Raw genomic sequence first — 57671 nt, 5'->3', positions numbered from 1 at the left:
CAGCTCTGCCAGGGGAAGCCTGAACCCAGAGGAGGCCGGGAGCCGTTTAGAGCCGCTTAAAGCCACTTAAGGAAAGGGAGCTGCCGTGATCCTGGCGTCATCCCCCATGCCCTCGATAATCAAGAACAACCTGTAGATTTAGAACAAAGAAGACTATGCTCAGTATCAATGACCTCGACCTCCAGTACGGCAGTAAACATATCTTTCGCGACCTCGCGGTCCAGGTGCACACCGGCGACCGGATCGGCCTGGTGGGGGTCAACGGTACCGGCAAGTCCACCCTGCTCAAGATCATGTGCGGTGAGCAGGAGACCGACCCGGGGATCGTCTCCCGGGCCTCCTGGTTTTCGGTGGCCTACCTGCCCCAGGAGGTGACCCTGGACCTGGGCAGCCGGACCCTCTACGAGGAGGCGGAGACCGCCTTTGACGATGTCCTCAGCCTGCAGGAAGAGCTGAGTCGGCTCAACGAGGAGCTGGCCCTGCTCGATCCGGGAGATGGGAAGATCGAGGAGCTGTTGAGCCGCCAGGGTGAGCTCCAGCATGGCTTGGAGGGCTGTGATGTCTTCCGGATCCGGCCGCAGATCGAGCGGATCCTCACCGGTCTGGGCTTTTCGACAGAGGACTTTGAGCGGCCGGCTGCCAAGTTTTCCGGCGGCTGGATCATGCGCTTGCTCCTGGCCAAACTGCTCCTCCGCCGGCCATCCCTGCTGCTCCTGGATGAGCCCACCAACCACCTGGACCTGGATTCCCTGACCTGGCTGGAAAACTTCCTGCTCCAGTACCAGGGGGCCCTGATCATCATCTCCCATGACCGCACCTTCCTGGATCGGGTCACCTCCATCACCTGGGAGCTCTCCCTGGGGCGCTTGACGGTCTATCGGGGCAACTACTCCCATTACCTGGTGGAAAAAGAGCAGCGTCTGGAGTTGGAACGGGCTGCCTACAACAATCAGCAGGCCATGATCCGTCAGACCGAGCGTTTCATCACCCGCTTCCGTTCCAAGTCCACCAAGGCCCGTCAGGTCCAGAGCAGGGTCAAGCAGCTGGAGAAGATCGAGCGGATTGAACTCTCGGAGAGCGACCGGACCATCTCCTTTTCTTTTCCTCCGGCAGCGTCTTCGGGTCGGGATGTACTCACCCTCAAGGGGGTGAACAAGTCCTTTCCGGAAAAAGAGGTGCTGCGCGAAGTCTCCCTGACCCTCCAGCGGGGTGATAAACTGGCCGTGGTCGGGGTCAACGGTGCCGGTAAGACCACCCTGTTGAAGATACTGGCCGGGGTGGAACCGGCCGAAGGCACGATTCAGCAGGGCCACAACGTGATCCTGACCTACTTTGGCCAGCATCAGGCCCAGGAACTGCCCGGCAGCCTCACCATCCTGGATACGGTCTACCACAGCGCCCCGGAGCTGACCATGACCCAGGTCCGCAGCCTGCTGGGTACCTTCCTCTTCTCCGGTGACGAGGTGGACAAGAAGGTCCAGGTGCTCTCCGGCGGCGAGAAGTCACGGGTGGCCCTGGCCAAGATGTTGGTCCGACCGGCCAACCTGATGCTGCTGGATGAGCCCACCAACCACCTGGATATCAGCAGCCAGGAGGTCCTTCAGGAGGCCATGGATCAGTACAAGGGGACCATCATCGTGGTCTCCCATAACCGTGCCTTTGTCAACGCCTTTGTCAACAAGGTGCTGGAGATCCGCGACGGCCGGGCCACCATCTATGAGGGAAATGTGGATGATTACCTGGAGCAGCGCAGCCGCCTGGAGGCTCTGGAGAGCGGCCGGCCGGGGAAGAAGAACCAGCGGCCTGAACCTGCCGGGGCGGGGAGCAGGGGGGAGGATCCCGGCCGGCGGCAGGACAAGAAGGAGCACCGCCGCCAGCGTGCCAGGGAACGCCAGGAGCTCAACAGGAAGCTGGGCCCCTGGAAGAAGAAAAATGCCCAGGCCGAGGAGCAGATCGAGAGCCATGAGCTCAGGAAGGCGGAGCTTGAGATCCAGATGGCGGCCCCGGATCTCTACGAAGACCAGGAGGCCTGGACTAAGGTGAGCAAGGAGTATGCCCAGGTAGAGCGACAGCTGGAACGGAGCTATGGTAAATGGGAGGAGGCCCAGGCGGCCATCGAGGCCATCGAGGCGGAGGAGGAGTAGCGGTCCTGGCCAGGGCTGGTCCGGAAATCCGGGCTGAGTGTTTCCCCGGCTGCAGCGTGGTTCAGGCCGGATCGTCGGCAGCGGCGAGCAGCTGAGATCACAACTCTCCGGCATAGCCGGCGAGGCTGTTGTCTAACTTCAGGGTACCTTGAAACATGAGATTTTTCGATCAAAGTCAAGACGCGCGATAGCTTGTGTCGCAGGTATGTATCTGATATTCCGAGGATATAGTCTTGAGCGCAACGCCGAAATTGGAAGAAAAAACAACTTTTCAAGGTGGCCTTTAATGTCGAGATCGGTTCAGAGCGCAGTCGCTCCAGCCGCCCTTGAATTGACGGTCAGGACCGAGCCCAGCCGCTGCAGGGCCGCAACTGATCAGGAGAGGAGAAGATGAGAAAAGGAATTGGAATCGTGGTAGCCCTAGTGGTGGTCGGCCTGGCAGCCGGGCTTGCCTGGTGGAGTCTGCGCCAGGACGATGATCCAGACCGATACGCCCGCTACCTGCCGGCTGAGACCCTGATGAGCGTGAGCGTGACCAACCTGAATCAGGTCAGCGATTCCTTTGGTGACTCCCCGCTGGGGCGCCTCCTGGCCAAGGAGACCATGGGATCGATCTTTGCCGAGCTCCACGCCGAGCCCCAGGTGGTTGAAGGCTACAATCAGGGCCATGACGACCTGGTGGAACTGCTGACCAACCCGGCCTTTCGTACCCTCTTTGGCGACGACACCGTGCTGGCCCTGCTCCCGCCCGACCCGGAGGCCCTGGCTAGGGCTCCGCTGGAGGAACTGGAACGTTCCCTGGTGCTCTTTGCAACCACCCCGGCCCCGGGTGCGGTGGAGTTGTTGGCCCGCTTGTTGATGAGTGAGTCCGTGGACAGCCAGCAGCTGGGTGAGTTGAGCCTGACCAGGATCACCCTGGAGGATGGCCGCCGCATCTACGGCTTCAGCGACCAGGGCACGGTACTTCTGGGCAGAGATCCCCATACCCTGGCCCGTTGCTGGAACGCGGCCGGGGCAGCAGGCAAGCTGGCGAACCTGCCTGCCTTTCAGGAGGCGGTCGCCTTCTGGGAGGAGGCCCCCGGGGAGACACGCCTCTACAGCCGCAGCTTTGTCCAGGTCTCCCAGCTCCAGGCCCTCCTGGGCCGCTCGGGTAACCAGGATCTGGAGGAACTGGCCCCCCTGCTGGAGGGGATCTCCTTTTTTGCCTCGCGTCTCTATCGTCAGGGCAGGGAGCTGCACTCCGATTCCAGGGCCGGCTTTGCCGGGGCAGCCCTCCATCCGGTGCTCAAGGCCGCCTGGGCAGGTCAGGCCGAGGCCAACACCACCCTGGGACTCCTGGGGGAGCAGAGTCTGGTCTATGACTGGTCCTCCTCGCTCATCCCGGAGGTGGTTCTGGGGCCTCTGGGCATCGGGAACTCCCGGGAACTTGCCGAGTTGGAAGGGGTGGTCGAGGAGCAGTTGGGTGTCTCTCTGGCCACCCTGCTGGAGGCGGTGGGACCCCAGTATGGCTTTGTGATCAACGAGATCGTTGATGCCGGCTTTATTCCCATCCCCAGGTGCCTCTTCTTTGCCCAGGTTCGGGATCATCAACTGGCGCTTACGGTGCTGGAGCGGCTCAGGGAACGGTTGGGAGAGAGCGGCTTGGCCGCGGAGCAGCAATTGAAGGTGGGGGAGCAGACCATCCATTACTGGCCCCTGCTGCCGGGTGAGGCCACCCAACCGGCCATGGTGCTGACTCCGACCATGTTTTATCTGGCCAACGGTTCCCAGGCCCTGGTGGAGTTGCTCGGTTCCGCTGCAGCCCCGGTGAAGCTTCGCCAGGGGGTCGCCGCCGAACTGGGTGAGGAGGTGGCAGCGCAGTTGGAGGCCGCCCGTCAGGGAGCACTGGTGGTCTATCCTGCCCGCCTGGCCGGAGAGATCCAGGGGCTGGCCCAATGGCTGATCAATACGGTTGCCGCCTACCAGGGGATTACGGCCTCGCGGCTTGGGGCAGAGCTGATCCAACTGATGGCCTCGTACCAGGTCTTGAGCATGACCTCCACCCTGGAGCAGGACCATGGGGCCTGGAGCGCTATTCTTGTTGAGGGGAATGCATCAGCAAAGCCGATGAATTGAGAGGGTATCTTTTTGTGATTATTTGAAAAAAATATTAATTGCCATCCTGGGCCACTGGAAAAAGCTCTTGCCTAACCGATGATTTTCAGGGTAATGGTGACTTTTTGTGGCATCATCGGCCGCTGAAGCCCGCCTGGAAGCGCTGGCTGCCCTCCTTTTAGGGGGCCTGGCTGGATGTCCCGGCAGCGGCTGTTTGCTTTCCGGCAGAGAAGAGTGGTGCCGGTTGCGAAACTGCCGGGGGCAGAGCGGTTTGTGACCATGGATTTAACCTGAATACTCATCAGGAAGGGCCAGTTTGACCAGCCTTATGAGGGAGAAGAAAGGAGGAGGATGTGGTTTTTGATAACGAGACAAAACTTTGGCTTTCCGGCAACGAGGCAATAGCTCTGGGAGCCTGGGAGGCAGGGATTACCTTGGCTTCCGGCTATCCAGGAACCCCGTCCACCGAGATCATGGGCCATTTTGGCCAGTATGACGGGGTCTATGCCGAGTGGGCGCCCAACGAGAAGGTGGGTCTGGAGGTGGCCATCGGAGCCTCCTTTGCCGGTTCCCGGGCCCTGGCCACCATGAAGCATGTGGGGTTGAACGTGGCGGCAGATCCCCTGTTCACCGCCGCCTATACCGGTGTCCGTGGGGGCCTGGTGGTCCTGACCGCCGATGATCCCGAGATGCACAGCTCCCAGAATGAGCAGGATAACCGCAACTATGCCTTTGCAGCCAAGCTGCCCATGCTCGAGCCCTCTGATCCGGCCGAGGCCAAGGAGATGATTGGCCGCGCCATCAGCCTCAGTGAAGAGCTGGACACCCCGGTGATGTTTCGGATTACCACCCGCATCGCCCATGTCAAGGGGGTGGTGGAAAAGGGCAGCCGCGGCGAAGTCCCTACCCCTGGGATCGAGAGGATGCCGGCCAAGCTGGTGATGCTGCCCGGTAATGCCCGGGTCCGCCGTCGGGCCGTGGAAAAACGGATGGCCGCTGCCGCCGAGCTGGCAGAGACCCTGCCGGAAAATCGGATCGAAGCGGGCAGAGGCAGCCGTGGCTTCATCGCCGCCGGAACCTCCTATAACTATGTCAAAGAGGCCTTTCCCGAGGCGCCGGTACTTAAGCTGGGCATGGTCTGGCCCCTGCCCGAGAAGATGATCCGCAGCTTTGCCGAGTCTGTGGAGGAGCTGGTCATCGTCGAAGAGCTGGATCCCTTCCTGGAACTGCATATCAGGGCTATGGGCATCGACTGTCACGGTGAGGACATCATCCCCAACCAGGGCGAGCTCAACTCCCATATCGTCAAGACCGCGGTGGAGCCGGACAGCGCTCCGGAGCTGTTCGAGCCCCTGGAACTGCCCATGCGGCCGCCGAACATGTGTGCCGGTTGTCCCCACCGCGGCCTGTTTTACGGCCTCTCCAAGATGAAGGATGTCTTTGTCTCCGGTGATATCGGCTGCTATACCCTGGGTTTTCTGCCGCCCCTGTCTGCCATGGATGCCTGTGTCTGCATGGGCGCCTCCATCTCCATGGCCCACGGCATGTCCAAGGCCCTGGGCAAGGAGGGAGAGGGGAAGCTGGTGGCCGTGCTGGGTGACTCCACCTTCATGCACTCCGGGATGACCGGACTGCTCAACACCGTCTACAACAAGTCCTCTGCCACCACCATCATCCTGGATAACCGGATCACGGCCATGACCGGCCATCAGCAGAATCCGGCCTCAGGCAAGACCATCTCCGGCGAGCCTGCCAGCGCCATCGATTTTGAGCAGCTCTGTACGGCCCTGGGCGTACCGCGGGTGGTGGTGATCAATCCCCACGATATCGACGAGACCCGTCGGGTCCTCAAGGAGGAGATCAACTCCCCGGATCCATCGGTGATCATCAGCCGGGCACCCTGTATCCTGCTGCCCGAAGAGGTCCGGCGCAAGAAGCCCACCTACTACACCAATCTGGACAACTGCACCGGCTGTACCGCCTGTGTGCAGATGGGTTGTCCGGCGGTGAGCTGGCACCCCATCACCCCTGAAGAGGCGGTGGAGCGGGGCTATCGGGAGAAACAGCGGGGCTATGCAGAGATAACGGAAGTACAGTGTAATGGTTGTGGCCAGTGCGCAGCGGTGTGTAAGTTTGACGCCATCACCAGAAGGGAGGAACAGTAATGAAGCAGAGTGGAAACATACTCTTTTCCGGGGTTGGCGGCCAGGGCATTCTCCTGGCCAGTGAGTTGACGGCCCATGCCCAGCTGGCCGGCGGCTATGATGTCAAGAAGTCCGAGGTCCACGGCATGGCCCAGCGGGGCGGTTCGGTGGAGGCCCATCTCCGTTATGGGGAACGGGTCTACTCGCCCCTGATCGATCCGGGCAGTGCCGATATCCTGGTGGCCTTCGAGATCCTGGAGGCGGTCCGCTACCTGCCCTACCTCCATAAGGACAGTGCCGTGGTGGTCAACACCCAGAAGATCCTGCCCCCGGCCGTGGCCCTGGGCAAGGCGACCTATCCCGAGGATATCCTGAGCGAGTTGACCTCCAGGAAGATCAACGTGGTTCCCCTGGATGCCTTTGCCATTGCCGAGGAGGTGGGCGAGCTGCGTACGGTCAATGTGGCCATGGTCGGTGCCATGTCCAACTTCCTGGCCGTGGATCCCCAGGTCTTTTTGGATGTGATCGATCGGGCCGTGAAGAAGCCCTTTAGAGAGGTCAACAAGCAGGCCTTTGAGGCCGGACGTGCGGCGGTCTATGCTTAAAGGGTCAAGGCCGTCTTGAACCGTCTTAAGACGTCTTAAGGCGTCTTAAGTCGGCTTGGGGCCCCTGCGTTCCATGCTTGTTGAATCATCGTGCACTGCCAACAGCTTGTCACCGGGCCGCAGATCCTCGGATCCGCGGCCCGGGAGAAGGAGAAGGAGAGGAAAAAGAAATGATCTGGGTTGAAGAAGTAGAGTCCTTACCACGCCCGGGACTGGAGTCCATTCAGTTGAAGCGACTGCAGCTCCAGGTGCAGCGGGTCTATGAGACGGTGGCCCCCTACCGCAGCAAGATGGATGCGGCCGGGGTGAAACCGGCTGATATCCGCAGCCTGGCGGACCTGAAGTATCTGCCCTATAACACCAAAGACGACCTGCGCGATAACTATCCCTTCGGGCTCTTCACCGTGCCCATGGAAGAGGTCATCCGGGTCCATGCCTCCTCAGGCACCACCGGTCAGCCTACGGTGGTGGGCTATACCGAGGCCGACATTAAGCTCTGGGCCTCGGTGATGTCCAGGGCCCTGGCCATGGCCGGGGTCACCCGCGGCGACATGGTCCACAACGCCTACGGCTATGGCCTGTTCACCGGCGGCCTTGGTGCCCATTACGGCATCGAGGCTCTCGGGGCCACGGTCATTCCGGTCTCAGGCGGCAACTCCAAACGGCAGATCACCATCATGCGGGACTTTGGTTCCTCGGTCCTGCTCTCCACCCCCTCCTATGCCCTCAACCTGGCCGAGGCCATGGCCGACGTGGGGGTCTCCCCGGAAGAGCTGAAGCTGCGGGTGGGAATCCACGGGGCTGAGCCGTGGAGCGAGTCCATGCGTGAGGAGGTGGAGCGGAAGCTGGGCATCAAGGCCGTGGATATCTATGGCCTTTCCGAGATCATCGGCCCGGGTGTGGCCATGGAGTGCCTCCATACCGATCGGGGGATGCATATCCTGGAGGACCATTTCCTGCCCGAAATAGTTGATCCCGATACCCTGGAGCCCCTGCCCTACGGCGAGGTGGGCGAACTGGTCTTCACCACCCTGACCAAGGAGGCCTTCCCCCTGATCCGCTACCGGACCAAGGACATCTCCCGCCTGATCGCCGAGCCCTGCGCCTGCGGCCGGACCCTGGTGCGGATGGAGAAGGTGATGGGCCGGACCGATGATATGCTGATCATCCGCGGGGTCAACGTCTTCCCCTCCCAGCTGGAGCATGTTCTGGTGGGCATCGAAGGGGTGGAGCCCCACTATCAGCTGGAGGTCAACCGCGAAGGCAACCTGGATACCATGTCGGTGCTGGTGGAGGTGAGTGAACACATCTTCTCCGATGAGATTCGGGTCCTGGAGGGCTTGACCAAGAGGATCCAGTCCGATGTCAAGGATATATTGGGCGTGACCTGCAAGGTCAAGCTGGTGGAGCCCCGCAGCATCACGCGTTCCGAGGGCAAGGCCCAGCGGGTGATTGATAACCGCAAACTGTAGGGTTTGCCTGTGCAATCGTCGACTCGCAAGGGTCGACCTATCGAACCAGGAGGAAATGGGATGAGAGTAGAACAGATCGCAGTTTTTCTCGAAAATAAGTCAGGACGTCTTGCCGAGATCACCCGGATTCTGGCGGAAAACGAGATCAATATCCGCGCCCTGTCCGTGGCAGACACCGCTGACTTCGGTATCCTGCGACTGATCGTCGACAAGGTGGATGCGGCCAAGGAGAGTCTCCAGGCCGGCGGCTTCACCGTGGGCAAGACCGATGTCATTGCCGTGGAGGTCCCGGATCGGACCGGCGGCCTGGCCAGTGTGCTCGATACCGCCAACGATGCCCAGCTCAACGTGGAGTACATGTATGCCTTTGTCAACAAGAGCGGCGAGAACGCGGTGTTGATCTTCCGTTTTGACCGGATGGATCAGGCCATCAGCGTCCTCCAGGAGAAGGGCTTTGTCCTCCTCTCCGGCGAGGAGATCTGCGCCCTCTAGGCGGCTGAGAGCAGGGGCTCTTTCCCAGGCGATGGTGCAGCCTTGGGCTTGCGACCAAGGCCTGGGCCTGCAGCCCCATGCCGGTCCGGAGGTCGGATATTTTAAGGAGAACATTGGAGCAAACTCTGAAAAATGAGGTTGTTCAAAGGAGCGCTGCAGAGAGCGCCCCGGGCAGGCAGGAACGGTACATCTTCAAGGTAGCCTAACACCATAACACCATAACAATGGAGCGATAGAGTGAGACTACACAAAGGAAAAAAGATCGGAGCACTGCTGCTCGCCTGTCTCCTTGGAGCAGGTTTAGCGACGGCCCAGGCCGGGGTAATCAAGGTCGGCGCCATCTTTGCGGTGACCGGTGGCGCCTCCTTTCTGGGCGGGCCTGAGGCACGTACCGCAGAAATGGTGGTCGAGAAGGTCAATGCTGCCGGCGGCATTAATGGCGATACCATAGAGTTGATTGTCAAAGACTCGGCAGGCAGTTCAGAGAAGGCCATCTCTTTTGCCAAGCAGCTCATCGAAGAGGAACAGGTCCTGGCCATCATCGGCCCTTCCACCTCCGGCGAATCCATGAAAATCAAGCAGATCGCCGAACAGGGCAAGACCGTGCTGCTCTCCTGCGGCGCTGCCGAGGTGATAGTTGACCCTGTCGGTCCGTATGTCTTTAAGACACCGCAAAAGGACTCCTTTGCTGCCCGTAAAATCTTCCAGGACATGAAACGGCGCGGGATCAGCAGAATTGCAGTGGTGGCCGGCAATACAGGCTTTGGCAAGGCGGGCAAAGGGCAGCTCTTAAAGATCGCACCCCAATTCGGGATAGAGGTGGTCGCTGCCGAGACCTATGATAAGAAGTCCACAGACCTGAGTGCCCTGGTAGCGAAGCTCAAGGCTGACAGCGGGATCGAGGCTGTGGTCAACTGGTCCATCGTCCCGGCCCAGGCGATCATTGCCAAGAATATCCGTCAGGCGGGTTGGCAGGTCCCCCTCTACCAGAGCCATGGTTTCGGTAATATCAAGTATGTGGAGGCTGCCGGAGCCGCTGCCGAGGGCATCATCTTCCCGGCCGGCCGCCTGCTGGTGGCAGATAGTCTGCCGGACAGTGATCCCCAAAAGGAGCTGCTGCTTGAGTACCGCGATGCCTACCAGGCGAAATTTAAGGAAGCAGCCTCTACCTTTGGTGGGCACGGTTATGATGCCATAACCATCCTGCTGCGCGCCATCGAGCTGGCAGGAAATGATCGTGACAAGGTTCGCGACGCCATTGAGCAGCTGAAAGGTTTCCCAGGAACCGGCGGGGTCTTTACCTTCTCTGCCGAAGACCATAATGGCCTGGATATCGATTCCTTTGTGATGCTGACAGTGAAAGACGGCACCTTTGTGCTCTACAATGGGCAGTAATACAGCCAATATTGGCGGGGCCCTTCGGGTTCCCGCCTTTTTTAGGTTCATACGGTTATGACCCCAGACCTTTTTTTTCAGTACCTCTTTGCCGGTGTTACCTATGGTGCGATCTATGCCATCGTGGCCATCGGTTTCAATATCATCTACAACACCACCGGGATCATTAACTTTGCCCAGGGTGAGTTCGTGATGCTGGGCGGGATGATCGCCATCTCTCTGCATCAGGTCATGCCGCTGCCCCTGGCCATCACCCTGGCGGTGGCACTGACCATGGTGATCGGCGCGGCCATCGAGATCATCTTCATCCGCTGGCTGCAGAGTCCCTCGGTGCTGCGTTTGATTATCATCACCATCGGGGTCTCCATCCTCCTGCGGGAGGCGGCTCTCCATATCTGGGGGGAGTCCATCCGCAGTTTGCCCTACTTCTACGGCAACGAGATCAGCTCCATCTCCCTGGGCTCGGTCCATCTCTCGCCCCAGGTGCTCTGGGTAATCGCCGCCTGCGGGATCATGGTGGCAGGGCTCAGCCTCTTCTTTAAATACACCCCCACGGGTCGGGAGATGCGGGCCTGTTCCGCCAACCGGACCGCGGCCATCCTCTGCGGGATCAGTACCCGCAACATGGTGACCCTCTCCTTCATGCTCAGCGCCGGCATCGGTGCCGTGGCCGGCTGCGTGATGTCTCCCATCACCTATACCCAGTACGATTCGGGCACCGGGCTGGCCATCAAGGGCTTTACCGTGGCCATCCTCGGCGGTCTGGGCAACTCCATGGCCGCGGTGGCGGCCGGCATCCTCCTGGGCATCATCGAGGCCTTTTCGGTCTCTGTGGTGCCCCTGGCCTTCCAGGATGCCATAGCCATCACCATCCTCCTGGCAATACTCTTTGTCAAACCCCATGGTCTCTTTGGCTCCAGTGTGGCGGCGAGGTTGAAGGATTTTTGATGAACAGCATAAACAGATATAAGATTCTCGGCCTCGCCGGCTTGGTGATCGCGGTTCAGCTCCTGACCCAGTTTACCGGCACCGCCTTTTACCTCACCCAGCTGACCATGTCGGCCTACTACGGCCTGGTCATCATCGGCCTGGGGGTGTTGATGGGCTATGCCGGCCAGCTCTCCATCGGCCATGCCGGCTTCTTTGCCATCGGCGGTTATCTCTCGGCCGCGCTGACCACCCATAATCTCCTCTCCTATAAAGACTCCCTCTGTATCCGGCTGTTGGAGCGGGCAGATATGCTGGTCCTGAGCGAGGACATCTACGGCGATGCCCTGCTCACCGTGGTCCCATGGGGCGCCTGCCTCATGGCCGTAGGAACGGCCGCCCTGATTGCCCTGCTCCTGGCCGTTCCGGTGCTCAAGCTCAAGGGCCACTACCTGGCCATGGCCACCCTGGGATTCGGAACCATCATCTACCGGATCCTCCTGGCGACGCCGTACTTCGGCGAGGCCGACGGGATCTCAGACGTGCCCCCCTTTCAGCTGCTGCCCGCCCTGGGGGGACTGCCGCCGGTGGTGGTCAGTGGTTCCTTTGATAACCGGGTGGTCAACTACTACGTGGCCTGGGGAATCCTGATCGTGGGGATGCTGCTCCTCTTGAACCTGATCAACTCCCGGGTGGGCCGGGCCCTGCGGTCGCTGCACAGTTCCGAGGAGGCGGCCGAGGCCGTGGGGATCAACACCTCCCGCTGCAAGGTGCAGGTCTTTGTCCTCAGCGCCGTCTACGCCGCCCTGGCCGGGGTTTTTCTTGCCCATTACAATGCCGGGATCGGGCCCAGCGAGGCCGGGGTGATGAAGTCGGTCCGCTACGTAGCCCTGGTGGCGGTGGGTGGAATGACCAACCTCTGGGGAACCCTGCTCATGGGGGTCAGTCTGACCTTTCTCTCCCTGCGCGGGGTCTTCGGCAGCCTGGACGATGCCGTCTTTGGGGTGATCCTCATCGGGGTGATGCTCTTTGCCCCGGAGGGGATCCTCAGCCTGCGCCGTTTCCTTGTGCCGGCCAAAGACGCGGCCCTTAAACGAGATGAACCCTAGCCTGTCCCCCTGGTGAGCAGCCATGCTTGATATTCAGTCATTGCACAAGAGATTCGGCGGACTCCATGCCGTCAACGAGGTCAGTTTTTCGGTGGAGAGCGGCCTGATCAAATCGGTGATCGGCCCCAACGGTGCTGGCAAGACCACCCTGTTCAACCTGATCACCGGTAACCTGCCGCCCTCTGAGGGGGAAATCTGCTTCCAGGGGACCCCGATCCATGGGCGTAAACCCCACCAGATTGCCGCCATGGGGATGTCCAGGACCTTCCAGAACATCAAACTCTTCCACGGCATGACCGCCCTGGAGTGCGTGATGGTGGGCTGTCACAGCCGCAGTAAGGCCGGTTTCATGGCCGGGATGCTCAAGCTGCCTTCCACCTGGCGGGAGGAGCAGCGGATTTACCAGCGCTCCATGGAACTGTTGGAACTGCTGGAGCTGAGCGATTATGCCCAGGTGGAGGCCACCAGCCTGGCCTTTGGCCAGCAGCGGGCCGTGGAACTGGCCCGGGCCCTGGCCAGTGAACCCAAGCTGCTGCTTTTGGATGAACCTGCTGCCGGTCTCAACATCTACGAAACCGCCGAGGTGGCCCGCCTGATCTGTAAGATCCGCGATATGGGCATCACCGTCCTCCTGGTGGAGCATGATATGTCCCTGGTCATGGAGATCTCCGATGAGATCGTGGTTCTCTGTTTTGGTGAGAAGATCGCCGAGGATACTCCCAAGAATATCCAGCAGAATAAAGAAGTTATCCGCATCTATCTGGGGGAAGATGAGGGCTGAAGTCCGAGATGTCCGGCAGAGACGCAGGGCAACCTGCCTTTTTTTGATCACAATGAGCGGCAAAGATGCTTAAAATTCGAAACCTTGATGCCGGTTACGGCAAACTGCGGGTCCTCAAGAACATCTCTCTCCATGTCAAGGCCGGTGAGATCGTGACCATGATCGGAGCCAACGGTGCCGGTAAGACCACCCTGCTCCATACCATCATCGGTCTGGTTCGGGCCAGCGCCGGTGCCATAGAGTTTCAGCAGAAGGAACACACCGGTAGTTGTGCCCAGAAGATCGTTGCCGCCGGCTGTACCCTGGTGCCCGAGGGGCGTCAGGTCTTTGCCTCCATGACCGTGGAGGAGAACCTGATCCTTGGTGGCTACATGCTCCAGCGCAGGGAAGGCAAGGACGCGGTGCTCCGGGAGCTGCAGTACCAGTACGACCTCTTTCCGGTGCTCCGGGAGCGGAGGGAACAGTATGCCGGCACCCTCTCCGGCGGAGAACAGCAGATGCTGGCCATGGGCAGGTCCCTGATGTCCAGGCCCAGGCTGGTGATGATGGACGAACCCTCCACCGGGCTGGCGCCGCTGATCGTCAGGGAGATCTTCAAGATCATCACCCGGCTGCGTGACGAGGGCAACACCGTCCTCCTGGTGGAACAGAACGCCACCGCTGCCCTGGGCATCGCCGACCGCGGCTATGTGCTGGAGGTGGGCAAGGTGATACTCCAGGGCCCTGCCGCCGACCTGCTGGCCAACTCCGATGTCCAGCGGGCCTATCTGGGGCGGGAAAAAATCGGCTGAGCACCTGGTTGGTGCTCCGGGGCGATGCGCCCCTCAATTGGCGTAACAGGGCAGGGAAATGCTGCCTGGTGCTGTTAAGAGTAATCTCAACTGTAGAAGAAGCTAATGTATTGGGAACCGGAACGAGAATGTATGGCGCGGGAAGATCTGGAGCAGTTGCAGCTGGAACGATTGCAGTCCACCCTCTATCGGGTGGGAACCCATGTGCCGTTTTATCGCAAGAAATTTGATGAGTTGAAGTTCAACTACGACGATGTCCGCTCCCTGGATGATATCCGACGGCTTCCCTTTACCGAAAAGCAGGACCTGCGCAGCAACTATCCCTACGGCCTCTTTGCCATCCCCCTGCGCGATGTGGTCCGGGTCCACTCCTCCTCGGGCACCACCGGCCTGGCCACGGTGGTGGGCTACAGCCGCAACGACATCCGCACCTGGTCCAACCTGGTGGGTCGCGTCCTCACCGCCGCCGGGGTGACCAACAACGACGTCATCCAGATCGCCTTTGGCTACGGCCTCTTTACCGGCGGCTTCGGCCTCCACTACGGGGCCGAGCGGATCGGGGCCTCGGTGATCCCCATCTCCGCGGGCAACACCAAACGCCAGATCCAGATCATGCAGGATTTCAAGACCACGGCCCTGGTCTGTACCCCCTCCTACGCCCTGGTGATGGCAGCGGCCATGATGGAGATGGGGGTGAACCCCAACGGCCTCTCCCTGCGCTTCGGCCTCTTTGGCGGCGAGCCCTGGTCCGAGGCCATGCGCACTGAAATCCATGAAAAACTTGGCATCACGGCCACGGATAACTATGGTTTATCCGAGGTCATGGGTCCCGGGGTTGCCGGTGAGTGCCAGCAGTGCAACGGCCTTCATATCAACGAGGACCACTTTCTCCTCGAGGTGGTGGATCCGGTGACCCTGGAGCCGGTGGCCGAGGGTGAGGTGGGTGAGTTGGTGATCACCACCCTGACCAAGGAGGCCTTTCCCATGATCCGCTACCGGACCCGTGACCTGACCAGGTTTATCCCCGAGCCCTGTGCCTGCGGCCGGACCATGAAGCGGATGCAGCGGGTGATGGGTCGTTCCGATGACATGCTGATCATCAAGGGGGTGAATGTCTTTCCAATCCAGATCGAGAAGGTGCTCTTTGAGGTCGAGGGTACCGAGCCCCACTACCAGATCATCGTTGAGCGGGAGAACCATACCGACAAGGTCACGGTCCTGGTGGAGGTGGTGGAGGCGATCTTCTTTGACGAGATGAAGAAACAGCGGCAGATTGTGGACCATATCAAGGCCCGTCTGGCCGCCGAGCTCGGGGTCAGCGTGGAGGTGAAGATCGTTGAAGAGAAGAGCATTGAGCGTTCCATGGGCAAATCACAACGGGTGATCGATAAACGGAAAATTTAGAGGAGAGACCCCTATGGCCAAGATCCTGAAACTGTATCGAGCTGTTCTGCTGTTGATGCTGGCCCTGGTCCTTGTCGGCGTGGCCCCTGTCCGGGCCGATGATGGTCTGAACGGTTGGGAAAAGGGGGGCGCCTATGACCGCCTCTATCAGGTCTCTGAGCTGGATCGGCTCAAGGGCGATATCAAGAAGATCATCCGGCTTGAGCCCCTGCCGGGGATGGCTCCGGGGATGGGGTTGATACTCAAGGATGGTGATGGTGAGCAGGTAACCGTCCACATCGGTCCTGTTGCCTTCTTGGGGAAAAATATCGGTCTGAAGCGGGGCGACCGGGTCAAGATTCGCGGTGCCTGGGCGGAAATCAATGGTGAGGATGTTTTTCTGGCGGCAAAGATCAAAAAGGGTGATTATTTTAGCCTGAAGGTTCGTCTGACTAAGAATGGAACCCCGTTCTGGGCCATGACTCCAGAGGAGCTGGCCCACGAGCGTGGCCAGGCCCAAAAAAAGTAATCCCTGGCTGCGGTCAGGGAAGGTCGGACCAGAGGCATTGAGCCGATCTTGTTGTTCATGGTTCCATGGGCAGGAGGTCGGATTTTCAATAACCGGTGAGTGCACTTCGGTGCCGCCGGTTATTTCTTGTTAGGAGGAGAACTCTATGAAAGGTTTTGTGTCTACCGTGCTGGTAGGGTTGTTAATGGCCGGAGGGGCGGTTGCCGCAGAGAAGCCGGCTGCCTTGGAAACGGAACAGCAGAAGTTAAGCTACGCCATGGGACTGGACCTGGGGACCTATTTCAAGGGCCTGGGAGAGGAACTGGATATGGACGTGGTTCACCGGGCTATGCTGGACGCCTACACCGGCAAGACTCCGCAGCTCAGCGCTGAAGAGGCAGGCCAGATTCAGCAGGCCTTTGCCAAGCGTCAGCAGGAAAAACAGATCCAGAAGACCGTGGCCATGGTGCAGAAGAATCGTCAGGCCGAGGAGGCCTTCCTGAGTGCCAACAAGGCCAAGGAGGGGGTGGTTGAGACCGAATCCGGCCTCCAGTACAAGGTCGTCAAGCAGGGCAAGGGCGTCAAGCCCCAGCCCACGGATACCGTTAAGGTCCACTATAAGGGCACCCTCCTGGATGGGACCGAGTTTGACAGCTCCTATGCCCGCAACGAACCGGCCGTGTTCCAGGTCAATCAGGTCATCGCCGGCTGGCAGGAGGCCCTGCCCCTGATGGAGGTGGGCTCCACCTATGAACTCTATATCCCGGCCAAACTGGCCTACGGAGATCGGGGTGCGCCTCCGGTTATCGAGCCCGGCTCCATGCTCACCTTCCAGGTGGAGCTGCTGGAGATCCCTGCTGCTGAAAAGTAGGCCTGCAGGATGCTGAACCGAGGCCCGGAGCAGCCGCATAGGCAGCCGCCATACCCAGGGGGCGGCTGCCTGCATCTCTTGTGAACTTCTCTTAAAGGAGTGGAGCATGGGAAAAGAAAAGGCCTTGAAAAAGAAATGCTGTGCCAAGTTTCGCAAAAAGGGCAAGCCCTGCAGTCGCTGTCCCCTCTTTGCCAGGGAGTGTTCCTCCTGCGATCTCAGGGGGAGGGAGTGTCCGGACAGGGGCCAGGATCTGAGCAAAAACAAAAAAAAGAAGAAAAAGAAGAAGAGCGATTCCAAGAAGAAGGAAAAGAAAAACAGGGTCTGAAGCCTTGAACAGCTTGCTTTTCTAACCGTTTGCTTTTCTTTAAGGAGTTGAATGCCGGGTGTTGCCACGATGCAAGCCCGGCATTTTTTTTGCTGACACCTTGGGGAGCAGGGGAGAGCTTCATGCCTTGTGCCCAGGGGGATGGACAGTGGAACTGGTCCGGGAAACCGGGACAGGCCGATTGCCGGATCATCATCATCTCCAGTGAACAGGCCTGACCGCCGGTCTCCCGCTCCGGCTGCCCCCCTGAGCGGGGGGCGCAGCCTGGAGAGCCGCCAGCTGAAACAACTGTGGGCCACCTTGAAAAATTGCTTTTTTTTCCAATCTCGGCGTTGCACTCAAAATTTTATCCTCGGAATATCAGATATATGCCTGCGGTAAAATTTATCGTGCGCCTTGACCTTGATCGAAAAATCTAATTTTTCAAGGTACCCTGTGGTTAAAATTTAAAATTCCCTACAATCTCGCTGAGCTGGGACGAGTTAGTCGACAGGTTCCTGGCATTGACCTCTACCTCCTGACTACTTTGAGAAATACTCTGGGCTGCAACCGACACCTCTGAGATGTCTCTGGTGATATCGGTCGCCACTGCCGAACTCTGACTGACGTTCTCGTTCACCTCCTGAATCCCCTGGCTCGCCTGTGAGATATTTTGAGCTATCTCGCTGGTAGCTGCGGTCTGTTCCTCAACCGCCGTGGCAATGGATCCCACGGTATCGTTCACCCCGCTGATGACCTCTGAAATTTTTCCGATCTCGGACCCGGTTTTCTCTGTGGTACCCTGAACATCCTCAATCAGGATCTTGATTTCGAGGGTGGCCTCGGCGGTTTGTTTGGCAAGTTCCTTGATCTCGTTGGCCACAACGGCAAAACCTTTGCCAGCCTCTCCTGCGCGTGCAGCTTCGATGGTGGCATTCAGTGCCAGCAGGTTGGTCTGCTCGGAGATTTCGGTTATGGTTTCAGTTACTCTACCAATTTTTTCTGCAGCCGTGCTCAGCTCTTCCATATTCTTTGAGGCCTCTTCAGCTTGATGGACGGCATCCATGGAAACACCACGTGCCCTTTCAGCATTTTCAGCGATCTCATTGATGGTGGAACTCATTTCCTCGGCAGCGCTTGCAACCATATTTGCATTGGTGGAGGATTGTTCCATTGCAGCAGCAACGCTGTTGAGATTGGCGCTCATCTCTTCGGCGGCAGTGGCCACATTGGTTGCACGCTGTGAGGTGTCGTCAGAGTCGGTCAACAGATGGTCTGAGATCTGGGTGAGAAGTCCGGAGCTGGAATTGACACTTCCTGAGCTGTCGGCAAGTTTTTTGACTATCTTCTGTAATTTTTCAATAAACAGGTTGAACCATTCGGCAAGTTCACCCATCTCGTCTCTTGACGCAATTTCGAGGCGTTTGGTCAAATCCCCCTCACCTTCGGCAATATCCTTGAGCATGTCAGCTGCACGGGCAATGGGCCGGGTAATGGTGTTCGCCAGAAAGAGCCCGAGCAGACTGAAGGCTGCCACAAGCAGAGCGGCCATGATGAACAGAACTTTGGATAAGGCCACGGCAGGTTCCATGACCTCGGTCTTGGTTATCAGGCCGATGAATTTGTAGCCAAGGGTGGGGGAGCTGTGGATCGTTGCCAGGAAGGTCTCCCCATTCAGCTCCAGTTCGGTGGAACCGCTCTCCATGGCGTTCAGGGTGATAAAGGCCGGTATCTGCAACTCGCTTAATTTTTTGAAACTGGAGTCTGGCATCTGCGGGTTTGCCAGAATAGTACCATCACTCTGGGCCAGGATCACATATCCGCTTTTGCCGATCTGTACCCTGTTGATCAGGTCGGTCATGATCTTCAGGGAAACATCGATCCCTGCAACACCGGCGAGCTCCCCGTCGATTCCCTGCACGGGCGCTACCACGCCAAGAACCGCGGTCTTGGTGGATAGGGTCATGTATGCCGGGGTAACGATGAGTTTGCCGGCATGGACCGCGTCTTCATACCAGGAACGTTTTCTGGGGTCATACCCTGCCGGCATGGCACTGGGAGCGGAGGAGCCGTATCCGCCGTAGCGGGTACCCATGTACACTTCCAGGTAGGAAGGGTCGGAATCCTGGACAACCTTAAAATAGTCGTGCATTGCCACGGCATAGTCACCGGAATCTTGTGGGCGAATCAGCTGTTTGGCTGTTGTCTCCAGGTAATTGGGGACGCTCTTGTCGGCCCGTATGCTGGTAGGGCTGGCCACCAGCAGTTTGACGGCACTCTTGACGCCGTCCAGGTAAAAGGTGAAACCATGGTCTATCTGGGCCAGCTCACGGTTTGTTGAGCTGACAAAGGCCTCAAGGGCCCCATGCTTGATATTCTGCAGCAGAAAGAAGGACAGAATAAGGGTGGGGGTCAGGGTGATACCGGCAAATGCCAGTATCAGTTTTTTCTTGAGTGTCAGCGAACGCATTTTCTTCTCCTGAAGTTGAGAACGGTTTCTTGTCTTAATGTGGTGTTACGGTGTTTTTGTTTCTGTTGGCAAGGCGGCCTGCCTGCCTATACGGCGACGACGGAGTTCCCGTAACCCCTTAAGGAATGTCTGGAATGTCTGGAATGTCTGGTGAGCTTTTGGCTGATGGTACAGAGAGGCTGGAGAAGGCCACTGTGCAATGGTTGATTATCGTTCAATCTTTTTCCGGGATAACACTTGACCAGTGTGCCTGTTTTTCACCAGGCATCGGCAGCTGTCTTGCCTGTAGGCCCTGGAAAAGGATCGTTGACCATGGGACTTTTTTCTACCCTGCAATCTGTACGATGCGGGCAGTAACATTTTCCGGAAAAAAGATCATCTGCTTTTCGTGGATCCCCCATGCTCTTTTAAGAAAACCAGGGGGTACAAAAAAGCCGTATGGCCTCATTATGTCAAGTTAAAAAGTCGGAAAAACCCGACCGTGGGGCAGGGATGATGGAACAATATGGGACTCTCAGGATCTGCCAATGTCTGGGCAGCGAGGGCTCTTCCCTCTCTTCAGGCCACCTTGAAAAATTGCATTTTCTTCCAATCACGGCGTTGCACTCAAGGTTTTATCCTCGGAATATCAGATATATGACTGTGGTAAAATGTATCGCGCGCCTTGACCTTGATCGAAAAATCTCATTTCTTGGCTGTCATTCCCGAGCAGGCCGCAATCCGGGGCTATTTAAGGTGTCGATATGTTGATTTCTGCCAGAGTGCACCACCGGCAATATTTTTGGCCGCGGACTTCTCCTGGAGCAATCGTCAACTCCTGGCGAGCGGCTTGTTGGGCAACTTGGCTGAGTGGTCCGACCTTCCTATTTGTTTACTTTTTGGGATAAATCAGTTACCTGTGGCTGGCTAGTCTGAATCGCTGTTCATTTTCTTGCTTGGCGATCATCTTCATATCCATTTTTTTATGTTGATCTGGTCGGTTTTTGGAGTGCAGGTCCGGTGGAGGGAAGGCGGCCCGGCTCTGAAGCAAACCAGAGGCTGGGGGACTGATCAGAGAGTATGTTTTCATTTTTATTGAGGGATGCGTTAGATGGGATATTGCAGGAAAAAGGGAACAAGCCGATCTCCCAGAGGATGGTTTTCGCTGCTGCAGCTGCTTGCCCTTGTCTGCTCCTGCAACACCTGGGGGCAAGAGCTCAGTGTTGAGGAGCAATCATGGCTTGAGAGCAAGGGCGAAGTCGTCTTCGTCAGCCAGAGCCTCTATCCTCCCTTTGAATTTGTGGATAATGACCAGAGCCGGGCAGGGATGTGCTTGGAGCTTGTCCGCTGGATTGCCACTGAGTTTGGAATGAAGGCAAGATTTCGTGACATGCCCTTTAAAGCTGCTCAGCGGGCCGTTTTGGCTGGCGAGGCCGATGTTATCACCAGTCTTTTTTTCAGTGAGGAGCGTGACCTGAGCTTTGATTTTTCCCAGATGACCTGGGAGGTGCCGGCCCTTATCTTTGTTGACCGTGCTCGACCCGATATCACCCATCTCCCAGATCTGCAGGGTAAGCGGGTTGCCATGCAGCATGGCGATTATGCCGCTGAATTCCTGAAATCCAAACAGATTGACTATGAACTGGTGTCCACCGCCACCTTTGCCGAGGCTGTGAACCTGGTGGTGGCAGGCGAAGCAGATGCTGTTATCGGAGACGAGCAGATCGTCTTGTATCACCTGTTCAGTAACAAGCTGACCAAACGGATCAAATCGGTGGGAGCACCGCTTTACACCGGCCAGAACTCTCTGGGGCTCAAGCAGGGGGCTGTTGAGCTGCAATCAATCCTCAATAAAGGCATTGACCTGGCCCGTGAGCGGGGAGTCTTTTCCACCATAGCGCGTAAATGGACCGGCACCATCTATGAACTGCCGGTTCCCTGGTACGTGCAGTATCGTCTCCAGTTACTGCTCGTTTTCGGAGGTCTGTTGGCCCTGTTTGCCCTCATTTTGTTCTGGAATGCCCAGCTGCGGAGGACCGTGCAGGGCAAGACAGAGGATCTTCGCAAGAGTGAAGCCCATCTGCGGACCCTGATCAACACCCTGCCGGACCTTATCTGGCTCAAGGATCCGGATGGGATCTACCTGGGCTGCAACCCGAGATTTGAACGTTTTTTTGGTGCCAAAGAGTCTGAAATTATAGGTAAAACAGATTATGACTTTGTGGGGAAGGAGTTGGCGGATTTTTTCCGTAAACATGACAGAAACGCTGTAGCTGCAGGCAGGTCTGTTGTCAACGAAGAAGAGGTGGTCTACGCCGATGACGGTCACAGGGAGTTGCTGGAAGCCATTAAGACGCCGATGTATGGAGATGATGGCGTCTTGATCGGGGTGCTGGGGATTGCCCGTGACATCACGGAGCGGGAGAACATGGCGATTCGCCTTCAACAGGCAAGTAAGATGGAGGCGATTGGTCACCTGGCCGGTGGGGTGGCCCATGATTTGAACAATATCCTCTCCGGCCTGGTCAGCTACCCGGAACTGCTCCTGATGCAACTCCCGGAGAAGAGTCGATTGCGCCATTCCGTCGAGGTCATTCAGGAGTCCGGCATACGCGCATCTGCAATCGTGGCAGACCTGTTGACCGTTGCCCGGGGAGTTGCTGCGGGCAGGGAAGTGGCCAATCTGAATAGCCTGATCGAGCAGTATCTGGGCTCACCGGAATACGATACCCTCAAGGATTTACACCAGAGGGTACGATGCACGGTACAACTTGATCCTGACCTGCTCAACCTCTGCTGCTCCCCGGTCCATGTGGTAAAATGTATTATGAATTTAGTGACCAATGCGGTGGAGGCTGTCCAAGGTGAGGGGGCTGTTGAGATTGCTACCCAAAACCGATATCTGGAGTACCCCCTTGTCGAAGATCAGTATCTGGAAAAAGGGGAGTATGTGGTGGTCAGGGTATCAGATACAGGCCTAGGTATCTCTGAGGAGGATAGAGAACGTATCTTTGAACCCTTTTATACCAGAAAGATGATGGGAAGAAGTGGCACCGGACTGGGGCTCTACATCGTCTGGAATACCGTGCACGATCACCACGGCGCCATTGTGGTGGATTCCGGGGAGAGCGGAACCACCATGGAACTCTTCTTCCCTGCAAGCAGAGAAGGGCTGGCAGCCAGGAGTGAAGGTGTCAAGCTGGAAAGTCTCAAAGGAAAGAGAGAGCAGATTCTGGTTGTCGATGACGAGCAGCTTCAGCGGGAAGTCGCAGCCAAGATGCTTGAGTCGCTCAACTATACGGTTGATACAGTGAGGTCTGGTGAGGAGGCGCTTGACTATCTTGATCAAGGCAACGTTGATTTGGTGCTTCTCGATATGTTGATGGCACCAGGCATTAACGGCCGGCAGACCTATGAGCAGATTCTTACCCTGGATCCCGGGCAGAAGGTCATCATTGCCAGCGGCTTCTCTGAACATGATGAGGTAAAGGCCACCATTCGACTCGGGGCCAGTGGTTTTATCAACAAGCCATATACCATGGAGACGATTGGTCGGGCCCTTAAGGAGGTCTTGGCCGGCTGATGTGGACCGTTCAAACGTTTCAACCTCCCTTTAATTAGAGTACATGTAGAGTACAGGAGCGTTGCCACTCCCCCTGTCGCAGTTGTTTTTTTTGGGGGGGGGGCAATTATCAAGCCATGGGATCAGGCAAAGCCAGATGAGGACATTTTCTCCGGGTTCACCCTTCAGCGATTATATTCACTGTTACTGGCTGCTCAGCGCTGCGGGCGTTAATCATCCAGAGATGGTCTCCCCTGTCTCTCTGGATGGGGGGCTGGCACTGGTCTTCAATCTTGGTGATCCTGTGCTCTGCACTGTCGACGATTCCAGATCGGTCCGTATGGAGGGCGATTTTCTGGTAGGGTCCCTTGGTCAACACCTTCAGGTCACGGCTACAGGCTCCTTATGCCTGTTTGGGGTGAGCTTTACCCCGGAGGGCCTCTATCCCTTCTTTTCCATGCCTCCTGTCGATCTCTCCAATCTCTGTGTCGAAATGGAAGAGGTCTGGGAACTCAATGGCCTGGGGCTGGCAAAGAGGATTCACGCCGCCGCACCTGGCCCAGCAGGCCTTATTCAAGGCTTTGAGACCTTTTTTGTGCAAAGGATCGCTGCCTTCAGAGCGCACAGCCGCCATCTTGAACGGGCGGTGGCTCTTATCCGCGCCTCCCAGGGGAACATTCTGGTGGGGAGAGTCGCTGAATGCCTGCAGCTGAGCAGCCGTCAGCTGGAGCGAACATTCACAAAGCGTATCGGCATCCCGCCCAAGCAGCTTTGTCGATTAATCAGGATCAAGCAGGTGTTGCGCCGGATTCAGGCGGGGGAAAAGGATCTCGCCTCCATGGCCGTGGCAGCTGGTTTTTTTGATCAGGCCCATTGTTGCCATGCTTTCAAGGCCTCTACAGGGAGCAGCCCTGGGGAGTTTTTGGGCAGGGCCCAGGGCCGGTAGCTGAGGGTATGTGCAGATTTCCCGGTAAATCTGAGAGCCAGGGTCGTATTCGTACAATACAGCCTGGTGCGAATTTTTTACTCTGTCTCCAGGATAGAGTTTTTTCAGATCTATGGCCACACCCAGGAGGCTCCATGAACCCAAAGAGACAAGACTCGGAAGATATACAGCAAAAAATCAGCACAGCGATTGAACATCTCAAGGCGGGCTGCTCCTGTTCCGAGTCTGTGCTGCTGACCTATGGTCCGCAGTTGGGGCTCGAGCAGAAGCTGGCGGTCAAGATCGCCAGCGGCTTTGGTGGCGGCATGGGCATGGGGGCTACCTGTGGAGCAGTGACGGCCTCAATCATGGTTATCGGCCTGCAACACGGTCCTGCGAGCGGAGCAGAGCGCGCTGTACGGGCGCTCAGTTCTGAATATGTTGGATCCTTTGTGGAGCTTTTTACCAGGAGAAACGGATCGGTCTGCTGCAGGGATTTGACCGGGGGCCTTGATCCCTCCACCGCCGAGGGGCGGCAGCAGATTCGGGAACAGGGCAGGGTGGAGGATGTTGTTGCCGAGGCGATCCGTACCCTGGAGCAGCTTGTACCTGCAGGCGATGGCCAGCGGGCGACTCCTGCTGCCTGAGCAGGGACGGTAGCCGAGATTCTTTCTCCGGGATCATCCAGCCGCTCTCTGGCATCTTCTCTGGAACTGCCCTTGAGGCTGGCTGAGTTTGGCTGGCAGTCAGGGAAAAGAGGGGGCCGGCAGCCTGGGAGCAGGTCTGCCCCCTGGCTCTCTTGAAACCGTGAACAGGCCGGGCCGAGTCCGTCAGAGCGTTCTGTCGAGAAAGGCGGCAATCTCCTGGCTGACGATCTCGGGCTGCTCGAGGTTGGCAACATGGCCGGCATCGGCGATCAGTTCTAACAGCGAACCCGGGGTGGCGGCAGCCATCTGTTCCGCCTCGTGGGGAGGGCGCGGCAGATCATCCTTTCCGGCCATGAAGAGGGTCGGGACCTGAAGTTGGCAGAGGCGCGCCATAAGGTCATTCCTGGCAAAGATTCCCCGGCCCATTGCGACGATGGTGGGGATGTTTGCAGGAGGGATGGCAAGCAGGGTCTCGCGAAACGCTGCGACCATTGCCGGACGCTCGGCCATGGTGAGCGGTGAAAAGAAGATGGGCGCAATCTGCTCGGCGAGCGGCGGGGGCACGCTGCCCAGTTGGGCGATCATCTCCAGCATGCCGAAGTAGTGCTGCCTGCTCTCCTCGGGCTCTGCTCCCACAAAGGAGTCCATGACCACAAGGGCCCTGACGGCCTTGGGCTGTTTCAGCGCCAGCTGGATCCCCCACATCCCGCCAACCGAGAGGCCGACCAGGGCATACTGTTTCAGTTCCAGCTTTTCGGTAAATTCCAGATAATCGTCTGCCAGTCTTTCGATGCTGATCTCCTCATCCTCCTCCAGTGGATCGGAGCAGCCGTGTCCCCAAAGGTCCGGCACTATACAGCGAAAGGATTTTTTAAGTGCCGCGACCTGGGGCGCCCACATCCTGTGGTCCCAGAGATAGCTGTGGCCAAAGACGACGGGAAAGCCCTGTCCCTGGTCCTGGTAATGGAGCTGCCTGTTGTTATTCAAGGTGATGGAGGGCATGATACTTTTTATCCTGTAGCGTTGTTTTTGTTTGGGGTGCATCGTGACGAGTCCACCTCAACCAGTCTGAGCGGGCTTGCCTGCCCAAGTTCCCGGTGGACCATCCGGATATGGTCGATCTCCTGCCAGTCCTTGCCCAGCAGTTCGGCCCCGTAGGCGTCCGTGGCCACCGGGTCTGCCGAGGCGACCAGCCGTCCCACCGGCGGCTGACAATGGCGGCCCCAGAGGTGGGCCTCGGCCATGCCCGTGCTGGCATCCAGGAGGGTGAAGTCCGGGCTGCGATAGCGGTTGAGGTCGGCGATGGCGGCATGAATCTCCCCGTGGAAGGCGGACTTTTTCCAGCCGCCGCCCTGTTGGTAATGGTCAGGGGGGGGCAGACCCATCATGTTCTTCATGGTCAGGGTCACCCGGGCCAGGGTATGGGCCTTGAGAACCGGTACCGAGAGCAGGAAGCTCTCCAGGGCTATCCGGGGCAGCTGCATCCTGGGCCAGCGCAGGCAGCGTTCTGAGGAGAGGGCGACGGAGGGCTCTTGGTTGAGGTCCAGCAGGGGGACCCGGAGTTCGGCGGCCAGCCTGGTGTAGCCCAGCTGGGCAAAACAGTGGTCGGTCTCGTAATGGAGGGCGGCCGTGCCCTCGGCGATGATGATCTCGGCAGCGCTCCGTTTACGGAGGTAGCGGACCAGGGCGGCCACCAGCTCCACCGGGGTGGTGATCGGCGGCGGCAGGGCCTCCACCAGGTTGGGCTTGATCAGGATCACATCCTGGCCACCGATCCGCTCGGGCAGGCCGGCCGCATCGAGGAGCCTGCTCAGCCCGGGATCAGCCCCCTGGCTGGAGGAGGAAAAGACCGTGCCCTGATCCATGATCGGCCTGCCTAGCCCTCTTCCCTGACCAGCAGCGAAAAACCCAGGAGCATCATCAACAGATGGACACTGAGGGCGGCGATCATGGGGCTGAGATAGCTGGCCTTGGCCAGGGACTGGAGGGTGCCCCAGATGCCCCAGCAGGCAAAGGCCATGCCGCAGCTGACCGGCACGGCCAGGGAGAGGTCCTTTCCCCACTTGCGATAGACGATCAACAACAGGGGCAGCCCCAGAAAGAGCAGGGGCAACCCCAGCAGGGTATAGGAGATCCGGCCATAGAAGTTGGCCCAGGCCATGTTGGTCTCATCCGGTGAGTTCTGGTGCCTGGTCTCCTTGTAGAGATCCAGCAGCGAGAGTTCCAGGGACTGGTACTCGGGCACAAAGAAGTTCTCCGGTCGTTCGGCAAAGCCAAACTCCCGGCTGGTGAAGAGTTCGGTGGAGAAGTCACTCTTGCCCCGGGCCTGTTGGATCTGGCCCTTGTGCAGGGTCCAGGTCCCGTCGGCCCAGCGGGCCTCCCTGGCCGCGATATTGGTGGTCAGCTGATACTCCTCGTCCCAGGAGGTGTAGGAAAAGAACAGGAAATTATCGCTGCTGGGCGAGGGGCGGGCAAAGGAGTAGAATCCCTCCTGACCCCGGTAGTAGTAGCGGCCGCTGCGGTAGATCCCCAGGGGGATCCGTCCCTTGACCTCCTTGTGCCAGATGCGGTTGGTCTCGGCCACGGTCTTGGGCAGGACAAACTGGGACATGGCCAGGAAGAGCAGGGTAAAGAGGAGGCCACCGCCCAGGATGGGGTAGGTGATCTTTTTTAAGGGGATGCCGCCGGCCTTGAGGGCGATCAGTTCGTTGCTGTGGTTGAGGATCCCCAGGGTGACCACCCCGGCCAGGAGGATACAGACCGGCCCCATCTGCTCGACGATAAAGGGGATGTTGAGCAGGAAGAAGTGGAACACCAGGGCCATGGATTTGCCCTTTTCCAGAAAGTTGTCGATCTTCTCAAAGAAATCGATCAGCAGGTAGATGGCAATAAAGCCTGCCATCAACATGAAGATGTTGCGGAGAAACTGGAAAAAAATATAGCGGTAGAGGAGAATCACTGGCCTTTGCGGGGTAGAGGTGCTGGTATGCAGGCTGATTGTCGGGCTTGTCGTCTTCGCAGGCTGGGGGATCGTCGGGCGCGACAGCGTCGGCCTGCCTCATCAGCCGCCGACAGACCACCTCCAGCCAGGATATTCTTTACCATGCCTGTTCTAAAAGCAAAAGCGATTGTTGGGGCACTCCTGCCGGGAGATGATCCCGGGAGGGCAGGGGCTGGGTACCAAGCTCTGAGTCTGGGAAGGGGGCAGGGGAGGGTCGGGCTGAGGCAATGCTTGCTATTTTTGAAAACTCTGTGGTATAGTGTTCCTTTTTGAACCCGTTTTTGTCGGGAAGAAAAGGAAGATGTACCATGGATCAGTTGTTAACAGAAAAGACCCTGCCGGGCGCTCTCTCTTCTGGAGCTACGCTTATTCCTCCAGAGGATACCACTGTTGCTGCTGATTGTTGATGCCACTGCGCTCCATTGCTTAAGGACTGTAGTGGTTTTTTTTTGCCATCGTAGACTATGCTTAAACGACTGGAAAAGATAGCAGATACCGTCACCCAAAGCGCCAGCAGGAACTCTGCCTCAACCCGGCTCAATGGTTTTTGGGACATCTTTGAACGCGATGATGAGGTCCTCATCCTGATCAGCGCCGATCCCGATGCCATTGCCTCGGCCATGGCGGTCAAACGTCTGCTCAGTTACCGGGTGCAGAGTGTGGCCATCGGCTATCCCAACGAGATCCGTCGGCTCAACAACATCACCATGGTGGATCGCCTGAAGATCCCCATCGAACGGATGCACACCCTGCCGGTCAAGGAGTACTCCAAGCGCATCCTGGTGGACTCCCAGCCGACCCACCACACCTGCTTTGAAAAGATTCAGTTCGATGCGGTCATCGACCATCACCCCGTTACCAAGGGATGGGACGCCCAATTCATCGATATCCGGCCGGAATACGGGGCCGTGGCCTCGATGATGGTTGAGTACCTGCGGGCAGCGAATATCAAGCCATCGGTGGCCCTGGCCACGGCCCTGTTTTACGGGATCAAGGTGGACACCCAGAACTTTCAGAAAAAGAATATGCAGACCGGCGATGGTACCTCCTTTCGCTACCTCTTTAATATCGCCAACCTGAACCTGGTCAGGAAGTTTGAACTCACCGAACTGCGCCGCTCGGAACTCAAGTACTTCCGCATAGCCCTCAACGAGGTCAAGAGCCGCAAGGGCCGGGCCTATGTGCACCTGGGCCGGGTGGGCACCCCGGATATCCTGGTGATCATAGCTGATTTTTTTAATCATGTGGACAAGTTCGACTGGGTGATCGTCTCCGGTGTCCATGGCGAGAAGCTGGTGGTGATTTTCCGTTGTGACGGTTATCGTAAAAATGCCGGCAAGTTGGCCCAGAAGACCTTTGGCGAATACGGTCCTGCCGGTGGACACAAGGAGGCTGCCAGGGCCGAGGTTCCCATCAAAAACCTGCCAATGCGTGAAAATCAGGAGTTTACCACCAATACCCTGATCCGGATCATCACCCGCTACGTCAAGTAGCCTGCCGCCCTGGGAGGAGGCTTGGGGGAGAAGATCGTCTGCTTTAGGATGATAGTGCTTGCGTAAGTTAATGATTATGCAATAGGATGTATCGAGGTAGGCGCTCCTGTTTTCTCTGGTTGTCTGCTGCGGACAGCCGGGGAGTATCCGATACTCTCTCCCTATGGTGTGCACATGTTTAAAAGTTCCATCCTGGCCATGATCCTGGCCGGAGGCCGGGTCGATGAACTGGGGGTTCTTACCCACTATCGCCCTAAATCGGCGGTCCCCTTTGGGGGCTTTGCCCGTGTGATCGACTTTCCCCTGTCCAACCTGCTCCACTCAGGGATTGAGCGCATCGCTATCCTCAGTCAGTACCGCTCCTATTCCCTGATCAACCATATCGGTACCGGCGCTGCCTGGGATATGATCGGCCGCAATCGCGGCATCTCCATCCTGCCGCCCTTCAAGGATTACCAGAGTCCCCACTGGTATCGGGGTTCCGCCGATGCCGTCTACCAGAATCTGGATTTCATCAAGTACCACGATCCCTCCAACCTCCTGATCCTCTCCGGTGATCACATCTACCAGATGGATTACCGTAAGATGATCCGCTACCATAACGAGCATGATGCCGACCTGACCGCCGCCTTTATCCAGGTCCCCCAGGAATCCGCCTCCCGCTTCGGGGTGGCCGAGATCAGTGATGACAACTTGCGGGGGGGGCGTTTACTCTCCTATGAGGAGAAACCGGCCGCGCCCAAGAGCAACTGGGCCTCCTTGACGGTCTACTGCTTTCGACCGGAGGTCCTCTATGAGATGCTCAGGGAGAATCAGCAGAACGAGTCCTATGAGTTTGGTCGGGACATCATTCCCATGATGATGGCACGCAACTGCAAGGTGCTTGGCTATAAGTTTGATGGCTACTGGGGCTATACCCGGACCATTGATGAGTACTGGCAGACCTCCATGGATCTGCTCGGTGAAGAGGCCAAGATCGATATGGAGGCCTGGGGGATCCGGACCAACCTGGATCACCGCAACATCGCCGGTCGTCAGGCCGTGAAGATCGGCGCCAACGGGCTGCTGGAGAATTCCATCGCCTACAACGGCTGCGTGGTGGAGGGGGTGGTTCGCAACTCCATCCTCTTTCCAGGAGCCCGGATAGAGCAGGGGGCCGAGGTCAACTCGTCTATTCTCTTTTTTGATAATATCGTCCGCCAGGGGGCCCACCTCAACCGGGTGGTCAGTGATGTCAACACCACCTATGGCCGCAACGTCCAGGTGGGCAGCCCTGATCGGCATGCCCGGGAGGGGGTCAGTGTGGTCGGCTGGAACAACACCATTCCAGACGGCTTCCAGATCGGCTCCGGCTGTACCGTGGCCCCCAGGATCGCAGATAACCGCTGGCCCGAACGGGCCATCCGTGATGGGGAGGAACTGAAATGAAAACAAACGCTGACGCCCTGGTACTGCTGCTGGCCGGTGGGATCGGCAGCCGCCTCAATCTGCTGGTGGGCCATCGGGCCAAACCTGCGGTCCCCTTTGGCGGTCTCTACCGGATCATCGACTTCAGCCTCTCCAATGTGATGAACTCGGGCCTGCGCAAGGTCGGGGTCCTCACCCAGTACAAACCCCTCTCCCTGATGGCCCATATCGGCGGGGGCGAGGCCTGGGACTTCACCGGCCGTACCCGCGGGGTCAAGATCCTGCCGCCGCGCACCGGGGAAAAGGACTCGGACTGGTACCAGGGTACCGCCGATGCCATCCGCCAGAACATCGACTTTATCCAGAACAATCCGGCCGATCAGGTGGTGATCCTCTCCGGGGACCATATCTACCGGATGGATTTTGACGCCATGCTCTCCTACCACCAGCACAAGCAGGCGGATATCACCATCGGCATGATGGTGGTGCCCAAGAGCCAGATCCACCAGTTCGGCGCCGGCATCGTGGACAAGGAGAACCGGATCATCGACTGGGAGGAAAAACCCAAGGAGCCCAAGACCAACCTGGCCTCCATGGGGATCTATATCTTTGACACCAGGTACCTCTTGGAGACCCTGGCCCGGGATAAGCAGGAGAATGATTTCGGGATGCACATCATCCCCAGGGCCATCGAGGAGAACAGGGTCTTTGCCTATCCCTTTTACGGCTACTGGCGGGATGTGGGCACGATCCAGTCCTACTGGGAGACCAATATGGACCTGATCCGGGAGGATAGCGAACTCTCGCCCGAGGAGTGGGAGATCCAGCCCAATCCCGAGTATGGCGACCGGCCCATGGATCGTGCCGGCAGCCGTTTCACCGCCGCCAGTTCGGTCCGCTCCTCCCTGGTCGCCGCCGGCTGTGTGATCGAGGGCAGGGTGGAGAACTCGGTGCTCTCTCCCGGGGTGATCGTCAAGAAGGGTGCGGTGGTCAGCAACTCGGTGATCTTCGACGACGTGATCATCGGCCAGGATGCCCGGGTGGATCATGCCATCTGCGACAAGCGGGTCTACATCGGCGACGGTGCGGTGGTGGGCAACAGCGACAACATGACCATCGCCAATCGGGATTACCCGGACCACCTCTACACCGGGATCACCCTGATCGGCAAGGAGGCCCGGATCCCTGATCAGGCCGGCATCGGCCGCAACTGCATCATCAACTTCGGCTTCCAGGAAAAGGACTTTAACGGTTCCCTCCAGCTGGGAGATGGGGAATCGGCCTGAGCCCGGCCAGGCTGAGCCCCATCCCGCCGGGCAAAGAGAGCCGGTGGCGTACCCTTGGGGGCAGTGATCTTGGAGGCGAGCGCAACAGCTTGTAAGTCCTTATCTCCGCTTTAGGGGATTATTTTCTTGACCTGTCGGGCGTTATCGAATAACTCATGGCCTGTTCAGGTTCCACAGAGGTGGAGAAAAAAAGGGAATCCCGTGCAATTCGGGAGCGGTCCCGCCGCTGTAACCCCACACCCCTCGGGAGAGGGCGTGTTTCAGCCATTGAGGCCACTGCTTTTTGCCGAGCGCAGAGCGGGAAGGCGGTTGAACCCAGGGGGAAGCCAGAAGACCTGCCTGAATTCAAATTCGAGCCACGCTGCGAGCTGACAGCGAACTCGGACCATACCATAAGGGTTAAGGAAACAGGGTGCAGCCCTTCATGCATATTCGTGCATGGAGGGTTTTTTTTTGCCAGCCCGGCTTCGCCCGAGGGGCGCCCGGAGTCTACTTAAAACGACCATCAGCGTCAGGTGAGTGTCATGTATCAACAGGGATATATCGGTCGTAAGATGCGACTTCCCCGGCTCCAGGAAGAACCAGCCATTGTGATCACCGCATTCGGCAGTTCCAGCCAGGGCAGCAGGGGGATCCAACTGATTCGGCAGCGGCTTGAACAGGAGTTTCCCGGGCAGGAGCTGTTTTGGGCATACAGCTCAGAGATTATCCGGAAGAAGGAACAGTTGCCCAGCCTGCAGGAGACCCTGGCCCAGGTGGAGGCTGCCGGTTATCGTAAGGTCATTGTCCAGCCCCTCCATATCTTTCCAGGGACCGAGTATCAACAACTTGTTGAAACCTGTAATTATTTTCCTGGGTTGAGGGTGATTGTCGGGGAAACCCTCTGTCATCGCTGGGATTTTATCCATCAGGTCCTGGGGGTTGTTGCCCAGGATTTCCTGGGCCAGGAAGAGGGGCTCAACCTGCTCGCCCTCCACGGAACCCCCCTGGCAGCGGATCCTGCCAATATCATCTACCTCGGGATCGAGCAGCTGGTCACGGCAGGCTATGCCAACGTCCGGGTCGCCTCCATCGAAGGGATCCCTGAGCACCGGGGGGTGATTCGGCAGATCAAGAGCTGTTGCCGGGCCGGTACGGAGAAGAGGGTGCGGATTATTCCCATGATGTTGCTTGCAGGGGTCCATGTTGAGGACGATCTGCTGGGAGAGGAAGAGAGCTGGCGCCTGCTCTTGGAAGAGCAGGGCTTTACGGTGGACTGTCCAACCCTGCTCTATGAAGGGGCGACCTACTATAAGGGCCTGGCCTTTCGTCCGGAGTGTGTTGACTTCTTCATGGACAGGCTGAAGAGGTCCCTCAGCCTGATGCATTATTACTAGGGTGGCAGGCCTTGAGCAGAGAAGAGAGCAAAAAAAAGGGGGTTTTGCCCAGGCCTGGAGGACGAGCACGAATGAACCGGAAATGGTGGGCCCTGCCCGCAGCCTGCCTGCTGATGACAACGGCAGCCCTGGCAGCCACGGCAGCCGGACCAGATGAGGTGAGCGAGCGGATTGAACAACCCGTGGCAGAGGCCATTGCTGCCAGGCAGCAGACCCAGGAGGAGGAGGAACAGTGGCGCCGCCTCCAGGCCCGGCTGCTTGCCCAGCTGGAAGGGCTGCAGCAGGAGGTGGGACAGCTGCGGAGGGTAGAGGGGGAGCTCTCCTCTCAAGTTGCGGCCGTCGAGGCCCGGCTTGAACAGAAGAACCAACAACTCCGGGACATCGCCCAGATCCAGGCGGAGATGGACCCCTTTCTCGAGCAGCTCCTGGCTCGGCTGCTGAGCCTGCCAGGCCAGGGGCTGCCCTTTTTGCTGGAAGAACGGGAGCAGCGCTTTTCGCGCCTGGAGACCACCCTCCAGGATCCGGCCATCAGCCTCAGTGAACGGTACCGCAAGGCCATGGAGGCCCTGCTGATAGAGGCGGAGTTCGGCCTGAGCCTGGAGACCTATCAGCAGACCCTGCCCATAGGCGGGAGGCCGCTGCTGGTGGATATTTTTCGCCTGGGACGCCTAGGCCTCTTTTACCTCACCCTGGATCGGAGCGCATGCGGCTTCTTCAATGTAGCCACGGATGCCTGGAGTCCCCTGGACAAGGGATATCTCCGCGATCTGGAAACCGCCGTCGCCATTGCGGCCAAACAACGACCGGTGGAGCTGTTGACCATGCCGTTGGGGAGAATGGTGCAGCCATGAAGAGCAGGGTAGGGTTCAATGGTTGGCGGTGTCGGCTGATCTCACTCTTCCTCCTGCTCCTCTTATTACCTGGCTGGGGGCCGGGAGCCGCTGCCGAGGAGATGCGGGCCTTACAGGTCCAGGCCAGAGAGGCGCGTGAGGCGCTGATCAAGAGCGCTGCCCGGGAACGGGCAGAGGCCAGGCAGGTCGCTGCCGAGAGCAGGGCCCGGATCCTGGCCGACCGCAGCCGCCTGGAGGGGGAACTCGGGCGTCTTCAGGGGCTCAAAGACCGCCTCAAGCAGGAGGTGGCCGCCCTGGAGTCGATCCATATCCGTCTCTCCCGGGAGGAAGAGGCCCTGAGCCGCGAGCTTAAAGAGCGCGAGCAGGTGATCAAGGAACTGGTCGGCGTCATCCGGGTCAATGCCAAGGATGTCGACGCCCTGGTGCACAGCAACCTCCAAACCGCCATTCAGGGCCTTGCTGCAAGTCCTCCGCCGATCCTGGCAGATCCCGGGGTCTTTCCCGGGATGGAGGATATCCGTGAGCTGGCAGAAACTCTCTTTACCCAGGTGGAGCAGAGCGGCCAGGTGAGCCGGAGCTCCACCACCATCATTGACCGTAACGGTCTCTCCACCCAGGCCGAGGTCCTGGCCCTGGGGCCCTTTACCGCCGCCTATCTGGGAGCAGATGAGCTGGGTTTTCTCCGCTATTCCGCCAGGGGCAACAAGCTCTATGCCCTCTCCAAACTGCCGCCGGCTCGGATGCAGCGACAGCTCCGGGACTACCTGGAGGGGAAGAGTGAGGCCGTGGTCATGGATATCGGCCGGGGTGCAGGGCTGCAGCAGCTCAGCCACCAGTTGAATCTCTGGGAGCAGGTCCGGCAGGGGGGACCCATCGTCTGGCCGATCCTGGCGATCTTGCTTGCCGGGCTGTTCATCATCCTGGAACGGGTGCTCTTTCTCCTCCGGAGACGCTGCAACGCCAGCCGCCTGATGACAGAGATCCAAGCGGCCGTGCTGGAGGGCAACTGGCAGGCAGCTGTGGAGCTGTGCACTCCCTCTCTCCACAAACCGGTGGTGCGGGTGATCCTGGCTGGGCTCGAGAGCCGGCAGATGCAACGTGAGGAGATGGAAAATGTGCTCCAGGAGAGCATCCTCCGGGAGATTCCTCCCATGGAGCGCTTCCTCTCCACCCTGGGCATCCTGGCCGCCATCGCACCGCTGCTGGGCCTGCTGGGCACAGTCACCGGGATGATCGATACCTTTCAGATCATCACCCTCCACGGTACCAGTGATCCGCGGCTGATGTCCGGGGGCATCTCCGAGGCCCTGGTGACCACCATGCTTGGCCTAGGCGTCGCCATTCCGCTGATGCTTGCCCAGACCCTGCTCAGCCGGGCCGTTGAAGAGGAAATCGGGCATCTGGAGGAAAAGGGCGTGTCCCTGGTCAATATCATCCACAAGAGCCGGCTGGGCGGATGAGTGAGCTGATCCGGCAGCAGTACCTGCTCCTGGAAAAGTATTTCTGCCAGGGCGGGCCGCTGATGGGGCCGCTGCTCCTGCTCAGCCTGGTGATGTGGCTGCTGATCATCGAGCGCAGCCTCTTTCTGGGGCGGCTCTATCGCAGGAACATGAGCCATCAGGTCGCCCGGGAACACCTCCTGGCCGGTGAACGGCCCGATCCCCGCCAATACAAGGGGGTGGTCTCCCTGCTGGTCAGCCGCTTTCTCCGCCAGCGGAGCGGAGAGGTCGAGTTGGACCGTTTCATCCTGGACGAAGTCGTCCTGGGGATCAATCATCGACTCAACGATCACCTGGCCACCATCGGGGTCCTGGCCGCCATTGCCCCCCTGTTCGGCCTCCTGGGGACGGTCACCGGGATGATATCCACCTTCGATGTCCTGGCCCTCTTTGGTACAGGTAACTCCAAGGCCATGGCCGGGGGCATCTCCGAGGCCCTGATCACCACCCAGACCGGCCTCTTGGTGGCGGTCCCTGGTTTATACATGAAAAATTTTCTCAGCCGCCGGGCGGACAATCTCCAGCAGCGGGTTGCCACGGCCGGCCTCTACCTGAGAAGAGCGCTTAAGGCCGCTGACCAAGGAGAACCATCATGCTCAACATAAGTGCAGCCCGGCGCAGGCGGAAACAGGGTGTTGAGTTGAATATCGCCCCCCTGATCGACATGGTCTTTATCCTGCTGATCTTTTTTCTGGTCAACACCAGTTTTGTCAAGGAAACCGGGGTCGAGGTCAGCCGGCCCACCGCCTCCACGGCCCACGCCCAGGCCAAGAGCCCCATCATGATCGGTATTGACCGGGAAAACCGGATCTTCATGGAACATCGGGAGATCGATGTCCGGGCGGTGAGGGCCAATGTGGAGCGCGCCCTGGCGGAAAATCCCGAGGGCGGGGTTATTATCGTCTCCGACAAGAGCAGCAATGCCGGGATGGTCATCGCGGTCATGGATGGCTGCCGGCTGGCAGGTGCGGATAATATCAGCCTTGCCGCCCGTATCCCCCAGGGCTAAGGGCAGCAGGGTTTGAGGCAGCAGGGATGAGCATGGCAGAGGGACCCTTCGACTGGTCATTGGCTTCCAGCCATCGGCTGACGACCTGGCTGGGCGCCAGCCTGGCCACGGTTTCGCTGAACCTGGTGCTTTTTCTGCTCCTCCCTGCCCTGATGCTGCCCCCGGGAAACGCTCCCAGCCCTCTGCCGCTGGTGGAGCGGGTCCAGCTGGTCCGTCTCCCCCCGGAGGAGCCGCCGCTTCACCCCAAGGAAGAGCCACCTCCCCCAAAACCGCAACCACAGGCCGAGCAAGAGCCCCGTCAGCAGGCCGCCCCTCTGGAGGCACCCAAGCTGAGCCTGCCCTTTACCCTGAATCCCAGGATGCCGGCGGCGCCCACCGACCTGCAGCTGCCGCTGGTGCAGGCCGCCCCCTTTCATCCCGGGCTTGCCGACGGGGTCGGGATGGAGGAGTTGGATGGACCCCTGACCACCCTGGCCAGGATTCCGCCGGTCTATCCCCTTCGGGCCCTGCGACGCGGCATCGAGGGCTGGGTACGGGTGCGCTTCCTGGTCGATCAGCAGGGGCAGGTGGGCTCCATTCAGGTCGTGGCAGCCGAGCCGGCCGGTGTCTTTGAGCAGAGTGTGCTCCGCTGTGTGGCCAAGTGGCAGTACCGGCCCGGAACGGTTGAGGGGGTGGCGGTCTCGGCCTGGATGGAAACAACGGTTCGTTTTGCCCTGGAGTAGTCCATGAAGATTGCAGCCCTCCTCCTCTCCGCCCTCCTGGTGCTCCTCCCCGGTCTTAGCGCCTCCCCGAGCCTGGCGGCCCAGCGTCTGCCTGCGCGGGTCCAGGTGATGCTGGTCAAGGTGGGGCCGCTGCTTGAGCAGGAGCACTACCAGCAGGCCGTCGAACTCCTGGAGTCCTTCCGTGACCGGGGGGAGCCGGGCAGCAGCTTTGACCATCCGGAAATCAACTTTATGCTGGGCAACTGCCTCCTGCTCCAGGAGCAGTTCAGCCAGGCTGCCCGGGCCTATCGCCGTGCCATTGAGGCGGATCCCGATCATCTCGGTGCCCGGCAGAACCTGGCCCGCTGTGCCTATGAGCTGGAGGAGTATCAGCAGGCAGGGGAACTCTTCCTGGGCTGCTACCAGGGTGGGGGAAAAGAGCAGCCGGAGCTGCTCTACTTCAGTGCAGCCACCTTCCTGATGGCCCAGGACTACCAGCGTTCGCTGGCCCTGTTTGAGCAGCTGCTCACGGTCCATCCCGAGGCCCTCTTGCCCCAGTGGCAGGAGCACCTGGTGCATGCCCTCCTGGCCACGGATCAGGCCAGGAGGGCCCTGCCCCATATCATTGAGCTGGCCGCCTGCTATCAGGGCAAGAAGCAGCAGCAGTGGCAGGAGATCCTGCTCCAGCAGTATATGGCCCTGGAGATGGACCGGGAGGCGCTCGCCCTTGGCCGTCGTCTGAGCCACCAGGCCCCCACCGTGGCTATCTGGTGGAAGGGGCTTGCCCATATCCATCTCCAGGCGGATCGTTTTGACAAGGCCCTGGCCGCCCTGACCATCTACTCCCTGCTCACCCCCCTGAGCCGGGAGGAGGAGAAGCTCCTGGCTGACCTCCATTTCCAGCAGGGTATCCCGGCTGAGGCTGCCCCCCGCTATGAACACTGCCTGGAGGGGGGCCGGGATCTGGAGACCATCCGCGCTCTGGTCCAGGCCTATCTGGAGCTCGGCCGGCCGGATGAGGCCCTGGCCAGGCTGGAGGCCCTGGCCCCGGATGGAGCTCCGCCGCGTTTGCAGATGCTGCGTGCCGATATCCTCTATACCCTGAAACAGTATGCTCAGGCCGCGGGGATCTATAGAGGGGTGGCCCGAGGGAAAGGGAAAGGGAGAGGGAGGGAAAGGCGCTCTGCCCGGGCCTGGCTGATGAGCGGTTACTGCCACTGGCAGCTCAATGAGCTGGCTGCCGCTCGCCAGGCCTTTGCCAGGGCGGCGGAGGACCGGCGCTATCAACGGGAGGCCCGGCGTGCCCTGAAGCAGTTCAGCCCGGGAGCTGGTTGAAGGGCCCTGGGGATCAGGGCCCTGGCTTGGGAGGTGTGAGCCGGCGCTGGAGCTTAAAGAACTGCAGCGCCGGGTTGGTGGTGATGGGGGGGGCGGCCTGGCTAGCCTTTTTTCTTGAAGTTGGAATCGAAGTTCTTCAGCTCAAATTCGCCGAAGAAGTTGTTCACCGGATGACCGGCGGCAATCCACTCCAACAGCCCGCCTTCCAGGTTATAGATATTGGTATAGCCCATCTCGGTCAGGGCCTGGGCAGCCAGGGCGCCCCGGGTGCCTGCCAGACAGTAGATCACCACGGCCTTGTCCAGGTCCTTGACCTTGCGGATAAACTGCATCTCCACCAGCCCCCTGGGGATGGCCATGGACTCGTCGGCCTCGATCTGGCCTGCCGTTACTTCACCCGGCTCCCGGACATCCAGGAGCAGGAATTGTTGATCATCATCTTCGATCCACTGTTTCAAGGTGGGGGAGTCGATGGAACGGATCGCCTGCTTGGCGGCCCGGACCCGCTGCTTGAGGATCTGGTCCGGGCTGGGCCGGGCCTCCTGGGAGGCCAGGGCAGCACCGCTTATCAGCAGAGAAAGGACGAGGATGGAACAGATTTTGTTGAACATGGGAACTCCTTTTTGTGGTTATAGTGAGGGCTTGTCTCTAAACGATTTTTTAGGGACGAACCGCCCTGACATATCCGGCCTTGCCTCGATAAAAGGACCTGGAGGGACCGCACTGGTCACCGATCTCCCAGGTGCCGACCGAGGCTTTGCCCCGGTCGTCTTTCAGCCAGTAGTTGCCTTCCAAACGGATCTTGATGGTGTTGTTTTGCTTGAGATCAAAGATGGAGAAGAGGCCAAAGAGCTCCTCTTTGTCTGGTAAACGCCAATCCTGATGGGCGCCCTGGTTGAGCTCGCGGAGATAGCGGCTCACCTCTGCCGGGCTCTCCATCTTTTTGGAGCGTTGCTGCTGCCAGTTCAGGCCGCCCCTGGTCTCTGCAAAGACCCCTGGAGAGCGCTCGACCAGGGATCTGGCTGCCCCCAGAGCGGTGGCGGCAGAGCACAACAGCAGGCAGCTGAGGGCTAAGGCGGCTAAAACGGTCATGGCGGTCATGGTCTGGAACCAGGACCGGCGGGCTGTGGTGGTCATGGGTTTCCTCCGCTCGGTTGGCTTATTGGATCGGGATCAGGGCATAGCCCTTGCTCTGGTAGCCCATCAGCGAGATGAAGGTGTTGCCCACCAGCCGAAACTCCGGCAGGATGGTGGCCTGGTCGATCTTGAACAGTTTGGTGGCAATGGCGCAGGCCTCAAGCCTGATCCCCAGCCCCTTGAGCTCCCGGAGGATGAGGGCGGCTTGCTGCAGGCTCTGCTGCTCCTCTTGGCCAAAGGACCAGGTCTCGGTGCTGATCAGTCGGACCGAGGCGCCCCGGAAGGCCAGGATAATCTCAGGCTGTCTCCCAGCCTTGAGGAGGTCGTGATAGGTTTGGCGGATGACCTCCAGGTAGAGTGCAAGCTTTTGGCCACTGCTGAGGTTGATGTCAAAGACGATCCTGGCCTCTTCCACTCCGGCCAGGGCCTGGCTGTTGTCCGGGGGCAGCTCTTCCCTGGACATGGAGAGTGCCGGGCTGGTCAGCAGCAGGGAGAGGAGCAGGCTGAGGAAGAGGCTGCCTCTGAGGGTACATCTGGAGTGGGGTTTGAATCTGCGTGGTTTCATCAGGGCCTCCTTGAAGGCAAAAGGTTTAGAACGAATGCTCGTTCTGGTAAAGGGAGATAGATATTGTCAACCAGGGGCTAGGGCGAGGGTGCCGCTTAGGGGCTCAGGCGGCAACCCCTCGCCAGGCGCACTGCCAGCATTCTTCCAGGTAGCTCGGCAGGGGGTCGGTCAGGACGCCGTCCAGGCGAAGGAAAATGAGCCGGATGGCGCCGCCGAAGATGCTGACCGCCGCCACATTGGCGTCCAGGGGACGGATCTGGCCCTCTTCGATGCCCTCAATCACCATCTGCTTCATCAGGCTAAAGGGCCGGGAGGAGCAGAGCGGCTTTTCCTCGGGCATGAACTCCTGATGCCTGGCATAGAGCATGAAATGCATGGTGTCGCTGTCCTTTTCGGTCAGCTGAAAGAGGTATTCCATTACACCCCTGCAGCGGTCATGGCTGCTGCTGAAGCTCTCCATTATCCCGGCGATCACCTGGTTCATCCCGGATTCGATGTGGTGGTAGAGGGCCTTGGCAATGGCCTCCTTGTTGGCAAAGTGGTGGTAGATGGAACCAATACTCACCTGGGCCTGTTTCTGAATATCATGGACCGAGGTGTTGAAGTAGCCGCGCTGGGAAAAGAGCTGCAGGGCAGCGGAGAGAATGAGTTCCCGGCGATCGATGGTGGTGCTCTTGGCCATGGCTGTCCTTTGCTTGGGTTAAAAAAACGAACGTTCGTTCTAGTGTTCAGTTTTTTTCGTTTATTGTCAACCAAAAAAAGTCCAGCACGCTCCCTGTCCAGGAGTTCGGTTTTTCAACAATGGCCGTACTGCTGCAGCCTGCCCTGAAGCGGCAGGGGCCAAACAGGGAGGTGGCTGCCATCGACTCCTCTGTTGACTGGAGCGGGTTTCAGGAGACAGAATCAGTGCAGCGGGTTGCGGTCCAGTTCCACCCGATTCTTGCCTGATCGCTTGGCATAGTAGAGAGAGGCGTCTGCATGGCGGACCAGGATCTCTTCATGGGAGACATTGAGGTGTGGGTGGGATACCCCGCCCAGGCTGATGGTCTGGCGAATGGCATGTTCTCCCTCCATAATCGTCATATCCGCCACTGCACGCCTGATTCGTTCTGCGACCTGGCCCACATCATCCAGGTTGGCACCTGGCAGAATGACCAGGAACTCTTCACCACCATAACGGATGAGGATATCTCCCTCACGCAGCATCCTCCTGGCACTTTTAACCACACTTACCAGTACCCGGTCCCCCAACAGGTGTCCGTAGGTATCGTTGATCTGTTTGAAATCGTCGATGTCAAAGATGATCAGCCCGATGGGAGTATCTGCCCTGACCGCACGTGAATATTCCTCATGGAGACGTTTCAGGCCAAAACCCCGATTATAAATTTCTGTGAGTGGATCAAGGGTGGCCAATACCCGCATTCGGCCGTGGGTTAGGGAGTTGTTCAGAGCCAATCCCAGGTCTAAGCGAAACATGGTGAGGCGATGGAGGATCTCCTGTCCATAGGCTTGCTCGGCAACCAGTACCATGACCCCCAGGGCCACCCCCTTGTAGATTGCCGGCTCAACGATGATGTGTCTGGCCTGGTGGGTGCCGACCACGTGATCCACGGTGATCAGACAATCTTCGGGGAGGTTGATCAGCTGTCGCTTCCTGCTGTTGACAGCCTCTTTGATCAGGGAACTCTGGATAACCTCGTCCCCATTGGCGATCACCTCACAGGCGGCAAGCTTGAGCAGCCCCTGGTCTACAACGGCCAGGAGTCCGCCGGTTGAATCCGTGAACTCCATCAACTGGCGGATGGCCACCTTGGCAAGGGGCTCCAGGTCAAGGTGGTTGGAGAGCATGTTGCTGAAAGAGTGGGCAGCCCTTTCCGTGGAGATGGTCAGGCTGAGCGTCTCGGCCAGCAGGTTGAAGGCCTCGGCACTCTTGCCGAACTCATCGTCAGAGTCCACCTTGATATGGCATCCCCTTTCACCGCAGAGATCTTTCAGTTCTGCCACACTGGCCGGCATCGAGTTGGAGGAGAGATCCTGCTCGCTGCGCATGTTTTGGGCGAGTGTCCGCATCTGCTGGCCGACCCTGCTCAGGGTCTGCAGCCGTTCACCGACCACCTTCCTGGAGATACTGTAATTCACCAGCCCGGCTATCAGGCCTGCAGAGATGCAGGCGCTGAAAAAGGTGGGCGTGAAGGCTATCTGAGCAGGTACCCCCAGGAGAACGATGAAAAATGGGAAGACCGTACCGATGGCCAAGCCGAATGCCATCATAAAAAGGGCTAAATCAGTAAATACCTTACGGGTGATGCGCATGCCAGCCTGGTGTTGAATATTTATCTGGTCCCTCGTTGTAGTACAACAGGGGCAGGCTTGTCAATTGCAGAGTGTCACGCCACCTGGGAAAGGTTCAGGGTGCGCCGTGGCCTCCTTGCTCAGGGCGAGCCGCGGAGAAGCCGCAGGAGCATCCTGAACAGGGATCACTTAAAGTAGCTGAGCAGGGCGTGGAGGGTGGTCAGGGGGTGGGGTGGACAGCCCGGTATATAGAGGTCCACCGGGATGATGCGGTTGAGTTCGCCCACGATGGCCTCGCTGCCGCTAAAGGGGCCGCCGGAGATGGCGCAGCAGCCGCCGGCGATGACCACCTTGGGGGAGGGGACGGCTGTATAGGTGTCCACCAGAGCCTGTTCCATGTTGCGGGAGATGGGGCCGGTGACATGGATCCCGTCCGCATGCCTGGGCGAGGCCACAAAGTCGATCCCAAAACGGGAGAGGTCAAAGAAGGGGGTGTTGAGGACGTTGGTGTCTGCCTCGCAGCAGTTGCAGCCGCCGGCAGAGACCTGGCGGAGCTGGAGGGAGCGGCCAAAGAGCTTCTTGAAGTGCTGGCTGCTGTGCTCGGCCAGCTCGGGCAGCTCTCCGGTGGTGATCAGCTCCTCCCGCCGGGCCGTGGCCAGCTCAAAGTTCTGGCTGAAGCGGACAAAGGCGCCATCTGCCACCCCGGCGCACTGACCGCAGAAGGTACATCGCCCCAGGTCGATGCTCTTTTCGGCAACGTCAATGGCCTCCTGGGGACAGAGGGCGGCGCACTGCTCGATGATTTCCCTGCTGCACTGCGGATCGATGATCGGCATCCCCCGGTAGCGTTGATAGAGGTTGAGGCCCTCCTTGGGGTAGCCGGAGGTCTTGCATCCCTGTTCGAGTTTATTTCGGATGATCTTGAGCATGGTAGCAACCAGGTAGAGTTCTTGAGGTGATTCGGCCCGCCAGGGTACCTTGTAAGGGGCGTTAGAGGGTACTTAGAGATCAAAACCGCAGTAGGAGAGGTTATAGCTCTTGTTGCAGAGCGGGAAGTCGGAGATCTCCTGGTTCCTCAGGGACATGGCCAGGCCGGTCCAGTTGTGGAAGGAGGGGTCTTTGATCTTGTAGCGTTCGATCCGGCCCTGATCATCGGTGAGCAGACAGTGGGAGAGCTCTCCCCTCCAGCCCTCGTTGATGGTGACCACCAGGGAGTTGGGGGCCAGCCCGTGTTCCTCGATCTTAACCGGCACGGCCTCGGTCGCCCTCTGGTCCAGGAGCAGCTGGATCAGGTCCAGGGAGTGGCTGATCTCCTCCCTGCGCACCGTGGCCCGGCTGTTGACGTCACCCCGGGTCAGTTGGTTGCAGTTGCCGGGCAGCTGGCGATAGCATTCGGTGGGAAAGACCACCCGGGCGTCATAGGGCAGGCCGCAGGCCCTGCCGGCATAGCCCACCAGGCCCAGCTCCCGGGCCATCTCGCTGGAGACGGTGCCGGTGTGTTCGAAGCGGGCCTGGACCGTGTGCGCGGAAAAGAGCAGGTCACAGACATGTTCGATCTCCGGGATGATTTCGGATAATTTGTCCAGGATCAAGCCCCGTTGTTCCTCAGCCATGGGGTAGCAGACCCCGCCCGGTCGAATCAGGCCCTTGCCGAAGCGGTTGCCGCTGAGCACCTGGAGCAGGTTGAGGAAGTCGCCCCGGATCCTGCCGAAATAGGCGGCCGGCGGGGTAAAGGCCACGTCCTGGCTGAGGGCGCCGAGATCACCGATGTGGTTGCAGAGCCGTTCCAGCTCCAGGGCAATGGTCCGAACCACAGCGGCCCCGGGGCTGACGCTGAGTCCGGCCAAGCCCTCCAGGGCCTGGCAGAGACAGAGGTTGTGGCCGATGGTGGTATCTCCGGCAATGGATTCGGCGATCAGGGGCAGCCGCTTCTGAGGCAGGGTGGGGATCAATCGCTCGATCCCGCGGTGCTGGTAGCCCAGTTGGATCTCCAGGTGGAGCACCTCTTCGCCTGCGCACTGGAAACGGAAGTGGCCCGGTTCGATGATGCCGGCATGGACCGGCCCCACCGCCACCTCGTGGATCGCCTCGCCGCTGACCTGGAAGTAGGGGTAGTTGCCCGGGATCGGCTGCTGGTAGTCGTTGGCAAAGACATCGGCCTCGCCGCTGTAGTTGGGGTGATAGCGGACCATCTTCAACCAGGGGTGTCCCTCGGGCCTGATTCCGTACTGTTCTGCGATTTCGCGCTCAAAGAGATGGAATTTTTCGCTGGCCGCCCTGGTCAGCGATTGAAAGGAGGTGCCGACCTCGGTGCCGATGACATAGAGTTCGGTGTTGCGGACCACGGCCAGCAGCCGGTAGCGGCCTTTGGTCTCGGAGCCGTAGGCAAAGAACTGGACCACAAAGCCCTCGTTGGCCACGAAGTTGGCCAGGGTCTTGAAAAAGATCCCATAGGGCACCTGGGGGATAATACTGCGCTCGACGGGGCGGCCGTTTTTCAGCTGGAGGAGCTTATCCATGGATCGTGCCTCCGATCATTTGGATGGAGTTGAGGATGGTGGTGTAGACGAAGTCAGGCATCCAGATACAGAGCAGGGCCGAGGCCAGGAGCAGGGCATAGGGCGGCAGCAGGCGGAGGGGCTTTTCCCTGACCTTGACCTCTTCGACGATGTCGCCAAAGGACATGGACATGAAGACCCGGCCGACCCCGGCAAAGACCAGGGTCAGGGTGAAGAGGAAGAGGGTGATTGAGAGGTAGCGCCGGTTCTGGAAGGCACCGATGATGATGATGATCTCGCTGAGAAACATCCCAAAGGGGGGCAGCCCGGCGATGCCGACAAAGCCTGCAAAGAAGGAGACAAAGGTCTTGGGCAACTGACGGATGACCCCGCCGATGCGCTGGACCCGCTTGGTGCCGAAGCCGAGCAGGATGTTGCCGGCCGAGAGGAAGAGGGAGGACTTTAAGAGCGAGTGGTGGATCATGTGGAGGAAGGCCCCGTAGAGGGCAAAGCCGCCGATGCCCACCCCAAAGGAGATGATCCCCATGTTCTTGATGCTGGAGTAGGCCAGCATCCGCTTGTAGTCGGGCTGGTGGGTGATGAAGATGGCGCCCACCAGCATGGAGATCAGGCCAAAGGCAATCAGGACGTTGCCGGAGAAGCTGCCCAGGCCGGCGATGGTCATCAGGGCGTGAACCTTGTAGATCCCTAAAAAGGCGCAGTTGAGCAGGGCGCCGGAGAGCAGGGCCGAGGCCGGACTCGGGGCCTGGCTGTGGGCATCGGGCAGCCAGGTGTGCATCGGCGCCAGTCCCATCTTGGTACCGAAGCCGATCACCACAAAGATGAAGCCGGCCTTGAGCCAGAGCGGATCGAGGCTGTCGGCGATGGTGTTTAAGTAACTGAAGCTCAAGGGGCCGCCGGTGCTGGCGATATCCATGGCCAGGGTGATGAAGAAGCAACCCAGCAGGGCCAGGGCGATACCCACCGAACAGATCAGGATATATTTCCAGGTGGCCTCCAGGGCCTCTTTGGAGCGATGGACAAAGATCAGGGGTGCGCTCACCAGGGTGGTGGCCTCGATGGCGATCCAGAGGACAATGGGGTGGTCCGAGAGGGTGACCATGGACATGGTGCCGAGAAAGAGCAGCATGCAGCAGTTGAAGATCGGTTTGTTGCTGATCTGGGTCTCGTTCATGTAGGAGAAGGCGTAGAGCGAGATCCAGGCAAAGATGAAGGAGGTCAGCGAGAGGATCAGCAGGCCCTCGGGCGCCAGGGTGAAGAAGTGGGGAAAGGCAGGGCTGAGTTTGCCCAGCCAGGCCATCACCGTCAGCTGGAGGTGGAGCAGGGCGGTGATCAGGAGCAGCACCCGCCCCAGGTTGGCCGGGATGACCAGGGGCAGGAGCCCGGTGATCAGCGGCAGTACGAAGATAAGCTCTATCATGGTATCAGTCCTTTAAACGTCCGAGAAGGGTGGTGTCGACATCATCGAAGGCATTGTTGATGTTGTGGAGGATGATGCCCATGATCATCACCCCGACCAGGAGGTCGAGGAGGACACCGAATTCGACCACATAGAGGATGTGGCTGTACTTGGTCAGGGCCGTGCCGATCAGATAGATGCCGTTTTCCAGCATCAGGTAGCCGATGACCTGGGTGATGGCCTTGCTCCTGGCCATCATCAGGAAGAATCCCGAGGCCATGGTGGTGATGGCGGTGATCAGTACCAGGGCATGACCCTCGGGCAGGGAGATGCGGATATGGTTGCTGATGAACACCGAGACCAGGGTGATGAACAGCCCGGCCAGGATGGAGGCGTGGTAGCCGATGAAGGGCTCGATCTCCCGCTTGATGGTCACCCGCTTCACCGCCGTAAAGAGCAGGCTGGGGATCAGCACCCCCTTGATCAGGATCATGATCTGGAAGAAGATGATCGCGCTCCCTCCCAGGTTGCCGTGGCCCTTGAGCAGCAGGGGGATGATCGAGACCGCGATCCCCTGCAGGGCCATGATCTTGACCAGGGCCATCAGTCGGGAGGCGCCCAGGGAGAGCAGCACCGACAGCAGGACCAGCACCAGCAGAATTTCGGTCAGGTTGATCATTGGAACACTCCCATGGTGAGGATGGCGGCAAAGAAGACCAGGGCAAAGGAGGTGAGGATGAACTGGGGCACGGAGTTCATCTTCAGCCGGGCCATGATCGATTCAGTGATGCCTACGGTCACATAGATCAGGGTGATCAGGCCGTAAAAGATCAGGCTGTTGAGGGGGCCGTCCGCCGGCTGGAAGGGGTAGCAGAGCTGGCTGATAAAGGCGGCATAGAAGAAGAGCTTATAAAAGGAGCCCAGCTCGATCAGGGCCAGGTCCGGGCCGCTGTGATCAAGGATCATCACCTCGTGGATCATGGTCAGTTCCAGGTGGGTGGCCGGGTCGTCCACCGGCACCCTGGAGTTTTCGGTGAGCAGGACCATGAACAGGGAGACGATCACAAAGAGCAGCAGGGCCCCGGAGGTGTTCAGCAGGCAGATGGGACTCTCCCCCCGGAAATACTCGGCAAAGCTTAAGGAGGAGTTCAGGCGATAGAACAGGATCAGGACCGTGAAGATGGTCACCTCGGCCAGGGTGGAGAAGAAGACCTCCCTGGCGGCTCCCATGCCCTCAAAGGGTGAGGCCGTATCCAGGGCGGCCAGCACGGTGAAGAAGCGGCCCATGGCCAGCAGGTAGAAGAGGACAATCACGTCGCCGTGGAAGGAGACCAGCGGTGCGGCCCCACAAAAGGGGAAGAAGAGCAGGGCCATCAGCGCTGCTGCCAGGGAGACGGTCGGTCCCAGGGGAAAGATAAAACTGCTGCTCTCGCTGTAGACCGAGCCCTTGCGCAGGAGCTTGAACAGGGTGAAGTACTTGATCAAGAGCGGTGGGCCCTTTTTACCGGCCATGAAGGCCTTGACCTTGAGGATGATGCCCGGGAAAAGCGGGGCCGTGACGAGGGCTATGGCCAGTGATAGCGTTGATTCCATGGTTTCTCTCGATGGGGTGCAGCTTTGTCTTGGCTGTTTTCTCTCTGTGCTCGCCTCTTGCCTCAGATAAAGAGCAGCAGGGCGATGATGGTGACGATGATGTAGCCAATATAGAGTTGAATATGCCCATGCTGGATCCAGCGCAGCTTGCTCAGCAGGTAGAGCAGGGGGGTGACGAATCGTTCCACCATGGCGGTCTCGGCGATATCGTCCACCCGGGTGGTGTAGCTGGCCCGGTCCGGGAAGATCCGGTTGATCCCGGAGTATCTGGTCCTGATCTGGACAAAGGGACGGAAGAAGTCGATGATGCTCATGGCATAGGAGCTGCCGGTATACTGGATGCGTACCGAGGGCTGGGTAAAACCGCAGCCCCAGGTCGGGCCCCTGGAGATCTCTTTGCGCAGATAGAGCAGTTTGCGCAGCAGCAGGGCAAAGAGCAGCACCCCTAAAAAGAGGCGGCCTGCCAGGGCCAGCTTGCTGCTGAGCAGGGCCACGGCCTCGGTTCCCACCGGGCTAAGCACCGGGATACTGCTCAGGCCGACCATGACCATCTGCACAAAGGGGCCGGGGAGGATGCCGATCAGCAGGCAGGCCCCGGCCAGGATCACCATGGGCAGGGTCATGGTTCGGCCTGCCTCGCTGGCCCGGGCAGCGGCCTCGGTGCGCGGTTCGCCCAGGAAGACCACCCCCACCACCTTGGAAAAGCAGGCTGCAGCCAGTCCGCCGATGATGGCCAGGGCCAGTATGGCCAGCATGGAGAAGATGAAGCCGGAACCGTTGAGGAGGAGTCCCTGGAAGGCCCCGTAGTAGATCAGAAACTCGCTGACAAAGCCGTTGAAGGGCGGCAGTCCGGAGATGGAGATCGAGCCCACCAGAAAGGTCTTGCCCGTGGTGGGCATCCGCTTGATCAGGCCGCCCTGCTGGTCGATATGCCTGATGCCGGTGCCCTGGAGCACCGCGCCGGCGCCCAGAAAGAGCAGCGACTTGAAGATGGAGTGGTTGAGGATATGGAGCAGGCTGCCTGCAAAACCGAAACTGGCCATCACCATGTTGTCTGTGGCCACTCCGATCATGCCGATGCCCATGCCGATCAGGATGATGCCGATGTTTTCCACGCTGTGATAGGCCAGCAGTTTTTTGAGGTCATGCTTGCCCAGGGCATAGACCACCCCCAGGATTCCGGAGATGATCCCGAAGCTGAGCACGGTCTGGCCATAGATCAGCTCCGTGACCCGGAGGCTGAGATAGAGGCGGAGGATGCCGTAGATCCCCATCTTGATCATCACTCCGGACATGATCGCCGAGATATGGCTGGGGGCTGCCGGATGGGCATGGGGCAGCCAGACGTGGAGTGGAAAGATGCCCGCCTTGGAGCCGAAGCCGACCAGGGCCAGGAAGAAGACCACGAGCTTGATCGAGCCCGGGATGGCAGCAAAGGCCGTAAAGTCGCCGCTGCCGGACGCGCTGTAGGCCAGGGCAAAGGTGGCGAAGATGAACATCGCCCCCACCTGGGTGAAGATGATATAGATGTAGCCTGCCTTGCGGGTGGGCTCGTTCTGGTACTCGTGCATGACCAGGAAGAAGGAGGAGAGCGACATCAGCTCCCAGACCAGGGCATAGCTGATGATGTTGTCTGCCGTGGTCACCAGGGCCATGGAGATGATCAGGATATTGAAGAAGAACAGGTTGACCGCTGTCCTGATGTTATGGCTGGGGTCGTCCAGGTAGTGGAAGCTGTAGAGGGCTGCCAGCGGGCAGATACCAAAGATCGGGACCAGGAAGAAGGCCGAGAGTGAGTTCAGTTGAAAGGAGAGGGTGAAGAGCTGAAGCCAGCTGTGGGCGAACAGTCGGATCGCCAGCGGCTCCTGCAGGGCAGGCAGGATCGCGTAGAGCCCCATCAGGCAACCTGCCCCGGTAAGGGTGAGGTAGCCGCCCTTCATCAGGGTGAAGTGGCGGCAGCTTAACAGGGGGAAGAGGCCTGCTGCAAATAAGACGGTAAGGGCAAGTAAAAAGGTATTCATCATCTCTCGGTGGTGAAAAGATCGTTGGACTCCCCTGAACCATCGTCTGTTCCATGGTGGCTGCTGGTCCCGGGGATGGTGGTGCCCGGGATCGATGGTGTCAGGGGGAGCCGGGTGGTCAAGGAGGGGCGGCAAGGTGGAGTCTGGTCATCTTCAACAACCTGGTTTGATCGCTGTAAAGGTGCAGCCATACCAGGGAGAGGCGTCGGCCCCATTGTCAGGGCAGGCCACGGGGAGCTGTTCATACCCTCTGCCCCGCCTGAGGATAAACTCCAGCCATTGCCCGGCCGCCTCCTGGGAGGCGAAGGGCCCGACTTCCGCACTTTGCACCAGATCCGTACCCTGTCGGCAGACGGCAGCTGCCGACGCCTGGGGGTCCTGGGTAATACCAATGAGCATCTTCATGGTTCATTCCTCTGCATTGCTGCTTTACGGGGGGAAGAAACGGGTATCATCTTCGCTGCTACAGTGCCCTGTCTCCGAGCCATGGAGCCGGAGGCCGAGCCTTTAACCATTAGCCCTTAACCCTCAGCCCTTAAGGAGCGCTGCTCTGCTCAAAGCTGAAGCCATACCAGATGGCATCATCCCGGCTTGTCGGCTCGGGCTCGATGCCCTGGAAGGCACCGAGCCTGCTCTTCAGGTAGTCCAGCCAGCTGTTGGCCTCCTGCAGGGATAAAAAGGGGCCCACCTTGGTGAGCGACTCCGGAGCGCCCTGGTTGCGGGAGAAGATGGCCTCAATTGCTGCGGGATCCTGGGTTATGCCGATAACGATTTTCATGAATCACAGGCTGAAAGAGATCAAGGAAGACGGTACTCGTGACATTGGGACAGGCATCGCAATATCTGTACCACTGTGGTGGGCCTGGGGTTAATGTGTTGATATGGCAGGTTAAATTTTTGGATGAGCTTGCTGGCAGGGCAGGGGGAAGCGCCAGGGAGGGGGGATTCAGGGGGGGGATCGCTGCACAGGGGGCATAAGCGGGGCAGGGATGGGGCACTCTGCCACGCAGGGCTGAGCCGCAGCTCAGGAGGCGGCTGCCGCCTGCCTGGGGGGCCGTTGCGGAGCTGCTTTGTGCGCGGATCGGGACAGGCGACCATGGTCCGGGGCACGGAGGGGAGAGTGGGGTAGGGGCCGGCCGGCTGGTCTCAGGGCGCTCGCTCGGCAGCCGGCAGCCTGTCAGGCGAGAGGCGAGGCATTTTGCCCCAGGATGGCATAATGGGTCTCTCCGGCGCCCGAGGGGAGCCGGGGCGGGGATCTCAGCTGGCGTTCTGCTCTTCGTAGCGCTGGAGCTTGCGGTAGAGGGTCTTGCGGTCCACCTGGAGGATCCGGGCCGCCAGGGTGCGGTTGCCGCCGGCGGTCTTGAGCACATGCATGATGTAGCGGCGCTCCATCTCCTCCATGGAGATCAGCTCCATGGGATCCTGGGCCCCCACCATGATGTAATCGTTTCTGAACCGGCGGATCTTCTTGGGCAGGTCGTCGGGCACGATGCTGTCAAAGCGGGTGAGGGCCACCGCATGTTCGATGGCGTTGCGCAACTCCCGGACATTGCCGGGCCAGCTGTAGTCCAGCAGCTTCTTGGCAGCCGCATCGGAGATCCCGGTTACCCCCCGCTCCTGGCGTCTGGAAAAATGTTCGATGAACTGTTTGGCCAGGAGGAGGACGTCGGTGCCCCTGGCCCGCAGTGGCGGCAGCTCGATGGTGATCACGTTGAGGCGGTAAAAGAGATCCTCCCGAAAGAGGTTGTCCTCCACCGCAGATTCCAGGTCACGGTTGGTGGCGGCGATGATGCGGACATCAAAGGGGATCTCGGCAGAGCCGCCCACCGGGCGGACACAGCGCTCCTCCAGGGCCCTGAGCAGCTTGGGCTGGAGGGAGAGGGGGATCTCGCCGACCTCGTCCAGAAAGAGGGTGCCCCCGTCGGCCTCCAAAAACAGGCCCCTGTTATGGCTTTTGGCATCGGTAAAGGCCCCCCGACGGTGGCCAAAGAGCTCGCTCTCCAGGAGCTGCTCCGGCATGGCGGCGCAGTTGATGGTTATCATCCGGTGATCTTTCCGGCGGCTGTGGCTGTGCACCGCCTTGGCCGTCAGCTCCTTGCCCGAGCCGCTCTCCCCGGTGATCAGCAGGGAGGCCTCGGAATCGGCAATCCGACTGAGGTGGGAGAAGAGCGCTGCCATGGCCGGACTCTCGCCGGTGAGGTTGTCGAACTGCTGGGGCAGCCTGGCCGCGTCGCTGAGCTCCTTGACCGTCTTCTGGAGGGTGCTGTAGCGCAGGGCGCGTTCCAGGGAGAGGGCCAGGATATCCATATCCAGGGGCTTGGTCACGAAGTCGTAGGCACCGGCGCGGATGGCGGCAATGGCGGTATCCATCCGGCCAAAGGCGGTCATCAGGATCACCGGGATATCGGGCTGGTTGGCGACCACCTGCTTGCAGATCTCCAGGCCGTTGCCGTCCGGGAGGTTGATGTCTGCCAGGACTACCTCCGTTGGCTGGCTGTTGATGGCGGCCAGCCCTGCTCTACCCGAGGTGTAGGTCGTCACCGCAAAGCCTCGTTTCCTGAGGCCGATCTCCAGGAGATCACACATCTCCTGATCGTCTTCGATCACCACGATATGGTTGTTCACGGTTGTTCCTCCTTGATGGGCAGGTATACGGAAAAACAGCTCCCCTCCTGGCCGCTGCTCTCGACATCGATCCAGCCGCCATGCTCCTCCATGATGCCATGGGCAATGGAGAGGCCCAGGCCGGTGCCGGTGCCGATGGTCTTGGTGGTGAAAAAGGGGGTAAAGATATGGCCCAGGTTCTCCTGGCAGATGCCCTCCCCCTGGTCCTTGATCTGGATCTTCAGGTATGGTTCTTCCTCTTCTCCCTCAGGCTGGGGAGTGGTCGTGACCTCCCTGCTCAGGCTGACACAGACCTTTCCTCCCCTGGGCATGGCCTGGATGCTGTTCATCAGCAGGTTGACCAGGACCTGTTGGATCCGGGAGCTGTCCACCCTGATCTCTGTCTGGGTCCCCTGCTCCCTGTGCAGGCTGAAAAAGACCTGCTGTTTGCTGGCCATGGGGTGGAGGAGCTGGAAGATCTGTTTGATCAGCAGGCTGATGTTGGTCTCTGCAACCTGCTGTTTGGGCCGCCGGGTGAAGTCGAGCAGCTGGCGGATGATGGTCGCCATCCGTTCGGCCTGGCTCTGGATGATGGTGGCGCAGGTCCTGATCTCAGCGGGGCTCAGCTCCTCCCTGATGATCATCTTGGCCCGGCCGTCCACCACGTTCAGGGGGGTGCCCAGCTCATGGGCAATATCGGCGGAGAGCAGGCCAAAGGTGGAGAGACGTTCGGTGTGACGGAGCTGGTCCAGGGTCTTTAGACGGGCATGGTATTCGAAGCGGATCTTGTCCTTGGCAATGAGCAGGCGGGCACACATCTCGTTCATCACCCGTGCCATCTCGGCAAGCTCATCCCTGCCGCTTACCCCCTGGTCCGTGGAAAAATCGCCCTTGCCGATCCGCTTGGCATGGGCCATCAGGTGGTTGAGGGGGACCCGGATCTTGAAGTGGATGAACACGAACAGGATCAGACCGCTGGTCAGGGCCAGCAGGGCGGTGATGATACAGGCCCGGGTCAGCATCTTTTGGGTAAAGGCCTGCAGGTCGAGCAGGCTCTGGCTCAGTTCCAGCCCACCCCTGCGGGCACCGGCGATCTCCACGGGCACGTAGGTGTAGCGGAACATGACCCCGTCATCGTCAGCCGACTTAAAGGAGATGGTCTCTCCCTGATTGAGGCGCGCCCACTGCTCGCTGCCCCCGGGATGCCGGCCAACAGAGCTCCGGAGCTCATCCAGCCAGACCCACCTGGTGCCGAGGCCTCCGGGGGGAGTGGAGTCCTCGAGCAGGCTGATGGCCTTGGCTGGACCGTTCTCCTGCCAGACATGGGCGATCATCCCGGAGATGCTCCTGCCGTTCTGGACGGCGTTGGCGATCATGTCGGTTTCATACTGGTTGATCTCGGCCCGGAAGTTGAGGTACTCGTCTGTGCCGGTGAGGATGATGATCCCCGCCAGGAGATAGCCGAAGAGATGGGAGAAGAGTTTCATGGGTGCCTGGGGGTATGGGAGCGTCTTGGTGACGTCGTTGTGCTGTAGTGGTGTAGGGATGTTGAGCTGCGCTGCTTTCCTGGCTCAGCCGGCCTGCTGAGCCCTGCTTTGCAATGCAAGATCGCAACCAGTCATAAACTCAGCCGGCTATCGTAGAGCAGATTGCGCTCTTTTACAAGGGGGCGACGCTCTTCTCTTGCCGGTGGGTTTTGTCCGGGAGCTGCGCCTGGGGGATCGGCATCTGGGCGAGGAGCAAGGGGATGCCGGGAGAGAAGGAAGACGGAAACTGCGGATCCGGCCCCTTAGGTTCGGAAGCGGGCGGCCATCTCCTGGTCAACCTGCTCCAGAGGGAACACCATGCCCGGGTTTGATGTCGGTCGCAACTGGATGTGCGGCCAATCCTTAAAGGAGGACCATAACCCCCCTGCTGTCAACCCCAGCGCTTGTGCCCTGGAGGCATAGTTGAGATAACCGTTTTGTCCCGCTCTTTTCCTGCGCACAGACCATTCGGCATCCCCCTCCAGCAGCCAGAAGCAGTCAAGCGCCTCTCCCCACTGGTGCCAGGAGAGTCCCGGAATAGCGTTGGTGACATGGCGACCGTTTTGGGGGCCGACACTCTCGAGACAGTGGGCCAGGAACGGGGCATGTGTGTCCTTCAACTCGTCGATCACCCGCTCGATTTGCTGGCTTGACCGTGACTGCCGCCATAATCGGGCCTGCTCAAAAGGGCTGCGAAGGGTGGAGAATGGGCGCATGGGATAGCCTGATTCTTGGCAGGATTCCAGGAGGGGTTCTACCTGTATCCGGAACTCTGGGCTAAGATCGTTCAGCTCGCGTGACATCTTGTCCTCCTGTTGCAGGTCCAGCCCCAGCGGCTGCCGGCGCAGCGCTGGGCCTTAGGGATAGGGGGCGATAGCGCAGAGGCAAAGCCGTCTGGGCTGCATGCTCTTGGACGCAGATTCTCCCCTGGTGTGTCGCCGCTGCCTCTGTCTTACGGTGGGGGCTACCAGGACCAGCGTTGTTGATGCCTGTCGATCTGTTGCTGGTAGTTCTCTAGCTCTTGCTGCTGTTTCAGGCGGCTTGTCTCCTCCTTTCTCGCCCGTTCCTCGGCCTCGGCTTTTTCCTTTTCCAGGGCCTTGATTCTCGCTTCAAGCGTAAGCGCCAACTGAACCGCATCTTGCGGTTCAGTCAGCAAGTCAATTACTTTTCAGCTTCACATTCCAAGGAAGCATAGCTTCATAATCCTCAAGGCTCTGAGCGACTGGCAGAGCTTCAAAGATATGCCGCAAGTAGCTGTAAGGCTCTATGCCATTGGCCTTGGCCGTCTCTATCAGACTATAGATTGCAGCGCTGGCCTCGGCTCCCTTCGGATTGCCTGCAAAGAGCCAGTTCTTGCGGCCAACAGCGAAGGGGCGGATCGCATTTTCTACCAAGTTGTTGTCGGGCTTCAGGCTGCCGTCTTCAAGGTAAGCAATCAACCGGGGCCACTGGTTGAGGCAGTAGGTAACCGCCTTGCCCAGCAGGTTTTTGGGCGGAGTTTGCAAGACCTTAGTATCCAGCCACTCTTTAAAATTATCTAAGACAGGCTTGGCCTGTTCCTGCCTGGCCCGATAGATCTCTTCTGGGGTCAGTTTAGCTTTTTTATACTCTCGCTCCAGCTGATATAGCTTCCTGATATAGGCCAGTCCTATATCAGCACTGCCAGTTTTCCGCTTCTTCCCCTGGGCCTTGATGATGTCGTCAAACTTACGCCGGGCATGAGCCAGGCAACCAAGGTGGAGGACTTCTGGCTTGGCATCCAGAAAGTCATAACCAGCATAGCCATCGGTCTGGACGCAGCCAGCATAGTTACCCAGGAACTCTTTGGGCACCCTGCTGCCTCGAGTCGGGTGATACTGATAAATCAAGATTGTTTTCTCAGGATCGCCCCTTCGGAAGACCCACATATACGACTTGGTGGTCGGGTCCCGGCCTGATTCCTTCAAGACCTGAACCGGGGTCTCGTCAATGTTGATGCAGTTTCCCTCTAAAACCTCCTCCTCGAGCAGGTTGAGCAAGGGGATGCAGGCTTCAGCAGCCTTGATGGTCCAGTTAGACATCAAGGTTCGAGAGAGATCGACCCCAAGCCTGGCAAATTGCTTTTCCTGGCGGTAAAACGGCAGGTGATCAACGAATTTGCTGATCAGGATAAAGGCCAGCAAGCCAGCGGTTGCCAGGGATTTGGGCAGGATCGCTGGCGGGACCGGGGCAATCTTGACCGTGGGGCCATCATCTTTCACCCCGTCGCACTGCTTACATGCGTACTTGGGGCGGATGTTGCGGACAACCTGGATTCTGGCCGGAATCACGTCCAGCTGTTCGCTGACCTCCTCGCCGATCCGACTTAAGCGACAGCCGCAGCCACAGATTTTATCTGCTTCATCCAGATCGTGAACCACCTCTACCCTGGGCAGGTCAACAGGCAGAGGCCGACGACCAGCTTTCTTGCGGCTATGCCCCTTAACCTCTGTTTTCTCCTCAGGTTCCTGATCTTCTCCAGCCTCTGGCAGGTCAAACAGCAGCAGTTGCTCAATCTCAGAGTCAACAGGGCGCTTCTCGCTCTTGGGACCAAACAACTTGGCCTGCAGCAAACGGATCTGCTCCCGCAACAGGCCGGTCTCTTTGGCGTGGGCTTGTTGCAGCTCCTCGATGATTACTCGGGCTTCCGCAGGGAGAGCTGCCAATGTTTCAGCAGATATTTTCATGGCGCAAGCTTACCACAAAGTCACTGTTTTTGCTTTAAAAACAATGTCATCATAGCCTACTAGCCGGCGATACTGTACTCCAGTTTGCGATGCGCTGAGGCCTGGTTGACCGAAAGCCCATCCAGCAGCCAGGCAAGCTCTCTGCCACCTAGGGAAACCACTTCTTCTTCCCTCTCTGGCCACTTGAAACGGTCCTTTTCAAGGCGTTTGTGCCAGAGACAAAAACCATTTCGATTCCAATACAGCAGCTTGACGATGTCTCGCCGGCGGTTGCAAAAGCAGAAAAGCTGGCCACTAAAGGGGTCAAGCTCAAACTGATCAGCCACCAGCATGGACAGCCCGTTGATGGATTTACGCATATCGGTCACGCCGGTGGCCAGATAGACCTGTACTGTTGCAGATAGCTGGAGCATCAGCGACCCTCCAGTACGGCAAGTACCGCGGAAAGGGTGGCTGGCTTAAAGCTATCGTCCACCTCAACCGTTATCTGCCTGGGTAGGCTGATACGAATAGAGGTGGCTCCGTTCGTTTGGACAAACTTTACTGCTTCTAAGGTGGAATCTCCTGCCTGGTTACGCTGCCTGTTCGACCGTCGGCAACATTACGGCATACGCCTCATCGGGCGTCTTTTTCTCTAATTTTGAATGGGGTCTATTGCGGTTGTACCAATCAAGATAGCGCATGATCGATTTGCGGGCCTCGGCGATTGAGTCATAGGCGAACAGGTAGATCTCCTCATATTTCACTGT

General features: G+C 59.2%; 53 protein-coding genes and 1 riboswitch (1 of these 54 running past the window's edge). Of the genes, 29 read left to right on the top strand and 24 right to left on the bottom strand.

The features are described 5' to 3' along the window. The 16 genes from G494_RS22300 to G494_RS22290 form a co-directional block, all read left to right on the top strand. A protein-coding gene (locus G494_RS22300) for an elongator complex protein 3 (protein ID WP_051305466.1) crosses the window boundary here: on the top strand, positions 1–23 show its 3' end. Its footprint begins 1012 nt before the window's first position; only the last 23 of its 1035 coding nucleotides appear in the window; its start codon lies off the left edge, out of view; it ends in the stop codon at positions 21–23. A 132-nt stretch (positions 24–155) separates the two neighbouring features. Continuing rightward, a complete protein-coding gene (locus tag G494_RS0106765; RefSeq protein ID WP_028583922.1) occupies positions 156–2144 on the top strand; it encodes an ABC-F family ATP-binding cassette domain-containing protein in 1989 nt (662 codons plus the stop codon). Between the two features lie 390 nt (positions 2145–2534). After that, on the top strand, positions 2535–4259 hold the full coding sequence (locus tag G494_RS0106760) for a hypothetical protein (protein WP_153305782.1): 1725 nt from the start codon (positions 2535–2537) through the stop codon (positions 4257–4259). Positions 4260–4591: 332 nt separating this feature from the next. Continuing rightward, entirely contained in the window at positions 4592–6403 is a 1812-nt protein-coding gene (iorA, locus tag G494_RS0106755; RefSeq protein ID WP_028583920.1) for an indolepyruvate ferredoxin oxidoreductase subunit alpha, read from the top strand. Next, positions 6403–6987: an indolepyruvate oxidoreductase subunit beta gene (locus tag G494_RS0106750; RefSeq protein WP_028583919.1), complete on the top strand. Its 585-nt coding sequence runs from the start codon at positions 6403–6405 to the stop codon at positions 6985–6987. Before iorA ends, G494_RS0106750 begins: the two co-directional genes overlap by 1 nt. Before the next feature lie 170 nt (positions 6988–7157). Further along, positions 7158–8459, top strand: a complete 1302-nt coding sequence (locus G494_RS0106745) for a phenylacetate--CoA ligase family protein (RefSeq protein ID WP_028583918.1) — start codon at positions 7158–7160, stop codon at positions 8457–8459. 60 nt (positions 8460–8519) lie between these two features. Next, the gene (locus G494_RS0106740) at positions 8520–8951 is read left to right on the top strand and encodes an ACT domain-containing protein (protein WP_028583917.1); all 432 of its coding nucleotides are present in this window, start codon (positions 8520–8522) and stop codon (positions 8949–8951) included. Positions 8952–9188: 237 nt separating this feature from the next. Next, complete coding sequence (locus G494_RS0106730) at positions 9189–10346, top strand: ABC transporter substrate-binding protein (protein WP_028583916.1); 1158 nt, start codon at positions 9189–9191, stop codon at positions 10344–10346. Positions 10347–10403: 57 nt separating this feature from the next. After that, on the top strand, positions 10404–11294 hold the full coding sequence (locus tag G494_RS0106725; RefSeq protein ID WP_028583915.1) for a branched-chain amino acid ABC transporter permease: 891 nt from the start codon (positions 10404–10406) through the stop codon (positions 11292–11294). Further along, positions 11294–12382, top strand: coding sequence for a branched-chain amino acid ABC transporter permease (locus G494_RS22295; RefSeq protein WP_051305465.1), 1089 nt, complete (start codon positions 11294–11296; stop codon positions 12380–12382). The genes G494_RS0106725 and G494_RS22295 overlap by 1 nt, the downstream gene beginning before the upstream one ends. A gap of 22 nt (positions 12383–12404) precedes the next feature. Next, positions 12405–13163, top strand: coding sequence for an ABC transporter ATP-binding protein (locus G494_RS0106715; RefSeq protein WP_028583914.1), 759 nt, complete (start codon positions 12405–12407; stop codon positions 13161–13163). Between the two features lie 65 nt (positions 13164–13228). After that, positions 13229–13954, top strand: coding sequence for an ABC transporter ATP-binding protein (locus tag G494_RS0106710; RefSeq protein WP_028583913.1), 726 nt, complete (start codon positions 13229–13231; stop codon positions 13952–13954). 105 nt (positions 13955–14059) lie between these two features. Next, positions 14060–15358 carry a phenylacetate--CoA ligase family protein gene (locus G494_RS0106705; protein WP_028583912.1) on the top strand — a complete coding sequence of 433 codons (1299 nt, stop codon included), beginning with the start codon at positions 14060–14062 and terminating at the stop codon, positions 15356–15358. 13 nt (positions 15359–15371) lie between these two features. Further along, positions 15372–15866 carry a hypothetical protein gene (locus G494_RS0106700; RefSeq protein ID WP_028583911.1) on the top strand — a complete coding sequence of 165 codons (495 nt, stop codon included), beginning with the start codon at positions 15372–15374 and terminating at the stop codon, positions 15864–15866. A 145-nt stretch (positions 15867–16011) separates the two neighbouring features. After that, positions 16012–16716, top strand: coding sequence for an FKBP-type peptidyl-prolyl cis-trans isomerase (locus G494_RS0106695; protein ID WP_028583910.1), 705 nt, complete (start codon positions 16012–16014; stop codon positions 16714–16716). Between the two features lie 106 nt (positions 16717–16822). Beyond that, the gene (locus tag G494_RS22290; RefSeq protein WP_035245732.1) at positions 16823–17041 is read left to right on the top strand and encodes a hypothetical protein; all 219 of its coding nucleotides are present in this window, start codon (positions 16823–16825) and stop codon (positions 17039–17041) included. 439 nt (positions 17042–17480) lie between these two features. On the opposite strand, the gene G494_RS22285 is transcribed toward G494_RS22290, so the two are convergent. Continuing rightward, the gene (locus G494_RS22285; RefSeq protein ID WP_051305464.1) at positions 17481–19490 is read right to left on the bottom strand and encodes a methyl-accepting chemotaxis protein; all 2010 of its coding nucleotides are present in this window, start codon (positions 19488–19490) and stop codon (positions 17481–17483) included. Between the two features lie 1090 nt (positions 19491–20580). Here G494_RS22285 and G494_RS0106675 point away from each other — a divergent pair. The 3 genes from G494_RS0106675 to G494_RS22280 all read left to right on the top strand — a co-directional run bounded on the left by G494_RS0106675 (position 20581) and on the right by G494_RS22280 (position 24603). Continuing rightward, positions 20581–23052, top strand: a complete 2472-nt coding sequence (locus G494_RS0106675; protein ID WP_028583909.1) for a response regulator — start codon at positions 20581–20583, stop codon at positions 23050–23052. Positions 23053–23188: 136 nt separating this feature from the next. Then, positions 23189–23977, top strand: coding sequence for a helix-turn-helix domain-containing protein (locus G494_RS0106670; RefSeq protein ID WP_084456505.1), 789 nt, complete (start codon positions 23189–23191; stop codon positions 23975–23977). Between the two features lie 134 nt (positions 23978–24111). After that, entirely contained in the window at positions 24112–24603 is a 492-nt protein-coding gene (locus G494_RS22280; protein ID WP_051305463.1) for a C-GCAxxG-C-C family protein, read from the top strand. Between the two features lie 183 nt (positions 24604–24786). On the opposite strand, the gene G494_RS0106660 is transcribed toward G494_RS22280, so the two are convergent. The 3 genes from G494_RS0106660 to G494_RS0106650 are packed head-to-tail and all read right to left on the bottom strand — an operon-like array spanning position 24787 to position 27562. Then, positions 24787–25647, bottom strand: coding sequence for an alpha/beta fold hydrolase (locus tag G494_RS0106660; RefSeq protein WP_084456502.1), 861 nt, complete (start codon positions 25645–25647; stop codon positions 24787–24789). Further along, the gene (locus tag G494_RS22275; RefSeq protein ID WP_051305462.1) at positions 25614–26468 is read right to left on the bottom strand and encodes a DUF362 domain-containing protein; all 855 of its coding nucleotides are present in this window, start codon (positions 26466–26468) and stop codon (positions 25614–25616) included. Before G494_RS22275 ends, G494_RS0106660 begins: the two co-directional genes overlap by 34 nt. Before the next feature lie 11 nt (positions 26469–26479). Next, the gene (locus tag G494_RS0106650) at positions 26480–27562 is read right to left on the bottom strand and encodes an LptF/LptG family permease (RefSeq protein ID WP_028583906.1); all 1083 of its coding nucleotides are present in this window, start codon (positions 27560–27562) and stop codon (positions 26480–26482) included. Positions 27563–28068: 506 nt separating this feature from the next. Between G494_RS0106650 and G494_RS0106645 the strand changes: the two genes are divergently transcribed. From G494_RS0106645 to G494_RS27900, 10 genes are all read left to right on the top strand, one after another. Next, complete coding sequence (locus G494_RS0106645) at positions 28069–29097, top strand: DHH family phosphoesterase (RefSeq protein WP_028583905.1); 1029 nt, start codon at positions 28069–28071, stop codon at positions 29095–29097. Positions 29098–29271: 174 nt separating this feature from the next. Then, on the top strand, positions 29272–30525 hold the full coding sequence (locus G494_RS0106640; RefSeq protein WP_028583904.1) for a glucose-1-phosphate adenylyltransferase family protein: 1254 nt from the start codon (positions 29272–29274) through the stop codon (positions 30523–30525). Next, positions 30522–31790, top strand: coding sequence for a glucose-1-phosphate adenylyltransferase family protein (locus G494_RS0106635; RefSeq protein ID WP_028583903.1), 1269 nt, complete (start codon positions 30522–30524; stop codon positions 31788–31790). The genes G494_RS0106640 and G494_RS0106635 overlap by 4 nt, the downstream gene beginning before the upstream one ends. A gap of 149 nt (positions 31791–31939) precedes the next feature. After that, a riboswitch (cobalamin riboswitch) is annotated at positions 31940–32147 on the top strand. Between the two features lie 167 nt (positions 32148–32314). Next, positions 32315–33166, top strand: coding sequence for a sirohydrochlorin cobaltochelatase (locus tag G494_RS0106630; protein WP_028583902.1), 852 nt, complete (start codon positions 32315–32317; stop codon positions 33164–33166). Between the two features lie 71 nt (positions 33167–33237). Beyond that, the gene (locus tag G494_RS0106625; protein ID WP_028583901.1) at positions 33238–34017 is read left to right on the top strand and encodes a DUF3450 domain-containing protein; all 780 of its coding nucleotides are present in this window, start codon (positions 33238–33240) and stop codon (positions 34015–34017) included. After that, on the top strand, positions 34014–35477 hold the full coding sequence (locus tag G494_RS22270) for a MotA/TolQ/ExbB proton channel family protein (protein WP_051305461.1): 1464 nt from the start codon (positions 34014–34016) through the stop codon (positions 35475–35477). Before G494_RS0106625 ends, G494_RS22270 begins: the two co-directional genes overlap by 4 nt. Continuing rightward, positions 35474–36121, top strand: a complete 648-nt coding sequence (locus G494_RS0106615) for a MotA/TolQ/ExbB proton channel family protein (RefSeq protein ID WP_051305460.1) — start codon at positions 35474–35476, stop codon at positions 36119–36121. The genes G494_RS22270 and G494_RS0106615 overlap by 4 nt, the downstream gene beginning before the upstream one ends. Next, the gene (locus G494_RS0106610) at positions 36109–36525 is read left to right on the top strand and encodes an ExbD/TolR family protein (protein WP_028583899.1); all 417 of its coding nucleotides are present in this window, start codon (positions 36109–36111) and stop codon (positions 36523–36525) included. Before G494_RS0106615 ends, G494_RS0106610 begins: the two co-directional genes overlap by 13 nt. A gap of 32 nt (positions 36526–36557) precedes the next feature. Continuing rightward, on the top strand, positions 36558–37247 hold the full coding sequence (locus G494_RS25220; protein WP_161629947.1) for an energy transducer TonB: 690 nt from the start codon (positions 36558–36560) through the stop codon (positions 37245–37247). Positions 37248–37250: 3 nt separating this feature from the next. Next, on the top strand, positions 37251–38561 hold the full coding sequence (locus G494_RS27900) for a tetratricopeptide repeat protein (protein WP_028583898.1): 1311 nt from the start codon (positions 37251–37253) through the stop codon (positions 38559–38561). Positions 38562–38662: 101 nt separating this feature from the next. On the opposite strand, the gene G494_RS0106595 is transcribed toward G494_RS27900, so the two are convergent. The 20 genes from G494_RS0106595 to G494_RS26045 form a co-directional block, all read right to left on the bottom strand. After that, positions 38663–39172 carry a rhodanese-like domain-containing protein gene (locus G494_RS0106595; RefSeq protein WP_028583897.1) on the bottom strand — a complete coding sequence of 170 codons (510 nt, stop codon included), beginning with the start codon at positions 39170–39172 and terminating at the stop codon, positions 38663–38665. A gap of 49 nt (positions 39173–39221) precedes the next feature. Further along, entirely contained in the window at positions 39222–39698 is a 477-nt protein-coding gene (locus tag G494_RS0106590) for a DUF1566 domain-containing protein (protein WP_028583896.1), read from the bottom strand. Between the two features lie 22 nt (positions 39699–39720). Next, positions 39721–40263: a DsrE family protein gene (locus G494_RS0106585; protein WP_051305458.1), complete on the bottom strand. Its 543-nt coding sequence runs from the start codon at positions 40261–40263 to the stop codon at positions 39721–39723. Between the two features lie 103 nt (positions 40264–40366). Further along, positions 40367–40945 (bottom strand): TetR/AcrR family transcriptional regulator, encoded by a 579-nt coding sequence (locus tag G494_RS0106580; RefSeq protein ID WP_028583894.1) that lies wholly within the window; start codon positions 40943–40945, stop codon positions 40367–40369. A 221-nt stretch (positions 40946–41166) separates the two neighbouring features. After that, positions 41167–42534, bottom strand: coding sequence for a GGDEF domain-containing protein (locus tag G494_RS0106570; RefSeq protein ID WP_051305457.1), 1368 nt, complete (start codon positions 42532–42534; stop codon positions 41167–41169). Positions 42535–42740: 206 nt separating this feature from the next. Beyond that, a complete protein-coding gene (locus tag G494_RS0106565) occupies positions 42741–43484 on the bottom strand; it encodes an NADH-quinone oxidoreductase subunit B family protein (protein ID WP_028583892.1) in 744 nt (247 codons plus the stop codon). A 72-nt stretch (positions 43485–43556) separates the two neighbouring features. Further along, positions 43557–45074, bottom strand: a complete 1518-nt coding sequence (locus G494_RS0106560) for a hydrogenase large subunit (protein ID WP_028583891.1) — start codon at positions 45072–45074, stop codon at positions 43557–43559. After that, complete coding sequence (locus G494_RS0106555; protein ID WP_028583890.1) at positions 45067–46494, bottom strand: proton-conducting transporter transmembrane domain-containing protein; 1428 nt, start codon at positions 46492–46494, stop codon at positions 45067–45069. The genes G494_RS0106560 and G494_RS0106555 overlap by 8 nt, the downstream gene beginning before the upstream one ends. Positions 46495–46498: 4 nt before the next feature. Next, the gene (locus tag G494_RS0106550) at positions 46499–47152 is read right to left on the bottom strand and encodes a hypothetical protein (RefSeq protein ID WP_028583889.1); all 654 of its coding nucleotides are present in this window, start codon (positions 47150–47152) and stop codon (positions 46499–46501) included. Continuing rightward, positions 47149–48066 (bottom strand): respiratory chain complex I subunit 1 family protein, encoded by a 918-nt coding sequence (locus G494_RS0106545; RefSeq protein WP_028583888.1) that lies wholly within the window; start codon positions 48064–48066, stop codon positions 47149–47151. The genes G494_RS0106550 and G494_RS0106545 overlap by 4 nt, the downstream gene beginning before the upstream one ends. A gap of 62 nt (positions 48067–48128) precedes the next feature. After that, positions 48129–50222, bottom strand: coding sequence for a proton-conducting transporter transmembrane domain-containing protein (locus G494_RS0106540; RefSeq protein WP_232362501.1), 2094 nt, complete (start codon positions 50220–50222; stop codon positions 48129–48131). 18 nt (positions 50223–50240) lie between these two features. Next, positions 50241–50492, bottom strand: coding sequence for a hypothetical protein (locus G494_RS0106535; RefSeq protein ID WP_028583886.1), 252 nt, complete (start codon positions 50490–50492; stop codon positions 50241–50243). Between the two features lie 130 nt (positions 50493–50622). Beyond that, positions 50623–50865, bottom strand: coding sequence for a hypothetical protein (locus G494_RS0106530; protein ID WP_028583885.1), 243 nt, complete (start codon positions 50863–50865; stop codon positions 50623–50625). Positions 50866–51344: 479 nt separating this feature from the next. Continuing rightward, the gene (locus tag G494_RS0106525) at positions 51345–52712 is read right to left on the bottom strand and encodes a sigma-54-dependent transcriptional regulator (protein WP_028583884.1); all 1368 of its coding nucleotides are present in this window, start codon (positions 52710–52712) and stop codon (positions 51345–51347) included. Beyond that, on the bottom strand, positions 52709–54178 hold the full coding sequence (locus tag G494_RS0106520; protein ID WP_028583883.1) for a sensor histidine kinase: 1470 nt from the start codon (positions 54176–54178) through the stop codon (positions 52709–52711). The genes G494_RS0106525 and G494_RS0106520 overlap by 4 nt, the downstream gene beginning before the upstream one ends. Positions 54179–54480: 302 nt before the next feature. After that, positions 54481–55020 carry a M15 family metallopeptidase gene (locus G494_RS0106510; protein ID WP_028583882.1) on the bottom strand — a complete coding sequence of 180 codons (540 nt, stop codon included), beginning with the start codon at positions 55018–55020 and terminating at the stop codon, positions 54481–54483. Between the two features lie 161 nt (positions 55021–55181). After that, entirely contained in the window at positions 55182–55343 is a 162-nt protein-coding gene (locus G494_RS0106505) for a hypothetical protein (RefSeq protein WP_208597639.1), read from the bottom strand. A gap of 31 nt (positions 55344–55374) precedes the next feature. Further along, positions 55375–56922, bottom strand: a complete 1548-nt coding sequence (tnpC, locus tag G494_RS0106500; RefSeq protein WP_035245724.1) for an IS66 family transposase — start codon at positions 56920–56922, stop codon at positions 55375–55377. 59 nt (positions 56923–56981) lie between these two features. After that, on the bottom strand, positions 56982–57335 hold the full coding sequence (tnpB, locus tag G494_RS0106495; RefSeq protein WP_028583879.1) for an IS66 family insertion sequence element accessory protein TnpB: 354 nt from the start codon (positions 57333–57335) through the stop codon (positions 56982–56984). A 159-nt stretch (positions 57336–57494) separates the two neighbouring features. Next, the coding region (locus G494_RS26045; protein WP_153305781.1) for an integrase core domain-containing protein at positions 57495–57671 on the bottom strand (177 nt) is incomplete at its 5' end.

The organism is Desulfogranum mediterraneum DSM 13871 (assembly GCF_000429965.1).
Taxonomy (GTDB): Bacteria; Desulfobacterota; Desulfobulbia; order Desulfobulbales; family Desulfobulbaceae; genus Desulfogranum; species Desulfogranum mediterraneum.
This window is presented reverse-complemented; position numbering and strand designations above follow the sequence as displayed.

What these genes read in the sequence shown, in the direction of transcription:
- G494_RS0106765 (WP_028583922.1), top strand. Translation starts at nt 156, where the DNA reads ATGCTCAGTATCAATGACCTCGACCTCCAGTACGGCAGTAAACATATC.
- G494_RS0106760 (WP_153305782.1), top strand. Translation starts at nt 2,535, where the DNA reads ATGAGAAAAGGAATTGGAATCGTGGTAGCCCTAGTGGTGGTCGGCCTG.
- G494_RS0106750 (WP_028583919.1), top strand. Translation starts at nt 6,403, where the DNA reads ATGAAGCAGAGTGGAAACATACTCTTTTCCGGGGTTGGCGGCCAGGGC.
- G494_RS0106745 (WP_028583918.1), top strand. Translation starts at nt 7,158, where the DNA reads ATGATCTGGGTTGAAGAAGTAGAGTCCTTACCACGCCCGGGACTGGAG.
- G494_RS0106740 (WP_028583917.1), top strand. Translation starts at nt 8,520, where the DNA reads ATGAGAGTAGAACAGATCGCAGTTTTTCTCGAAAATAAGTCAGGACGT.
- G494_RS0106725 (WP_028583915.1), top strand. Translation starts at nt 10,404, where the DNA reads ATGACCCCAGACCTTTTTTTTCAGTACCTCTTTGCCGGTGTTACCTAT.
- G494_RS22295 (WP_051305465.1), top strand. Translation starts at nt 11,294, where the DNA reads ATGAACAGCATAAACAGATATAAGATTCTCGGCCTCGCCGGCTTGGTG.
- G494_RS0106715 (WP_028583914.1), top strand. Translation starts at nt 12,405, where the DNA reads ATGCTTGATATTCAGTCATTGCACAAGAGATTCGGCGGACTCCATGCC.
- G494_RS0106710 (WP_028583913.1), top strand. Translation starts at nt 13,229, where the DNA reads ATGCTTAAAATTCGAAACCTTGATGCCGGTTACGGCAAACTGCGGGTC.
- G494_RS0106705 (WP_028583912.1), top strand. Translation starts at nt 14,060, where the DNA reads ATGTATTGGGAACCGGAACGAGAATGTATGGCGCGGGAAGATCTGGAG.
- G494_RS0106700 (WP_028583911.1), top strand. Translation starts at nt 15,372, where the DNA reads ATGGCCAAGATCCTGAAACTGTATCGAGCTGTTCTGCTGTTGATGCTG.
- G494_RS0106695 (WP_028583910.1), top strand. Translation starts at nt 16,012, where the DNA reads ATGAAAGGTTTTGTGTCTACCGTGCTGGTAGGGTTGTTAATGGCCGGA.
- G494_RS22290 (WP_035245732.1), top strand. Translation starts at nt 16,823, where the DNA reads ATGGGAAAAGAAAAGGCCTTGAAAAAGAAATGCTGTGCCAAGTTTCGC.
- G494_RS22285 (WP_051305464.1), bottom strand. Translation starts at nt 19,490, where the DNA reads ATGCGTTCGCTGACACTCAAGAAAAAACTGATACTGGCATTTGCCGGT.
- G494_RS0106675 (WP_028583909.1), top strand. Translation starts at nt 20,581, where the DNA reads ATGGGATATTGCAGGAAAAAGGGAACAAGCCGATCTCCCAGAGGATGG.
- G494_RS0106670 (WP_084456505.1), top strand. Translation starts at nt 23,189, where the DNA reads ATGAGGACATTTTCTCCGGGTTCACCCTTCAGCGATTATATTCACTGT.
- G494_RS22280 (WP_051305463.1), top strand. Translation starts at nt 24,112, where the DNA reads ATGAACCCAAAGAGACAAGACTCGGAAGATATACAGCAAAAAATCAGC.
- G494_RS0106660 (WP_084456502.1), bottom strand. Translation starts at nt 25,647, where the DNA reads ATGCACCCCAAACAAAAACAACGCTACAGGATAAAAAGTATCATGCCC.
- G494_RS22275 (WP_051305462.1), bottom strand. Translation starts at nt 26,468, where the DNA reads ATGGATCAGGGCACGGTCTTTTCCTCCTCCAGCCAGGGGGCTGATCCC.
- G494_RS0106645 (WP_028583905.1), top strand. Translation starts at nt 28,069, where the DNA reads ATGCTTAAACGACTGGAAAAGATAGCAGATACCGTCACCCAAAGCGCC.
- G494_RS0106640 (WP_028583904.1), top strand. Translation starts at nt 29,272, where the DNA reads ATGTTTAAAAGTTCCATCCTGGCCATGATCCTGGCCGGAGGCCGGGTC.
- G494_RS0106635 (WP_028583903.1), top strand. Translation starts at nt 30,522, where the DNA reads ATGAAAACAAACGCTGACGCCCTGGTACTGCTGCTGGCCGGTGGGATC.
- G494_RS0106630 (WP_028583902.1), top strand. Translation starts at nt 32,315, where the DNA reads ATGTATCAACAGGGATATATCGGTCGTAAGATGCGACTTCCCCGGCTC.
- G494_RS0106625 (WP_028583901.1), top strand. Translation starts at nt 33,238, where the DNA reads ATGAACCGGAAATGGTGGGCCCTGCCCGCAGCCTGCCTGCTGATGACA.
- G494_RS22270 (WP_051305461.1), top strand. Translation starts at nt 34,014, where the DNA reads ATGAAGAGCAGGGTAGGGTTCAATGGTTGGCGGTGTCGGCTGATCTCA.
- G494_RS0106615 (WP_051305460.1), top strand. Translation starts at nt 35,474, where the DNA reads ATGAGTGAGCTGATCCGGCAGCAGTACCTGCTCCTGGAAAAGTATTTC.
- G494_RS0106610 (WP_028583899.1), top strand. Translation starts at nt 36,109, where the DNA reads ATGCTCAACATAAGTGCAGCCCGGCGCAGGCGGAAACAGGGTGTTGAG.
- G494_RS25220 (WP_161629947.1), top strand. Translation starts at nt 36,558, where the DNA reads ATGGCAGAGGGACCCTTCGACTGGTCATTGGCTTCCAGCCATCGGCTG.
- G494_RS27900 (WP_028583898.1), top strand. Translation starts at nt 37,251, where the DNA reads ATGAAGATTGCAGCCCTCCTCCTCTCCGCCCTCCTGGTGCTCCTCCCC.
- G494_RS0106595 (WP_028583897.1), bottom strand. Translation starts at nt 39,172, where the DNA reads ATGTTCAACAAAATCTGTTCCATCCTCGTCCTTTCTCTGCTGATAAGC.
- G494_RS0106590 (WP_028583896.1), bottom strand. Translation starts at nt 39,698, where the DNA reads ATGACCACCACAGCCCGCCGGTCCTGGTTCCAGACCATGACCGCCATG.
- G494_RS0106585 (WP_051305458.1), bottom strand. Translation starts at nt 40,263, where the DNA reads ATGAAACCACGCAGATTCAAACCCCACTCCAGATGTACCCTCAGAGGC.
- G494_RS0106580 (WP_028583894.1), bottom strand. Translation starts at nt 40,945, where the DNA reads ATGGCCAAGAGCACCACCATCGATCGCCGGGAACTCATTCTCTCCGCT.
- G494_RS0106570 (WP_051305457.1), bottom strand. Translation starts at nt 42,534, where the DNA reads ATGATGGCATTCGGCTTGGCCATCGGTACGGTCTTCCCATTTTTCATC.
- G494_RS0106565 (WP_028583892.1), bottom strand. Translation starts at nt 43,484, where the DNA reads ATGCTCAAGATCATCCGAAATAAACTCGAACAGGGATGCAAGACCTCC.
- G494_RS0106560 (WP_028583891.1), bottom strand. Translation starts at nt 45,074, where the DNA reads ATGGATAAGCTCCTCCAGCTGAAAAACGGCCGCCCCGTCGAGCGCAGT.
- G494_RS0106555 (WP_028583890.1), bottom strand. Translation starts at nt 46,494, where the DNA reads ATGATAGAGCTTATCTTCGTACTGCCGCTGATCACCGGGCTCCTGCCC.
- G494_RS0106550 (WP_028583889.1), bottom strand. Translation starts at nt 47,152, where the DNA reads ATGATCAACCTGACCGAAATTCTGCTGGTGCTGGTCCTGCTGTCGGTG.
- G494_RS0106545 (WP_028583888.1), bottom strand. Translation starts at nt 48,066, where the DNA reads ATGGAATCAACGCTATCACTGGCCATAGCCCTCGTCACGGCCCCGCTT.
- G494_RS0106535 (WP_028583886.1), bottom strand. Translation starts at nt 50,492, where the DNA reads ATGAAGATGCTCATTGGTATTACCCAGGACCCCCAGGCGTCGGCAGCT.
- G494_RS0106530 (WP_028583885.1), bottom strand. Translation starts at nt 50,865, where the DNA reads ATGAAAATCGTTATCGGCATAACCCAGGATCCCGCAGCAATTGAGGCC.
- G494_RS0106520 (WP_028583883.1), bottom strand. Translation starts at nt 54,178, where the DNA reads ATGAAACTCTTCTCCCATCTCTTCGGCTATCTCCTGGCGGGGATCATC.
- G494_RS0106510 (WP_028583882.1), bottom strand. Translation starts at nt 55,020, where the DNA reads ATGTCACGCGAGCTGAACGATCTTAGCCCAGAGTTCCGGATACAGGTA.
- tnpC (WP_035245724.1), bottom strand. Translation starts at nt 56,922, where the DNA reads ATGAAAATATCTGCTGAAACATTGGCAGCTCTCCCTGCGGAAGCCCGA.
- tnpB (WP_028583879.1), bottom strand. Translation starts at nt 57,335, where the DNA reads ATGCTCCAGCTATCTGCAACAGTACAGGTCTATCTGGCCACCGGCGTG.